Consider the following 57,671-nt stretch of genomic DNA (forward strand, 5'->3'; position numbering starts at 1 on the left):
CGAGCGGGGCGTCGAGCGCGTACGGCGGCACGTACGACTTGACGTCGTTCATCCGTCCCCGCATGTACGGGTCGACGGAGACGTACTGGTTGCGGACCACGATCTGGCCCGGTCCGGGCGTCGGGACGTCGGTCTCGACGAGCCGGAAGGTGTCCTCGGTGGGCCAGCCCTCGGGGCGGCGGGCCAGGTGGATCTCGCGGTTGCTGGTCATCAGGGGGTCGTCCTCTCGTACGCGGGTGGGGTCCGGGGCCGCGACGGTCAGGCGGCCAGGGCCTCGCGGACGGTCAGCGCGACGTCGATGTTGCCGCGGGTGGCGTTCGAGTACGGGCAGACCTGGTGGGCCTGCTCGACGAGCTGCTCGGCGGTCTCCCGTGCGACGGCGGGCAGGTCCACGATGAGCTGGGCGGTGAGCCCGAAGCCACCGCTGCCGTTCGGGCCGATGCCGACCTCGGCGGAGACGACGGAGCCGGTCACGTCGGCCTTGGCGCGGCGGCCGACGATGCGCAGGGCGCTGTGGAAGCAGGCGGCGTAGCCGGCGGCGAAGAGCTGCTCGGGGTTGGTGGCGCCACCCTCGCCACCCAACTCCTTCGGCGACGCCAGGTCCATGGCGAAGGTGCCGTCGGAGGTCTCGACGTGGCCGTCCCGGCCGTCACCGGTGGCGGTCGCGGACGCGGTGTAGAGAACCTTCATGTTGGTCACTGCTCCTTCTGTCGATGAACGGTCTCGGTGACCCGGGTGAGGGTGTCGCGCAACGCGACGAGCTCGTCGATGCCCAGGCCGGTGGCCTGCGCGATCCGCATCGGAACGTCGCAGAGCGGCTCGCGCAACGCCCGACCCTGCTCGGTGAGGCTCACCTCGACCCGCCGTTCGTCGCGCGCCGAACGTCGGCGCACCACCAGGCCCGCGCTCTCCAGTCGCTTGAGCAGCGGGGAGAGTGTGCCGGAGTCGAGCCGCAGCTCGGCGCCCAGCTCGGACACGGCGGGCGGGTCGTCGGGGCGTTCCCAGAGAACCAGCAGCACCAGGTACTGCGGGTACGTCAGCCCGACCTCGTCGAGGATCGGCCGGTACACGTCGGTGAGGGCGCGCGACGCGGCGTAGAGCGCGAAGCACACCTGCCGGCGCAGCACCAGGTCATCGGTCACCGCTGAACCGTAGCCTGCAATTAAGTTGTGCACAACCGATCGGCGTGGAGCGCGGCCGTGACGACCGCCACCGGAACGGTCAGCGGTCCCCTACGTACGCCTCCAACTCCACCTCGACCAGGTGCTCCGGGTCGAGCAGACCGGCCACCACCACCAGCGTCGCCACCGGTCGGACCGCGCCGAAGACCGCGTTGTGCGCCCGCCCCACCTCGTCGGCGTGCAGCCGGTCGGTCACGTACATCCGGGTCCGCACCACGTCACCCGGCTCCGCGCCCACCTCAGCGAGCGCGGCCAACCCGATCCGCAGCGCCTGCGCGGTCTGCGCGGCCGCGTCCCCGACGTGCACCACCCGGCCGTCCACGGTGGCCGTACAGCCGGCCGTGAGGGCCAGGTCACCGGCGCGGACCACCCGGGAGTAGCCGTAACTCTGCTCCCACGGGCCGCCCGAGCCCAGCCGGGTGACCGTCACGCCTCGGCCAGGGTGCGCAGCGCCTCGGCCACCGTGAACGCGCCCGCGTACAGCGCCTTGCCGGCGATCACACCCTCCACACCCAGCGGCTCCAGCGTGGCCAGCGCCCGCAGGTCGTCCAGGGTGGACACGCCGCCGGAGGCGATCACCGGCCGGTCGGTACGGGCGCACACGTCCCGCAGCAGATCCAGGTTCGGCCCACGCATGGTGCCGTCCTTGGTGATGTCGGTGACCACGTACCGCGTGGCCCCCGCCTTGTCCAGGCGCTCCAGCACCTCGTACAGGTCACCGCCGTCGCGGGTCCACCCCCGCGCGGACAGCGTCTGACCCCGGACGTCCAGCCCGATGGCGACCCGGTCGCCGTACTCACCCACCACCCGGTCGCACCACTCCGGGTTCTCCAGGGCAGCGGTGCCGATGTTCACCCGGGCCGCCCCGGTGCCCAGCGCGGCACGCAGCGACTCGTCGTCGCGGATCCCGCCCGACAACTCGACCTGCACGTCCATCTGGCGCACCACCTCGGCGAGGAGGTGCGCGTTGCTGCCCCGACCGAACGCCGCGTCCAGGTCGACCAGGTGGATCCACTCGGCGCCGTCGCGCTGCCACGCCAGCGCCGCGTCCAGCGGGTCGCCGTAGACGCTCTCGCTGCCGGCGGCGCCCTGCACGAGCCGGACGGCCCGGCCGTCGGCGACGTCCACGGCGGGTAAAAGGGTGAGGCTCAACGTCTTCTCCTCGATCAGGTACGACGGTCCAGGGCGATCACCACGATCGCCGGCAGTACGAGTAGCAACAACACGATCAACGCGACCCGCAGCGCCAGATCGTCGACGAACGTCCAGATCAGGATCATCGCCGCCCCGGTGAGCAGCACGATCGCCGCGCGCTCGCCCCGCGAGTGCCGGGCCAGCCGGCCCGAACGACCCCGCCGGACCTGCGGCGTCAACCGGCGCAGAACCGCGCGGCGGCGCTGCCGACGGGCCACCCGGCGCTGCCGGACCGCCCGCTCCCGCGCCTGCTCCGCCTCACGTTCCGCCCGGCGGCGCGCCCGCTCGCGGCTCACCGCGACGCCCGCCGGGCGGACGCCGGACGGCGTCGACGCTCAGTCACCGGCGGGCAGCGTGGCGAGCCAGTTGCGCAGCAGCGCGGCACCGGTGTCGGCGGACTTCTCCGGGTGGAACTGCGCCGCCGACAGCGGCCCACGCTCCACCGCCGCCACGAAGTCGGTGTCGTGGTGGGCCGTGGTCACCAGCGCGCCCGCGCCCGCCAACGCCGCCGGGTCGCCCATCGCGTACGAGTGCACGAAGTAGAAACGGCTCTCGGCCGGCAACCCGGCGAACAGCACCGAACCCCGGGGCGCGCGGACCGTGTTCCAGCCCATGTGCGGCAGACGGTGCGCCGCCAACCGGGTCACCCCGCCGGGCAGCAGCCCGAGGCCCTTCGTCACGACCCCGTGCTCCTCGCCGTACTCGAAGAGCACCTGCATGCCCACGCAGATGCCGAGCACCGGCCGGCCCGCCGCCACCCGCTCCGCGATGACCGGGCCCGCGCCGAGCGCCTCGATACCCGCCATGCACGCGGCGTACGCGCCGACCCCCGGCACCACGAGACCGTCGGCGGCGGCCGCCGCGACCAGGTCGTCGGTCACCCGGACGGTCGCGCCGGCCGCTTCGAGGGCCCGCTCCGCCGAGCGCAGGTTGCCCGAGCCGTAGTCGAGCACCACCACGTCTGCGGTCACGACCCCGACTCCGGGATCAGCCGCAGCACCCCGGCGGCCGTGGCGAGCAGCGCCAGCAGCGCGGTCACCACGACCGCGCCGCGCGGAGCGCCCTGCCGGTGCAGCGACCACGCCCCACCCACCAGCACCCCGGCGAGAATCAGCAGCAAGGTCGGCAACGCGGCACCCATCAGAGCCACCTTCCATTCGCGACTGCGGGGCTCCGCTGCGCTGCACTCCTCGCGCTAATCACAGCGCACCCTTCGTGCTCGGGATCGCGCCCGCCGCCCGCGGGTCGATCGCGGTGGCCTCGCGCAGCGCCCGGGAGACCGCCTTGAACTGGGCCTCCACCACGTGGTGCGCGTCCGGGTGCCCACCGGGACGCGCCGCCCGCAGCACGTCGACGTGCAGGGTCACCCGGGCCGCCTGGCCGAACGACTCCCAGATGTGCCGGGTCATGCTCGTCGCGTAGACCGGCCCGATGTACGGCGCGAGCAGCGGCTCGTCGTGCACCACGTACGGGCGGCCGGACAGGTCCACCGCGGCCCGGACCAGCACCTCGTCCATCGGGACGGTCGCCGAACCGTACCGCCGGATGCCGGCCTTGTCGCCCAGCGCCTGGTCGAACGCGGCGCCCAGCGCGAGGGCGGTGTCCTCCATGGTGTGGTGCGCGTCGATCTCCAGGTCGCCCACCGTGCGGACGGTCAGGTCGTAGCCGCCGTGCCGGGCGATCTGGTGGAGCATGTGGTCGTAGAAGCCCACGCCGGTGCTGATCTCGGCGGCGCCGGTGCCGTCGAGGTCGATCTCGACGAGGACCTTGGTCTCCTTGGTGATCCGCTCCACCCGGGCGGTCCGGCTCATCACAGGGTCTCCATTGCAGTCAAGAAAGCATCCGTCTCGGCGGGCGTGCCGGCGGTCACCCGCAGCCAGCCGGGCAGGCCGACGTCACGGACCAGCACCCCCTGCTCCAGCAGGGCGTGCCAGACGGTGGCCTGGTCGCCGCCGACCTCGAACAGCACGAAGTTGGCGTCACTGTCGGCCACCCGCAGCCCGCGAGCGCGCAGCGTCGCCACGATCCGGTCCCGCTGTGCCATCACGGCGGTCACCGTACCGAGCAGGGCGTCGCGGTGGGTCAGCGCCGCGCGGGCGGCGGCCTGGGTCAGCGCGGACAGGTGGTAGGGCAGGCGGACGAGCTGCACCGCCTCCACCACGGCCGGGTCGGCGGCCAGGTAGCCCAGCCGGCCCCCGGCGAAGCCGAAGGCCTTGCTCATCGTGCGGGTCACCACGAGCCGCGGGTGGCCGGGCAGCACCGCGAGGGCGCTGACCGTGCCGGGCGGGGCGAACTCGGCGTACGCCTCGTCGACGACCACCATGCCGGGGGCGACGTCGAGCACGGCGGCGACGACCGCCGGGTCGAGAGCAGTGCCGGTCGGGTTGTTGGGTGAGCAGAGGAAGACCACGTCGGGCCGGTGCTCGCGGATCTGGGCGACCGCCTCGTCGGCGGTCAACCCGAAGTCGACGCCGCGCCGCGCCGGCACCCACCGGGTGCCGGTGCCGAGGGCCAGCAGCGGGTGCATCGAGTACGACGGGACGAAACCCAGCGCGCTGCGCCCCGGCCCACCGAACGCCTGAAGGAGCTGCTGCTGGATCTCGTTGGAGCCGTTCGCCGCCCAGACGTGCTCGACGCTGAGCCCGTGCCCCAGGTATGCGGCCAGGTCGGCGCGCAGCGCCACCGCGTCCCGGTCCGGGTAGCGGTTCAGGTCACGCAGCTCGGCGGCGAGCGCCTTGCCGATCGCGTCCACCACCGACTCGGGCACCGGGTAGGAGTTCTCGTTGGTGTTGAGCCGCACCGCCACGTCGAGCTGGGGCGCCCCGTACGGCGACAGGCCCCGCAGGTCGTCGCGGATCGGCAGATCGTCGAGGCCGCTCACGCCGACTCCTGGGGAAACCGGGCCTGGACGGCCTGGCCGTGTGCCGGCAGGTCCTCCACGGTCGCGAGGGTCACCACGTGCGGCGCCACGTCCCGCAGCGCGGCCTCGGTGTATTCGATCAGGTGCACCCCGCGCAGGAAGGACTGCACCGACAGCCCCGAGGAGTGCCGGGCGCAGCCGCCGGTGGGCAGCACGTGGTTGGAGCCGGCGCAGTAGTCGCCGAGCGACACCGGCGACCAGGCGCCCACGAAGATCGCCCCGGCGTTGCGGACGCGTAGCGCCCACTCCCGCGCGTCGACCGTCTGGATCTCCAGGTGCTCGGCCGCGTACGCGTCGACCACCCGCAGCCCCGCCTCGAGGTCGTCGACCAGGACCACGCCGCTCTGCTCGCCGGTCAACGCCGTGGTCACCCGCTCGGCGTGCTTGGTGGCCGGCACCTGCCGGGCCAGCTCGGCCTCGACCGCGTCGACGAGCGCCAGCGACGGGGTGACGAGCACGCTCGCCGCGAGCGGGTCGTGTTCGGCCTGGCTGATCAGGTCGGCGGCGACGTGCGCCGGGTCGGCGGTGTCGTCGGCCAGGATGGCGATCTCGGTCGGACCGGCCTCGGCGTCGATGCCGACCACGCCGCGCAGCAGCCGCTTGGCGGCCGTCACCCAGATGTTGCCCGGGCCGGTGACCAGGTCGACGGGCTCGCAGCGCAGCTCACCGGCCGGGTCGACGGCGGAGCCGTACGCCAGCATCGCGACCGCCTGGGCACCGCCGACCGCGTACACCTCGTCGACGCCGAGCAGCGCGCACGCGGCGAGCACCCGGGCGTCGGGCAGGCCGCCGTTGTCCTTCTGCGGTGGGCTGACCACCACCAGCGAACGCACTCCGGCCGCCTGGGCCGGCACCACGTTCATCACCACCGTCGACGGGTACATGGCCAGGCCGCCGGGGACGTAGAGGCCGACCCGATCCACGGGCAGCCACCGTTCGGTGACCGTGCCGCCGGGCACCACCTGGGTGACGTGGTCGGTACGCCGCTGGTCGGCGTGCACCCGGCGGGCCCGGCTGATCGACTCCAGCAGCGCCTCGCGCACCGCCGGGTCGAGCACCCCCTCGGCCTCGGCGATCGCCTCGACGGGCACCCGCAGCACCTCCGGCGAGATGCCGTCGAACCGCTCGCTGGCCTCCCGGATCGCCGGGTACCCATGCTCGCGGACCGCCTCCACCAGCGGGCGGATCCGCTCGACGGCAACGGACACGTCGAGCTGGGCACGGGGCAGCAGACGGCGCGGGTCACCGAGACCGTCGCGCAGGTCGATCCGATTCAGCACCCTTGCGAGTCTAGGCGGCCCGTCCGTCGCCCACCCGAGCCGTCCGGTCGGCGGGACGGTGAGCCGGGCCACGCCGTCGCGGACGGGATTGGTTAGGCTCGACGGCGTGACCGCACGGCTGCCGGTGTTCCCGCTCGCAACGGTGCTCTTTCCCGGGTTGGTGCTGCCACTGCACATCTTCGAGGAGCGCTACCGGGCCCTGGTCCGGCACCTCGTCGACCTGCCCGAGGGCGCGCCGCGCGAGTTCGGCGTGGTCGCCATCCAGGCCGGCTGGGAGGTGGCCCCCACCGGGCCCGGCGCTCGCGCCGGCAACGGTGTCGGCGACGTCACCCTGCACGAGGTGGGCTGCACCGCCGAGTTGCGCCAGGTCACCGAGCTGGCCGACGGCGGCTTCGACATCGTCACGGTCGGCCGACGTCGATTCCGGATCGCCGACGTCGACGACGCCACCGCGCCGTACCTGACGGCCGCGGTGGAATGGCTGCCCGAGGCCAGCGGGCCGGACGAGGTGGCCGACCTGCTGGCCGCCCGCGTGATCGCGGTGTTCCGGCAGTACCTGAGCCTGATCCGGCCCGACCCGGAGGAGATCTCCGAGCAGCTTCCGGAGGATCCGACGGTGTTGTCGCACCTGGTGGCGGCCACCGCCGCCCTGACCGTCGACGACCGGCAGCGGCTGCTCGCCATCGACGACACCGCCGCCCGGCTGCGCGCCGAGCTGCGGCTGCTCAACCGCGAGGCGGCTCTGCTGCGCCAGGTGCGGGCGGTTCCGGTGCCGTTGTCGGAGCTGGCGTCCCCGCCGACACCCAACTGAAGTCCGTCGGGTCGGGCTCCGGACGCAGCGACGGCCACCGCGACCAGCCGGCCATCAGGGTGTACGTGACGGCGGCACCGAACGCGGGCAGCAGCAGGTTGCCGTGCGGCACCGGCAGCACGTGCCCGAGCCAGTCGATCCCGCCGGCCCGCAGGTCGGCGGGTTTGGTGAACGCCTGCCCCGCCGGAGCGGTGTCCAGCAACCGGTCGAAGGTCGCCAGCCCGACCCGCCGCCCCACCTGCCAGGCCACCGGGGCCGCGGCCAGCGCGCCGAGCACCACGGCGAGGAGCCCGACCGGACCGCGCCGCCGGCGCAGCAGGAACCACAGGGCCAGCGCGGCGAGCACGCCGAACGCGAGCCCGAGCAGGCTGAACCAGCCGTCGGCGGCGATCGGCTGCTCCGGCTGGGGCTCGGCGTAGATCGCCCCCTCGGCGGTCTTGAGCACCGGGGTGTCCGGCGCGAACGCCGCCCAGAGCAGCCCGAGTGGCGCGCCCAGCACGGCCAGGGCGAGCGCCGCGCCGAGCACCGTCGCCACCGTCCGCAACGGCCGGCGCGGCTCGTCGGGGTCAGCTCCACCCCGCTCGGGTACGCCGTCACGGCGGCACTCCCGTCGGGGACCGACCCGAACGACGGCCCGGCGGACTCGCTCGGCGCACCCGGCCACCCGGGCGCGGTCGACGCGGCCGACGGGGACGCGGTCGACTCGTTCGTCGCGGACGGCGGCGGCACCGCCGGCCCGGCGGGCGGGGCGGACTCGCTCGGCGGCGGCACCGCCGACGGTCGGGGTGGCGCGGGGCGGTCGTCGGAGATGTCCGCGTGCCGCTCAGGATCGGGGTTGTCCGGGCTCACCCGATGATCCTCTCAGGCCGCCCGACGGGCCGGGGCGCCGGTGGCGGCGAACCAGCTCACCGGGCGAACGGCTCCGCCATGGCCGCGGCGGCGCGCAGCCACGCCTGGCGGGTCTCCGGCTGGAGCTGGTGGTACTCGATCGACGAGCCGGTCTCCAACGCCGGGTCGTACGGCACCACGGCCACCGCGCGGGTACGCGTGGCGAAATGCCGTTCCAGGTCGTCCTGTAGCGCCGAGCGGCCGGGGGTGGGGCAGGAGATAAGGGTGACCGCGTTGTCGGCGAGCTCGCCCATCCCCTCCTCGTGCAACAGGTCGAGCATCCAGTCGGCGCTGAACGCCGCGTCCTCGCGGGGCACGGTGGTGACCACCAGTTGGTCGGCGGCGTGCATCACGGTGCGCCAGTTGGGGCTCTCCACGTTGTTGCCGGTGTCCACGCAGATCACGTCGTGCGTACGCCGCAGCAGCTCGAGCACCCGCTTGACGGTGAACTGGTCGAGCCGCTGGGCGAAACGGGGGCTCTCCTCGCCGGCCAGCACGTCGTACGAGCCGTCGGAGGCGTGCCGCAGGTAGTCGTCCAGCCGCTCCAGCAGGGTCGCGCCCTCCAGGATCTCGATCTGGGCGAGGTCGCTGACCAGGTGCCGGATGGTGCGGGCGTGCCGGGCGCTGCCGGCTCGCAACCCGAGGGTGCCCCGCAGTTCGTTGTCGTCCCAGGCCAGTACGCCCCGCCCCCGCACGCTGCCGACGGTGGCGGCGGCGAGCACGGTGGCGGTGGTCTTGTGCACCCCGCCCTTGGGGTTGGCGAACGCGAACACCCGGGGTGTGCCCAGGTCGCGGCGGAGCACTCCGGTGGCGCGCTCGGTCTCCTGGTCGACGCCCTGCGGGCGCCACTCGACGCGGGCCGGGTAGCCGCGCTCGGCGAGGGCCGAGCCGGGCGGGGTGACCACCGCGACCGGCGGCGGCGCGACCGGCGGAGCGGGTGGTGGAATGACCGGCGGTGGCGCGATGGCCGGGGTGGGTGTCACCGGCGGCGCGGGCGGCGGGTAGCCGGTCTCCGGCTGGTAACCGGTCTCCAGCAGCGCGTACCGGGACTCGCCGACGGGATTGCCCGGCCGGTAGCCGTTGTCCAGGATGGCGTAGCGCGACTCCGGCTCGGAGCGGCGCGGCGGCTCGGGCTCGGCCTGGTAACCCGGCTCGGCCCGGTACGTCGGCTCGGCCCGGTAACCGGGCTCGGCCGGGTAGGTCGGCTCGGCCGGGTAACCGGGCTCGGCGCGGTACGTCGGATCGGCGCGGTAGTCCGGCTCGGACCGGTACCCGGGTTCCGCGCGGTACGTCGGCTCGGCGCGGTAGTCCGGCTCGGACCGGTACGCCGGCTCGGCGCGGTAGTCCGGCTCCGACCGGTACGCCGGCTCGGCGCGGTAGTCCGGCTCCGACCGGTATCCCGGTTCGGCACGGTAGGCCGGGTCGACCCGGTACGTCCCCTCGGCCCGGTAACCGGGCTCCTGGCCGTACGACAGATCGGCCGGATGCCCGATGGCCGACGCGCGCCCCGCGTAGCCGTTGGGGGCCGCGCGTCGCGGCAGTGGATCCGGGGCCGCCTCGTCGGCACGGCGCTCGGGCTCGGGCTGCTCCGCCGCCCGACCGCCCAGCCGGGCACGATCGAGCAACGCCCGCCACCTCGGCGCTGGTTCGGCCGGCCGGCCCCAGCCGGTCTCACTGCCCTCCACGGCCCGCCCTCCCAGCGCCATCGATCTCTGTCTGACAGGCTACGAACCAAACCCTATTCGGACCACTCCTGCGGGCGCACGCCGCCCGGCCCAGATCACGGCGGGGAGGTTGCCAGCAACCCGCTATCCGTCGCGTCCGGGGAGGTGGTGAGCGCCGACGGGGCAGGCTCGGTGGACTGCGCCGGGGTCGGCTCGGGTGACGCAATCGTTACGAGCGGTGCGGGTTCCGACGATTCGCCCATCGGCACCGGCGGCCTCGGCGTGCTCGACGTCGACCCGTCGCTCGGGCGCGGCGTCGGCGACGGACTCGGCCCGGTGTCGACCGGCGGCCGGACCACGTCGCTCTGCTCGGGCAGTGGCGGCGTGAAGACCGTACGGTCGAGGCGGTACACCTCGGGCGCCGGATCGACGGCCCGCACGTCCGGGCGGGCGGCCACCCGGCGCAGCGCCTCCGGCGCGGCGCGCACCACCGCGGCGTAGACGCAGGCGCAGCCGGCCCGGTACGCCCGGGCCTCGGCGCTGGCCACGTCCGCGTCGACGACGTACCGCTCGCGCAGCTCGCGCTCGGCGACGCCGTCGCCGCGTACCGCGGCGGCCCGTGCCCGGTAGTCGGCGGCCTCGCCGTCCTTGCGGGCGGCCACGCGTTCCATCTGCGCGACCACGTCGTCCGGCACCCGAAGGGCGGGCATCCGGACGATCTCGGTCTGCCGACCGGGCAGTGGCACCCGCCCGAAGACCGTCGAGACCGGGACGTCGCCGAGCACCGTCGCCAGTCGGTGCGGCGGCACGTACGCGTCGAGCGTCACCAGCGCGTACGTGCCGTCCACGGCGGCCGGAGCGGTCGGGCCCAGTGCGGCCAGGTCGGCCGCCGCGGAGCTGAGGTAGCCCGGGACGGAGTCGCCGTCGGCCACCCCGACGCGGGTCACCTCGCCCACCGTCGGGTCGCTGACCGGCGCGTCGTCGACGGTCCAGACGGCCGTGCCCAGCACCGCCGCCGCCGACAGCACGGCGACCCAGGAGAGCACGCCGGACCGCGTCGGACGATCAGCGAGACGGGCCACCGCCCGGGTCAACGGCGGCAGCAGCCGTTGGTCCAGCTGCCGCAGCAGGTCGCCGGCGCGCACGGGCGAAATCCCCTCGTCGGATCGATGTCGGGTGGTCGCCGCTCAGTCACGCAGGATCTCAAGCGCACGTTCCAGATCGTCAGGGTAGTCGCTGACGAACCGGACCTCGTCCCCCGAACGGGGATGCAAAAAGCTCAGTTCGCGGGCGTGCAGCCACTGACGGGCCAGGCCGAGACGGGCCGAGAGGGTGGGGTCGGCGCCGTACGTGAGGTCACCCACGCAGGGGTGCCGCAGGGTGGAGAAGTGCACCCGGATCTGGTGGGTCCGGCCGGTCTCCAGCCGGACGTCGACCAGGCTGGCGGCCGGGAACGCCTCGAGGGTGTCGTAGTGGGTGATGCTCGGCTTGCCGCCGGACACCACGGCCCAGCGGTAGTCGTGGGTCGGGTGCCGGTCGATCGGCGCGTCGACGGTGCCCCGCAGCGGGTCCAGGTGGCCCTGCACCACGGCGTGGTAGCCCTTGTCGACCTCGCGGTACTTGAAGGCCCGCTTCAACGCGGTGTACGCCTGCTCGCTCTTGGCCACCACCATGATGCCGGTGGTGCCCACGTCGAGGCGGTGCACCACGCCCTGGCGCTCGGCGGCGCCGCTGGTGGAGATGCGGTGGCCGATCGCGGCGAGCGCGCCGATCACCGTCGGGCCGGTCCATCCCGGGCTGGGATGCGCGGCCACCCCGACCGGCTTGTCCACCACGACGATGTCGTCGTCGGCGTACACGACGCGCAGGCCCGGCACCGCCTGCGGCACCACGGTCGGCGGCGCGACCGGCGCGGGCAGCGTGACGTCCAGCCAGGAGCCGGCCTTGACCTTGTGGGAGTTGGGGCGGGCGGCGCCATCCACGAGGGCGTCGCCCGCGTCGACGAGGGCGGCCGCGGCCGTCCGGGAGAGACCGAAGAGCCGGGACACCGCCTGGTCCAGGCGCATGCCGTCGAGACCGTCGGGTACGGGCAGGGAACGGTGGTCGCCGCCGGCGGCGAAGGCGGAGGTCATGCCCGCTCCCGCTGCTCGGCGTCGGCGGTGGCGTTCGCGTCGCCGCTGGCGTCGTCACCGCCGGCCCGCCGGCCGTCGCGCTGCCGACCGGTCAGCTCCAGCAGTACGGCCAGCACCACGCCACAGACGAGCGAGCTGTCCGCCAGGTTGAACACCGGGAAGTACTCGCCGTACGGCCCGAAGACGCTGATCATGTCGACCACGTGCCCGTGGAAGGGCGCGGGCGCGCGGAAGATCCGGTCCATGAGGTTGCCCAGCGCGCCGCCGAGCACCAGGCCGAGGGAGATGGCCCACGGCAGCGAGCGCAGCCGCAGCGCCATCCAGACGATCCAGCCGACCACGCCGATGGTGATCAGCGGGAAGACCCAGGTGTAGTTCGCCCCGATGCTCCACGCGGCACCGCTGTTGCGGGTGAGGCTCAGGTAGACCAGCCCGCCCAGGATCCGGACCGGCTCGCGGTCGGTGAGGCCGGCCAGCGCGAGGTGCTTGGTCACCAGGTCGGCCAGCAGGGCCACCAGGGCCACTCCGGCGAGGATCGCGACAGCCCGGGGTCGGGGCTTGCCGCCGCCCGGGTCGGTGCGGCCGGGTTCGGCGGGCGGTGCTGCGGTCATGCGCTCCCCATCGAGGTGTCTCGGCGGTGATCGCTCACCGTCTCGTCGCAGACGGGGACCGGGCCTTCAGCGCCGCTCCTCCAGCTGCTTGCACGTCACACACAGGGTGGCCGACGGGAAGGCGGCGAGGCGCTCGACCGGGATCGGGTTGCCGCACCGCTCGCACCAGCCGTAACCACCCTCGTCGAGGCGCTCCAGGGCGCGCTCGACCTGCGTGATCCGTTCCAGAATGCTGTTGGCGAGAGAGATCTCCTGCTCCCGCTCGAAGGTCTTGGTGCCGGTGTCGGCCTGGTCGTCCCCGGCCGAGTCCGTCAACCGCTCGCGCTGCAGCTCGGTGATCTCGCTCAGCGTCTGATCGTACTCGGCGCGAAGCTCGTCCCGCCGCGCCGCCAGCGCCGCCCGGATCTTCTCGGTCTCCGCCGCGCTGCGGGTGGCCTTGGCCACCGGCTTGCGGCCGGCGGTCCTGGTGTCGGCTGGCTTCGCCATGGGTCGCTCCCTCGGCCGGGGAGCCGCGCGGTCGCGGCACCTGGTCAGGGGGCGCCGACGAAGGCGTCCCCTGAGTACGAAAAGGGGCGCACGGCGACAATGGCCGCGCACTCCCGAGGTTGGCAAGAATACGGAACGTACAGGCGTCCGACAACGTGGCGCACCGTCGCACCGCTGAACCGCCCCGAGCCCTGCCTAACTGGGGCAAAGGGAACGCTAGCAGATCAACCGACCGCTTCATCTCCGTACTCGCCAAACCATCGGGCCAGCCGACCCCGTCGGCTGACGGCCCGCAGCCGCCGTTCGGCGGCGTCACGTACCCCACCGGTGGCGACGATCAACAGGCTGTCGCCGGTCTTCAGCCGGGTGTCCGGGCCGGGCACGAATCCCACCCCGTCGCGCAGCACCAGGGTCACCGAGGCGCCCAGCGGCAGCCGCAGCTCGTCGACGTGCACGCCGGCCAGCCGAGAGCCCGGCGGCACCTCCAGTTGCAACAGGTCGGCGCGCATCCGCTCGAGCGGCGCCGTCTCCACATGGATCTCGGCGGCCTCCGCCGGTGCGGTGGTCCCCAGCCGGCGGGCGAACGGACCGAGCGTGCTCGTCTGCACCAGCGTGAAGATCACCACCAGCACGAAGACCGCGTCGAAGAGGCGTTCCGCGCCCGGCACCCGTTGCGAGAGCGGGATGGTGGCCAGCACGATCGGCACCGCCCCGCGCAACCCGGCCCAGGACAGGAACGCCTGCTCCCGCAGATCCACCCGGAACGGCAACGCCGAGACCGCCACCGACAGCGGCCGGGCCAGCAGCACCAGCGCCAGACCGGCGACCACCGCCGGCAGCACCGCGGCGTCCAACCGGCCGGGCGCGACCAGCAGGCCGAGCAGCACGAACAGGCCGATCTGCGCGAGCCAGGCCAGCCCGTCGGCGAAGCCGAGGATCGCCTGTCGGTGCGGCAGGCGGGCGTTGCCCAGCAGCACCCCCGCCACGTAGACAGCGAGGAACCCCGAGGCGTGCAGCACGGCGCCGGCGGCGTACGCCAGGACGGTGATCCCCACCGCCGCGATCGGGTACAGGCCGGCCGAGGGCAGCGCCGCCCGGCGCAGCGCCCAGGTGCCGGCGAGGCCCACGCCCACGCCGACGGCCGCGCCGACGCCCAGCTCGTAACAGAGCAGCGCGACCTCGTACCACCACGGATGCGACCAGCCGGAGTGCGACAGCAGCACCACCAGCAGCACCACCGGGGCGTCGTTCATGCCCGACTCGGCCTCCAGGGTGGCCACCAGCCGGGGTGGCAACCGCAGCCGCCGCAGGGTGGCGAACACCGCCGCCGCGTCGGTGGAGGAGAGCACCGCGCCGTAGAGCAGCGCCAACCGCCAGTCCAGACCCAGCAGCAGGTGTACGGCGACGCCGACCACCACGATGCTCACGACCACGCCGACCGTGGAGAGCGCCGACGCCAACGCGAGCACCGGACGCAGCGTGCTCCACCGCGCGGTGAGGCCGCCCTCGGCGATGATCACGATCAGCGCGCAGAAGCCGAGGGTCCGGGTCAGGTCGACGTCGTCGAAGCGGATACCGAGCCCGGCTTCGCCGATGGCCACGCCGAGCGCCAGGTAGACCAACAGGCTGGGCACCCCGAGGCGGGTCGAGAGCCGGACCGCGCCAACCGCCACCAGCAGCACGGCCGCGCCCAACAACAGCGCGATGTCCAGCCCGGGCGTCACGGTCGCCAGGCCCGGGCGGTCCTCACCCGGCGGCTCCGTCGCGCAGGCGGCGCAGCACGTCGGGCAGCTCGGGGTGGGCCGGTCGACGAGGAAGAGCTTGTCCCGGCTGGCCGCGCCGGTCCGCAGCGACACTGCCGCCGGCCGGACGCCCAGCGCGGCGGCGAGGGCGCGGCGGGCCGCTTCGGTCGCCCGACCGTCCACCGCCGGAGCGTGGACGGCGATCACCAGGGAGGGTCCGTGCGGGCCGTCGAAGCGACCGCCGACGGCGTCGCGGGAGGCGCCCGGCTTCACCCGTACCGCCACGGTGAGCGCATCCTGCGGGGGCACCGGCACAGTCTTCAGAACGGCCGGGCGTCGATGAGCAGGGCGGTGGCCGGCGCGCACGTCGCGCACGGCGTGAAGCCGAGCTCGACGGCCTCGGCGACGGGAAGCGTCTCCGGGGTCCGGCCGATCAGGTGCGGGCAGGCGGCCAGGTGGTAGCGGGGCCGTCCGTCCACCACCTCGACGGAATCGGGCAGCCGGGAGATCCGGGCCGCCTCGGCGGGGGTGACCGGTTGCTCCGCGGGCTCGTCGGCCAGCGGGTCGGCGGCCAGCGGGTCGGCGGCCCCGGCGTCGGCCTGGTACGCCTCGTCGGCGCGTGCCACGAACGGTGACGCCGGACTGACGGGCGAGGTGCGTACACCGCCGTCGGCCGCCGGGGCCGGCTCGTACGGCGAGGCCACGTCGTACGCCGGCTCGGGGTCGGACGGCGGCTCGGGTGGTTGCCGCCACCCGGTGCCGCCGTCGCCGACCGTCGAAGGTACGTGCTGGACCGGCACATCCGGCTCGGCCAGCGGTGGCCCGTACGCGGCACCCGGCTCGGCCCGGCTGGCCGTGCGGAATGCCCCGCGGTCTCGCGGGCCGATCCGGCCGGGATCCGCCGAGGCGCGGTTGGCGGCTGCCTGGCGGGCGCCCGCCACCAACGCCACGGCGGCCAGCAGACTGGCCGCGATGGAGATGGTCAACAGAGTGCTGGAGCCACCGGCCAGGCCGAACACCAGCAGCACCACGGCGACGAGGATGAGCAGAAGACTCGCGACTATCACGGCTCACCCCTGCCGCGTCGTACCGTCCAGGCGGGGCCGGCGACCGTCACCATCTGCGGAGAACGATCGCCGGCCGGTGCTCAGCGTCCGGCTTCGAGGGCGCCGGAGCGCCCGCCGCCGTACGAACCGGCGAGGCCCGCCGCGGCCAGCCCGTTGCCGCCGGCGACCCGGCCTGCCTCGGAGCGGGTCATCTCGGCTTCGAGGCCCTGGCCGCGACCGTCGAGGTCCCGCAGCTGGCTCTCCAGGTACGCCTTGAGCCGGGTGCGGTACTCGCGCTCGAACTGCTTGAGCTCCTCGATGTGCTTCTGCAGGGCCGTGCGCTTGGCGTCCAGGCCGCCCATGGCCTCCTGGTGCCGCTGGCGGGCGTCCCGCTCCAGGGCGTCGGCCTTCGCGCGAGCCTCGCGGGTCACCTCCTCGGCCTTGCTCCGCGCCTCGGACAGCAGCGAGTCGGCCTCGCGGCGCGCGTCGGACACGTGGTCGTCGGCGGTGCGCTGGGCCATCATCAGCACCCGCAGCGCCTGCTGCTCACCGTCACCGGTGACGCCGGCCGGGCCGCCGGTCGCGCGGACCTGCTCCAGCTCGGCCTGCATGGCGCGGGCGGCCTGCTCGGCGGCGGACTTGTCGCGCTGGACCCGGTCGAGCTGGGCCTTGACATCGTTGAGCTCCGCCGCCAGTCGGGCGTCGCCGCCGGGGCCGGCGGGGGCACCGCCACGGCCGCCGCGCTCCACCTGGGCGCGCAGCTCGTTGTTCTCCTCGATGAGACGGGCGAGCTCGCGCTCGACCTCGTCCAGGAAGGCGTCGACCTCCTCCTCGTCATACCCCCGCTTGCCGATCGGCGGCTTTTTGAAGGCGACGTTGTGTACGTCGGCCGGGGTCAGCGGCATCGAAACTCCTCGGGTCAGTTGCGGCCGCGAAAGCGCGTCGGTCATCAGGCAGATGCCCTGATCGACGGCCCTAACACGAACTCCATCAGCACGAACAGGATAACCAGGAGCACAAGGGAGGCCAGGTCGATGCTCACGGTACCAATTCGCAGCGGAGGGATCACACGCCTCAACGCGTTGAGAGGGGGATCAGTGACGCTCCACACGGATTCCAGTCCTGCCGCCGCTCCGCGCCCCGGCTGCCACCGGCGGCCGTACTGCAGGACGGCGCTCAACACGAACCGGGACAGAAGAAGAAGCAGGAAGACATAAAGGACCAGGTACAACACTTGCAGCAAGATCGACAACACGGTCAGCGACGTCCCTCGGGTCGGGCGGGGTCAACTCAGGCTGAAAAAACCGCCCTCAGCGATCTTGGCCTTGTCCTCAGCGGTGACCTGGACATTGGCCGGTGAGAGCAGGAACACCCGATTGGTCACGCGCTCGATCGTACCGCGCAGCCCGAACGCCAGACCGGCCGCGAAGTCAACCAGACGTCGGGCGTCGGCCTCGTCCATCTCGGTGAGGTTGATGATCACCGGTACGCCGTCGCGGAAGTGCTCCCCGATGGTGCGCGCCTCCCGGTAGGTGGTCGGGTGCAGCGTGGTGATCTGGTATCGCTGCTCCTCCTCGGGCATGGCCACGCGCTCCCGCGTCACGGCCTGCGGCGCGAGGGCCAGGTTGTCCCGCGTGTGATAGGTCAGCGCACCCGACGTCTCGCTCGCCGAGGACCGCGTGATCGACCGTACGCTGGCCCGCTCGGCCCGCTCGGAGCGCTCAGCCCGCTCGGCGCGCTCCGCCCGCTCAGACCGGTCGGCGTCGCCACGGTCGGAATCGGCGAGCCGCCCGGCCGACCGCTCGGAGAGCCGGCCCCGCTCGCTCACGCGCGCCCGGGGAGCCGGCGGCTCCTCGGTGTCGTCGTCCTCGTCGGCGAACTCCTCGGCGTACCGGCTCTGCCGGTAGCGCGAGTCACGGTAACCACCCTTGTCGTAGTCACCGTCGTCGTAGGCCCGCTCGTCGTCTTCCTCGACGAGACCGAGCCAGACCCCCGCCTTGCGCAGTGCACCCATCCCGCGCCCTTCCGTCCGCCGTGCGGCACTCGCCCCCGTGCCATGTCGCCCGTCGCGAGTGGACAACCATGCCCATCGGACCGGGACGGCAATCCCGTGACATGCGATTCGCGTCGCGTGTCACGACCCCCACAGGATCGGCCGTCCCTGAAACAACACTGATGTAATTTGCCTGTCTCGCGGTCAGGCTACCGCAGCGTGGGACGCATTCCGAGCAACGCGCTACCGACGCGGACATGTGTCGCGCCGTAGCGGATCGCGATTTCCAGGTCGCCGCTCATCCCCGCCGACAACGCTGTCGCTCCCGGATGGACCGATCGGAACGCCTCGGCGATCTCGGCCAGCCGGGCGAATGCGCGATCCGGCGGCCAGCCCAGCGGCGCGACCGCCATGAGTCCGGCCAGGCGCAGCGCCGACGACTCGGCGACCGCCGCGGCGACCGTGTCCAGGCCGGACTCCGGGTCGGCCGACCCGGGCAGAGCGCCGCCCCGCGCCGGGTCGCCGTCGATGCTCACCTGCACCAGGGCGTCCAGCGGCCGTTCCCGCTGCGCCGCCGCGCCGTCCAGAGCCCGGGCCAGCCGTACGCTGTCCACCGAGTGCACGACGTCGGCGTAACGGACCACCGAACGGGCCTTGTTGCGCTGCAACTGCCCGATGAAGTGCCAGCGTGGACGTACCCCGGCGGCGGCCACCTCGGCCGCCTTGCCGGCGGCCTCCTGGTCGCGGTTCTCCCCCATGTCGGTCACCCCGAGCCCGGCCAACGCCACCACATCCCCGGCCGGGTACGTCTTGGTCACGGCGATCATGGTCACGTCGGCGGGGTCCCGGGCCGCCTGGACGCAGGCATCGGCGATCCGGGCCCGTACCGTCGCCAGACCGGCCGCGAGTTCGGCGCGCCGGTCCGGTCGTACCGTGGCTGAGCTGTCGGTCATCGGCGGCGCTCAGGAACCGTTCTTGAGGAAGTCGGGCACGTCCACGTCGTCGAAGAGCACCCGGCGGGGCGACTGCGTCGGGGCCGGCAGGGTGGCCGGCGGCGGCACCGGCGTGGTCTGCGGCGCCGGCTGGTTGGTGTTGGTCTTGCGGGTCGGCTCGGCGGCCTTGTAGGCCGGCGTGCCGCCGTCGAAGCCCGCCGCGATGACCGTCACCCGTACCTCGTCGCCGAGCGCGTCGTCGATGACCGCGCCGAAGATGATGTTGGCGTCCGGGTGGGCCGCGTCGGTGACCAGCTGCGCCGCGTCGTTGATCTCGAAGAGGCCCAGGTCGGAGCCGCCGGCGATGGAGAGCAGCACGCCGCGCGCGCCGTCCATGCTCTGCTCCAGCAGCGGGCTCGAGATGGCCGCCTCGGCCGCCTCGACCGCGCGGTTCTCCCCGCGGGCGCTGCCGATGCCCATCAACGCGCTGCCCGCGCCGCTCATCACGCTCTTGACGTCGGCGAAGTCCAGGTTGATCAGACCCGGGGTCGTGATCAGGTCGGTGATGCCCTGCACACCGGAGAGCAGCACCTGGTCGGCGGTGCGGAACGCGTCCATCATGCTGATGTTGCGGTCGCCGAGCGCCAGCAGCCGGTCGTTCGGGATTACGATCAGGGTGTCGCACTGGTTACGCAGTTCGTCTATTCCGGACTCGGCCTGCACCTGCCGGCGCTTGCCCTCGAACGAGAACGGCCGGGTCACCACGCCGATGGTCAGCGCGCCGAGCTTGCGGGCGATGTTCGCCACCACGGGCGCGCCGCCGGTGCCGGTGCCGCCGCCCTCGCCGCAGGTCACGAAGACCATGTCGGCGCCCTTGAGCACCTCCTCGATCTCGTCGCGGTGGTCCTCGGCGGCGTTCTTGCCGACGTCCGGGTTGGCGCCCGCGCCCAGCCCGCGGGTCAGCTCGCGGCCGACGTCGAGCTTGACGTCGGCGTCACTCATCAGCAGCGCCTGGGCATCGGTGTTGATCGCGATGAACTCGACGCCCTTGAGCCCAACCTCGATCATCCGGTTGACGGCGTTGACGCCGCCACCCCCGATGCCGACGACCTTGATGACCGCCAGGTAGTTGTGCGGAGGTGTCATCTCCGGTCCTTTCCCTTCGAGATTGGCTTCGGCCGACCGGGTACGGCGTGGCCAGCCCAGCGGCCGACGACAGCGCCACCAGCGAGGATCAGAGGTGAACCCTCACCCTCTACTAGAGGCTTACAGTTATGTCAACCACTGAACCTCTTCGGGGCAACGTAAGCGCCGCCGCGCCATGAGCCAAGGACCCGGTCGGCGTGTCGCCGGCCGGAGCGCGACTCGTCACGTCCACGCCCCGCTGCGTCGGTCAGCGGAAGGTCACCACGTCCGGCGCGCTCACGTCGATCCGCTCGCTGTCCTCCCCGAGCAGCGCGGTGGCCACCCGGGCCTTGTCCGCGCTCCGCGTGGCGTCTCCCCAGACCACCGTGCGGTTCCCCCGCAACGTCAGGCTGATCCGGGCCAGACCCGCCACGCTCACCTCCACCAGCTCGGCACGCAACTGCGGGGTGAGCGCGCCGAGCACCTCCAGCGCGGCCCGGGTGTCCGGGTCGGCGGCGGCGGGTCGGACCACCCGCACCAGCGGCAGCCCGGCCGGGCGGCGGGCCACCGTCTGGAACGCCACACCGCTGCGGTCGATCACGGCGAACGCGTCCGCCTGCGGCACCACCGCCACCGGCGTCCGCTCGGTCACCTTCACCACCAGCGTGCCCGGCCAGTCCCGCGACACCGTGGCCCGCTCCACCGGCGCCAACCCACCGACCCGACGGGCGGCGGCCGCGAGGTCCACCCGCGCCAGCGGCACCCCGTCGGCAACCCCCACCGCGTCGCGTACCTGCACGTCCGTGACCAGCTCGGCGCCCTGGACGGTGACCGACCGGACACCGAACAGTCCGGTGCCGAGCACCGTCCAGGCGATCAGCCCGAGCAGCGCCAGCACGCCGGCGGCCACCGCCCACGGCATCGCCGCCCGCATCCGGCGCTGCCGGGCGCGGGCCATGAACCGGCGGGTCGACGCCGGCACCGCGTCGCTGCCGGCCCGGACCAGCTGCCAACGCCGGACCGGACCGCGCCGCCCAGAGCCGCCGTCGGGAGGGCTGGTCCGCCCGCGGGCGGGGCCGGGGCTCATCCGGCCGCGGGCGTCGAGCCGTCCGGTGCGGCGGCGCCGAGGGCCGCCCCGTCGCCACCCGCCGTGGATCCGCCCGGCACCGGCTGGCCGATCGCCGGGGTCGTCGCCAGCGGATCGACGGCCGCGGTCGCCGAGGAGCCGGCGGTACGCGCCCCCAACGCCGCCAGCAGCTCGTCACCCATCAGCGAGATCGGTGGAGCGCCCATGGTGACCACGACGTCGCCCGTGCGGGCCCGCCGGGCCACCTCGCCCGGCACGGCCTCCCACGAGTCGACGAACACCTTACGGTCGGCCGGCAGGTCCACCGCCGCGATCAGCGCCGCCGAGCCCTCGCCGGGCTGGCGCAGCTCGCCCGGCCCGAAGACCTCCAGCAGCACCACCTCGTCGGCGATGGCCAGCGCCTCGGCGATCTCCGCCTGGTTGTCGCGGGTGCGGTACAGCCGGTACGGCTGGAAGACGACGATCAACCGCCCGTCCCCGGCCACCTCGCGCAGCGTCTGCAACGCCAGCATGATCGAGGTCGGGTGGTAGGCGTACTCGTCGTAGACCAGCACACCGTCCGCGACGCCCTTGCGCTCGAAGCGCCGCCGTACGCCGGGGAAGACCGCGAGCGCGGCCTCCGCCGCCTCCAGGGGCAGTTCGAGCAGGTACGCCGTCAGCACCGCCGCGGCGCTGTTGAGCCCCATGTGCCGCCCCGGCACCGGCAGCCGGAACTCGCCCAGCGACCGTCCGTCGATCGCGGCCAGGTAGCGCACACCGCGCGCGGACGAGACGATGTCGGTCATCCGCAGGTCGGCGTCCTCGGCCGCGCCGTAGGTGAACACCCGCCGCCCCTCGGCGCGCAGGGTCTCCGCCAGCCGTCGACCGCCCGGGTCGTCGGCGCAGGTGATGATGAACCCGCCCGGGTCGGTGAGCCGCGCGAACTCCGCGAACGCCGCCTCCAGCGTCGCGAGGTCGCCGTAGGTGTTCAGGTGGTCCGGCTCGACGTTGGTGATGATCGAGACGTACGGGCGGTAGATGAGGAACGAGCGGTCGCTCTCGTCGGCCTCGACCACGAAGTGCTCGCCGGTCCCGTGGTGGGCGCCCGAGCCGACCTCGGAGATCTCCCCACCGATCACGAAGGACGGGTCCACACCGGCCTGCTGGAGCACCATCGTCACCATCGACGTGGTGGTGGTCTTGCCGTGCGTACCGGCGACCGCGATCGCCCGGCGGCCGGTCATCGCCGCCGCGAGGGCCTCCGAGCGGTGCAGCACCCGCAGGCCGCGGCGGCGGGCCTCGACCAGTTCCAGGTGGTCCTTCGGAATGGCCGAGGAGTAGACGACCGTGTCCACCCCGTCCAGGTTGGACGCCTCGTGGCTGAGGTAGATGGTGCCGCCGAGCGCCCGCAGGCCCGCCAGCGACGGCCACTCGCGCAGGTCGCTACCGGAGACCTGGATACCCCGGGTGAGCAGCAGCCGGGCCACGCCGAGCATGCCCACCCCGCCCACGCCGATCAGGTGTACGGCGCCCAGGTCCTCGGCGGTCAGCGTGCCGGCCGGGGTGAACTGCGCGGTCATCGGGCCACCGCCTCGAGGACGAACGAGCGCAGCGCCTCGTCACCGTCGCGCCGCCCGTACGCGGACGCGGCGGCGCCCATCGCGTACAGCCGCTGCGGGTCACGGATCAGCGGGATGACCGCGCGCTCCAGCCAGTCCGGGGTCAGCTCCGCGTCGTCGACGAGCAGACCGCCGCCGGCCTCCACCACGGGCAGGGCGTTGCGCCGCTGCTCCTGGTTGCTGTGCGGGTACGGCACGAAGATCGTCGGCAGGCCGATCGCGGCCACCTCGGCGACCGTCATCGCCCCGCCCCGGGCCAGCATCAGGTCGGCGGCGGCGTAGCCCAGCTCCATCTCGGACAGGTACGGCAGCGTCACGTACGGGACCGGCAGGTCGGTGGGGATCGGCACCGGCTCGTTGCGGGCGCCCATCACGTGCAGCACCTGCACGCCGTTGCGGGCCAGCTCCTTGGCCGCGCCGGAGACCGCCAGGTTGACCGAGCGGGCGCCGGACGAGCCGCCGGCCACGAAGAGCACCGGCAGATCCGGGCGGAGGCCGAACCGGGCGCGGGCGGCGTTGCGCATCGCGTACCGGTCCAGCGAGGCGATGCTGCGGCGCAGCGGCACACCGACCACGGTGGCGTCCCGCAGCGACTCGGCCTGACTCGGCTGGTGCGGGAAACCGACCGCCACGTTCTTGGTGAACTTCATGCCGAGGCGGTTCGCGACGCCCGGCGGCACGTTCACCTCGTGGATCACCATCGGCAGCTCGCGCCGCCACGCGGCCAGGTAGGCCGGCACCGAGACGTACCCGCCGAAGCCGACCACGGCGTCGGCGCGCACCTCGTCGATCACCTTGCCCGCCGCGCGGGCCGCGGTCCACATCCGGCCCGGAGTACGGACCAGGTTCATGTTGACCGACCGGGGCAGCTGGTACGCCGGGATCTGCCGCAGGTCGTAACCGTGCGGCGGAATCAGCTCGTTCTCCATGCCCTTGGGTGTGCCGAGACAGGTGATCCGGACGCCCGGGTCGTGTCGGCGCAGGCAGTCGGCGAAGGCGAGCAGCGGGTAGATGTGCCCCCCGGTGCCACCTCCCGCGAGCACCACCGAACGCAGCGGACCCATCAGCGTCTCCTCTCGCTCGCCGTACCCTGACGGCTCCGGCCCTGCCGGACACCGCGTGGTGCGGCCTGGTCGTCCTTCCGCCGCTCCCGCGCCCGGGGCACTGGCCCTCGGGCCGCCGGTGGCGTCGCCGGTCGGCGACGCCGGCCGGGAAGCGGCGGCAACGGGGCCCAGAGTAGTCGGACCCACCGGGCCGGCGGACGGGCATGCAGCGCTCTGGCCGCATCGGGTTCGGCGCGGGCGAAGGACGCCAGCATCCCGATCGCCGCCAACGTCACGACCAGGGCACTTCCGCCGTCGGAGATGAACGGCAGCGGCAGACCGGTGATCGGCAGCAGCCCGACCACGCCGCCGATGTTGATCACCGCCTGGCTCACCAGCCAGGTCGTGACGGCGGCGGCGGCGAGCCGCCGGAACGGGTCGTCGACCCGCCGGGCGATCCGCAGACCGGTGTACGCGAGCACGGCGAACAGGGCGAGCAGCACGGCGCAGCCGATCACGCCCAACTCCTCGGCGATGATCGCGAAGATGAAGTCGTTGTGGGCCTCGGGCAGCCAGTCCCACTTGACGCTGCCCTTGCCCAGCCCGACTCCGAACCAGCCACCGTGCTCGATGGCCAGCCGGCCCTGGTAGAGCTGGAGGCAGCCGTCGAGCTTGCACTCCTGCGGGTCGGGCGGGTTGATGAACGATGTCAGCCGCGCCAGCCGGTAGTTGTCCGCGCCGCGCTCGCCGGAACCGGCGCCCAGCGAGGCGACCGCGATGAGCAGGCCGACGCCGAGCAGACCGGCCACGGTCAGCGCGCCGAAGATCCGCATCCGCACGCCGGCGGCCCAGAGCAGGCCGACCACCAGTGCCAGCAGGCAGAGCATCGTGCCGGTGTCGTTGTAGCCGACCAGCACGAAGAGCAGACCCATCACCGGGAAGAGCGGGGTGGCCAACTCCCGCAACCAGCCCAGCGCGACCCCCTTGCGGGCGATCACGTGCGCGCCCCAGAGGACCAGCGCGAACTTGGCCAACTCGGATGGCTGGAGCTGGATCCCACCGACGAACAGCCAGTTCAGTCGCGCCTCGATCGGCCCGAACGTGACCGACTTCAGGTTGGCGAGCCGGCCGTACGCGACCAGCACATTGAGCACCAGCAGCAGTGCCACCGCGGTGAACAGCAGCGGCCGACCGAGGGAACGGTAGGTGCTGGCGGGCAGCCGCTGGCACGCCCAGAACGCCCCGATGCCGATCACCGCGAAGATGGCCTGCTTGGTCAACGAGGCCGACGCGTTGCCGTCCTCGGCGTAGTCCTTCACGCTGGTCGCCGAGAAGACCATGGTCAACCCGATGAGCAGCAGCAGTCCGGCGCTGGACAGCAACAGGTAGTAGGAGGCCAGCGGCCGGTCCAGCAGACCCCGCAGCGCGGCCAGTCCACCGGCCGCGTCCAGCCCGCGCAGCGGCGCCGGCGTCTCCGCTGCCACGTCCCGCCGTACCGCACCCGGCTCCGCGCCGCGGGTCTCGTCCGGCTGCTTGCCTACCTCCGTGCCGCGTCCCGCTTCCACGGTCGACGGCCGGCGCGGCCGGCCGACTGTCCTGTCCTCGGTTTCTCGTTCCTCCCCACCCGGACATCATCACCGCTCGGCGCGCCCGACAGGCCCACAACGCCGCACCGGGCGTGTCGGGCAGTGCGCGCGGCCGGGGACGGGGCCGGAGGGCGGGGGCCGGGGGCCGGGGGCCGGAGGGCCGGGGGCCGGGGGCGGCCATCTCCACCGCGTCCTTTGCTCTGCTTCGACCCAGGCAACAGTTCGGTCACCGGAGTGTCGCCTCCGTTGAAGCAGAGCAAAGGACGTTCCGACCACCCGGCCACCCAGCCCCTGTCCCGACCCCTGCCCAGCAACGCGCCCGCCCCGGCCTGCGCCTGGGCGGGCCAGGGCGAGGTCGGGGCGGGGCGGGGCGGGGCGGGGATGGGGCGTCAGGTCATGTTCGCGAGGAACTCGCTGTAGAACAGGCCCAGGGCGATGGCCACGCCGATGCCGGCGATGATCCAGAACCGGACCACGATGTTGACCTCGCTCCAGCCGGCCAACTCGAAGTGGTGCTGCAACGGAGACATCCGGAACACACGTTTACCGGTGGTCCGGAAGGAGATGATCTGGATCACCACGGACATCGTGATGATCACGAAGAGGCCGCCGATGATCGGCAGCAGCAGGATGGTGCGGGTCGACATCGCCATGCCGGCGATCAGGCCACCCAGCCCCAGCGCCCCGGTGTCGCCCATGAAGATCCGGGCCGGGGACGTGTTCCACCACAGGAAGCCCACACAGGCCCCGGCCGCCGCCCCGGCTATCAGCGCGATCTCCAACGGGTCGCGGACCTCGTAGCAGTACGGCTGTTTGTAGCTCGGGTCGGCGCACCAGTGGCGGTACTGCCAGAACGCGATCAGCGCGTACGCGGCGAGCACCATCACCGAGGCGCCGGTCGCCAGACCGTCCAGGCCGTCCGTGAGGTTGACGCCGTTCGTCGCGGCCATCACCACGAAGATGAAGATGATCACCGCGCCGACCTTGCTGACCTCCAGGAAGTCGATGTCCCGGATGAAGCTCAGCGTGGTGCTGCCCACGGTCTGGGTGTTGGTGGCCCGGCCCGTCGCGTCGGTCATCGTGCTCGGGAACCACAGCGCGATCACGCCGAAGACCGCGCCGACCAGGATCTGACCGAGCAGCTTGCCGCGCTTGTTGAGGCCGGCGCTGTTGCGCTTGCGCACCTTGAGGAAGTCGTCGAGGAAGCCCACCGCGCCGGAGAACACCATCAGCCCCAGCAGCACCAGCGCCGTGATGGTCGGCTCCACCTGCGCGATCTGCGCGTCCGGCAGCGTGGTCAGGGCCAGGTGGCCGGCCACGTACGCGATGACCGTGGCCAGGATGAAGACCACGCCGCCCATCGTCGGCGTGCCCTTCTTGCCCTGGTGCATGGCCGGGCCGTCGGACCGGATCGGCTGGCCGGCCTTGAGCCGGGTGAACACCTTGATCGCGATCGGGGTGCAGAACAACGAGACGACGAAGGCCACCCCGATGGCGACGATGATGGCCCTCATCGACTGGCCTCCTCGGCGGCGTCGGCGCGCAGGGCGTCAGCCACCTCCCAGGTCCGGTACCGGGAGCCCTTGACCAGGACGACGTCGCCCGGCCGTAGCTCGCCCCGCAGCACCTCGACGGCCGCCGCCTGATCGGTGAGCAGCACCGACTCTCCTCCCCAGTTCGCTACCGCTGTCGCGCCTTCGTGGATCGGCGCGGCCGGCTCGCCCACCACGAGCAGCCGGTCGACACCCAGCTCGGCCGCCAGCCGGCCGACCTCGGCGTGGCCGTCGCGCTCGAACGGGCCCAGCTCGGCCATGTAACCGAGCACCGCGACGGTACGCCTCTCCCGTCCGAGGCTGGCAAGCGCCCGGAGCGCGACCGCCATCGAGGCCGGGTTGGCGTTGTACGAGTCGTCGATGACCGTCACCCCGTCGGGCCGGTCGAAGACGTCCATCCGCCGGGTGGACTTCAGCCCCAGCTCGCCGAGCGCCGTGGCCAGCTCGGCCAGCGGCATGCCCAGCTCCCGGGCGACCGCGGCGGCGGCGAGCGTGTTGCCGACCTGGTGGCGGCCGGTCAGCGCGAGCCGTACCGGCGCGCTTCCCTCCGGCGTGACCAGGGTGTACGACGGGTGCCCCCGCTCGTCGAGCGTGACGTCCTCGGCGCGCAGGTCGGCGTCCGGCGCCTCACCGTAGCGGACCACCCGGGCATGCGTACGGCTCGCCATGGCGTCCACCCGGGGGTCGTCGGCGTTCAGCACGGCCAGACCGTCGGCCGGCAGCGCCTCGACCAGCTCACCCTTGGCCTGGGCGATCGCCTCCTGTGAGCCGAACTCACCGATGTGCGACGTGCCGACGTTGAGCACCACCGAGATCCGCGGCGGCACCAGCTCACACAGGTAGCGCACGTGCCCGATGCCCCGGGCGCCCTTCTCCATGACCAGGTAGCGGGTGTCCGGCCCGGCCAGCAGAGCCGTGTACGGGTGACCCAGCTCGTTGTTGAACGAACCGGGCGGCGCGACCGTGGCGCCGAGCCGGGCGGTGAGCTGACCGATCAGGTCCTTCGTGGTGGTCTTGCCGGACGAGCCGGTCACCCCGACCACGATCAGCTCGGGCAGCCGGTCCACCGCCGCGCGGGCCAGCCGACCCATCGCGGTCAGGGCGTCGTCGACCAGCACCATCGGCACCCCGGGCACCGCACGGGTGCCGAGCACGGCCACCGCGCCGGCCTCGATGGCCGTCGTCGCGTAGTCGTGCCCGTCGACCTTCTCCCCCGGGAACGCCACGAAGAGCGAACCGGGCCCGACCTTGCGCGAGTCGAACTCGACCGAGCCGGTGACGGTGGCGGCCGGGTCGGCGGCGACGAGCCGCCCGTCGACGGCCGTGGCCACCTCGGCCAGGGTCAGGGCGATCACCGCTGACCCGCCCGGTCCGCGAAGCGGGCCCGCAGCGCGTCGGCCAGCTCGGTGCTGTCGTCGAACGGGAACACCTCGCCCGCCACCTCCTGGCCCCGCTCGTGGCCCTTGCCGAGCAGAGCGATCACGTCGCCCGGCTCGGCCAGTCGGACCGCCTCGTCGATCGCGTCCCGCCGACCGGCCACCTCGATGATCCGGGCGGCGGTGTCGGCCCGGTACGCCCCGGCGAGCACCTCGGCGCGGATCTCGGCCGGGTCCTCGGTGCGCGGGTTGTCGTCGGTCACCAGCACCACGTCGGCCCCCTCGGCGGCGGCGGCACCCATCACCGGCCGCTTGCCCCGGTCCCGGTCCCCGCCAGCGCCGATCACGCAGATCAGGCGTCCGACGCTCAGCTCCCGCAGCGCGGCCAGCGCCGCCACGATCGCGTCCGACTTGTGCGCGTAGTCGACGACCCCACGCACCGGCCCGGCGACGTCGACGAGTTGCAGGCGACCGGGCACGCCACCGCAGGCGGCCACCCCGTCGGCGGCCGTCCGCGGGTCCACCCCGGCACCCACCAGCGCGGCGATGGCCAGCAACGCGTTGGCCACGTTGTGCCGGCCGGGCAGCGCCACCCCGGCGGACACGACCACGCCGTCCGGGCCGTGGGCGGTGAACCGCTGCGCGTACCCCTCGCCGTCGACGCCGTCGGCCCACCACGTCGCGGTGGGGTCGCCGGCCGCCGAGTAGCTGACCGTCGCCGGCTTGTAGAGCGGCGTGAGGGCCGGATCGTCGCGGTTGAGCACCTCGACCGCGCACCGGCCGTCGAAGAGCTGCGCCTTGGCGGCGAAGTAGTCGGCGCTGTCGGCGTGGAAGTCCAGGTGGTCGGAGCCGAAGTTCGTGTAGCCCCCCACGGCGAAGCGCACCCCACCGACCCGGCCCATGGCCAGGGCGTGACTGGAGACCTCCATGACGACGGCGGTGACCCCACGCTCGCGGGCGGTGGCCAGCATCGCGTGCAGGTCGGTCGCCTCCGGGGTGGTCCGCACGCTGTCGATCACGAGATCACCGAGGCGGGTCTCCACGGTGCCGATCAGTCCGGTGGTGTGTCCGGCGGCGCGCAGCCCCGACTCCACCAGATAGGCCGTGGACGTCTTTCCGGCCGTGCCGGTGATGCCGATGACGGTCAGGTCGGCGGTCGGGTCGCCGTACACGGCCGACGCCAGCTCGCCGAGCACCGCGCGCGGATCGGGAACCACCAGGGCGGGCAGGCCACTCGCCGCCGCCAGCTCCGCGCCGGCCGGATCGGTCAGCAGGGCCACCCCGCCGGCCTCGGCCGCGTCGACGGCGAACTCCGCGCCGTGGCGGCGGGCACCGGGCAGGGCCGCGTACAGGTCGCCGGGGCGGACCTCCTGGCTCGCGTGGGTGGCACCCGTGACGAGCACGTCGGCGGCGTCCGCCGGCAGGTCGACGGCGAGCCGGGCGGCGAGATCACCGAGCCGGACGCCGGTCACGGTACGTGGACGTGGATTGCCGGGCACGGCGTCAGACCCTACCCGGTCGTCCGGTTCCGGCCGCACAGCCGCCCCGGTGGTTCGTCGGCACTCACCGATGATGTCGCGCCCACGCCGCTCAGCGCGGATAGACCACGAACTTCGGTGCGGAACCACTCGGGGACGGCGGCACCCGGTAGTGACGCAGCGTGAACTGCATCATCTCCCGGAACGCCGGGTTGGCGATCGCCGCGCCACCACCACCGGGGGCGTACACGAAGACCGCGATCACGTACCGGGGCTTCTCGGCGGGGGCCATGCCGATGAACGAGGACACCTCGCCCGGCTGCCTCTTGCCGTCGACCCGACGCCACCCGGTGCCGGTCTTGCCGGCGACCCGGTAGCCGGGTACCGCGGCCGTGGTGCCGGTGGCGCCCTCGACGGTGGTGACCGCCTCCAGCATGGTGCGCAGCGCCGCCGCGTTCTGCGGGCTGAGCACGGAGCGGGTGACCGGCGCGGGCGCGGGGGTCCGTTTGCCGTCCGGGCCGATCGTCTCCTTGACCAGGTGCGGCTGCACGTACGTGCCGTCGTTGGCGATCGCGGCGTACGCGGCGGCCATCTGCAACGGCGTGGCGTCGACGCTGTGCCCGATCGGCACCGAGCCGTACGACGAGTCGCTCCACTCGTCGGCCGGCAGCAGTCGGCCGCTGGCCTCGCCGGGCAGGCCCTCGCGGGTGGGCTGCCCCAGCCCGAACCGCTTCTGGTAGTCGATCAGCCGGTCCTTGCCGAGCTTGTCGGCGACGGTGATGGCCCCGACGTTCGACGAGAAGGCCAGCATTCCCGGAATGCTCATCTTCTTGCCGTTGGCGGGGTGCGTGTCCGAGAACCAGGTGTCACCCATCTTGATGCTGTTCGCGATCGGCAGCGTGGTGTCCGGGGTGATCACCCCCTCCTGGAGCGCGGCGGCGTAGGTGATGGCCTTGTGCACCGAGCCCGGCTCGACCACGAAGCTGGTCGCGGCGTCCTCCCGGGCGACCGGGTCACTCGGGGTCGGCTTGGCGGCGTTGTAGGTGGGGTCGCTGGCCTGGGCCCGCACCTCGCCGGTGGCGACGTCGATGATCACGGCCGCGGCGGTCGCGCCCTTCTGCCCCGCCATCCCCGCGCTGAGGATCTGTTGGCAACGGAACTGCAGGTCCCGGTCGATGGTGAGCGCGATCGAGCTGCCCGGCTTGGCCGGGGTCGTCTTGCTGTAGCCGCCGGGGATCGGCGCGGCGAGGTCACCGAGGCCGGCCTCGTACACCCGCCGGCCATCCTGCCCGGAGAGGAGGTCGTCGTAGCGGGCCTCCAACCCCTCCAGGCCGTCCATGTCCTGGCTGGTGAAGCCGATCAGGTTGGCCGCCAGGTCGCCGCCGGGCACCTCCCGGCGCTCGTCGCGGTGCACGCCGATGCCGGGCAGGTCCAGATCCAACACCTGCTTGGCCGTCGGGATCTCCACCCCCCGGGCCAGGTACTCGAAACGCGACGCGTTGCCGTTCTCCAGTTTGCGGGGCTTCATCAGCTCGGTCAGCTTCGAGGCGGGAATGCCGAGCAACGGGGAGAGCGCCTTGGCGGTGGCGTCCGCGCCGATCCACCCAGGGCTGGACCGGTCCTCGATCAGCGTCGGGTCGGCGAACACGTACCGCGCCTCGACGCTGTGCGCCAGCGGCTCGCCCCGGAAGTCGTAGATCGCGCCGCGCGGCGCGGGCAGCTCCACGGTGCGCGTCCGGTCGGCGACGCCACCACCGGCGTAGGCGGGGGTGTCGACCGCCTGCAGGAAGACCAGCCGCACCCCGATGGCGACGAAGAGCGCCAGGGTGAGCACGGTGCCCAGGCGCAGCCGCAGCCGCGGGTCGGCGAGCTTCGGCGGGCGGGGCGGCTTGCGGGACGGGCGGCGGGCCGTCGGACGGTCGCCGCGACCGGGGCGCGCGGCGTGGTGCGGCGACGCGGTGGCGGAACGTCGCCGGGGGCGCCGCGCGGGGTCCGGGGCGCGACGGTGCGCACGACACCGCTGCGGCCGGCCGCCGGAGCGTCACGCCGGCCGGCGCGGGCGGCGGCCCGGCCGCCGTCGAGCACCTGCAACGCCGGCCGGAACGGGTCGCCGGACCGCGTGCTGCCCCGAGGGGTACGCCGCTGCTCGGCGTTCCCGCCGCGCGCGGGCGTGCCGCGCTCCTCGCGGACCGTCCGCCCTCTCGGGGTGTACGCCCGAGCGCCGGAGATGCCACCGATCCCCGACTCACCCGTGCGCGACTCGGAGTCGGCGGCATCACGGCGAGAACCGCGCCGGGACCCCGTGGGGTCCCGGCGCGGCTCATCCGACCTCGGTGGCACCGGTCAGCCTCCCGCGCCCTGGCTGGTGACCGACGGCTCGCCGGTCGCCGGCTTGGGCACGCCGATCGGCTTGCCGTCCGGCATCCGGATGTACGCCGGCTCACCGGCGTCCACCAGACCCAGCCGACGGGCCTCGGCGGTCAGGTTCCCCGGCGCCTTGGCGTCGGCGATCTCCTTGTCGAGCTGCTGCTTCTCCAGGTCCAGTCGGGCCTGCTGCTGCTGCAGCTTCTCCAACCGGAACGCGTTCTCATTGATCTTGGTGTTGACCGCCAGGATGCCGAACACCCCGCCGACCACCAGCACCACGATCAGCGCCGCGAACGGCGCGCGCGGAACCGACACCGGTGGCGGAGGCGCCACCCGCAGCCGCGGCGAGCGGGCTGCCGCCGTGGCGGCTGCCTTCTCGGCCGGACGCAGCGCGGCACTGCCCTGGGTCGGGAACTCGCGCGCCCCCCGGGCGCGAGCCTCCCCCTGCCGACTCACTCGATCGATGCGTGGCGTACCGTTTTCCACGCGCGGAGCTCGCTCCGCCGCGGTCCGGCCCCCCGACCGCGGTGCGCGCTGCCCGCCGCCGGTGACGTCCCGGCGGTCGCGCTTGTCAATGCTCATGTCCCTCCCCCTCAACGTCCGTCCCTCGCCGGTCGCGGCGCCCCTGATCCCCCACGGATCAGGCGGACCCCGTGCCCGGTTGGTGCATTCCCTTCACCCGTCGGCGAGACCGTTCGCGGTCGGTCCGCCCCTGCTCTGTCGCGTTCGGGTCGAGTCGCTCCGCGGCCCGCAACCGCACCGAAGCGGCGCGCGGGTTCGCGGCGACCTCCGCCTCCCCGGGCAGTTCGGCGCCCCGGCTGAGCAGCCGGAACGTCGGACCGGACCCGGGCAGCTCGACCGGGAGGTCGACCGGGCCCTTACTGCGGACCCGGTCCGCGAGCGCCGCCTTGGTGAGCCGGTCCTCCAGCGAGTGGTAGGACAGGACCACCATGCGACCGCCCACGGTCAGTGCGTCGAGCGCGGACGGCAGCGCTGTCTCCAGCGCTGCCAGCTCTCTGTTTACCTCGATCCGTAAAGCCTGAAACGTTCTCTTTGCCGGGTGCCCACCCGTTCGTCGGGCTGGTGCCGGAATCGACTCCCGGACCAGCTCGGCCAGGCGCGCCGACGAGGTGATCCGGGCCCGCTCGCGCTCCCGGATGATCGCCGAGGCGATCCGCCCGGCGAACTTCTCCTCGCCGTACACCCGCAGCACCCGGGCCAGATCCGGATGGGCGTACGTGTTGACCACCTCTTCGGCGGTCGTCCCCCGCGTCTGGTCCATCCGCATGTCCAGCGGCGCGTCCTGCGCGTACGCGAACCCGCGGTCGGGCGCGTCCAGTTGCAGCGACGAGACACCCAGGTCGAACAGGATCCCGTCGATGCCCGGATAACCCAGCCGCTGGAGCACGTCGGGCAGCTCGTCGTAGACGGCGTGCTCCAGGTGCACCCGGTCGGCGAACCGCGCCAACCGCACCCGTGCGTGGGCGAGCGCCTCGGTGTCCCGGTCGAGCCCGATCAGGACGGTCTCCGGATGCGCTTCGAGCACCGCCTCCGCGTGCCCGGCCAAGCCGAGCGTCGCGTCGACGTGCACCGTCCGGCCGCCTCGACCCAGCGCGGGGGCCAGCAGCTCGAGACACCGCTCGAGCAGCACCGGCACGTGCGTGCCGCGCAACTCCCCCATGATGACCCCCACTGGTTGAAACGTCCGTTCTTCTCGCGCGCCTGCCGTGGCGACGGCGCTCCCGTCGTACCGCCAGATCCCCATCCGCTCCCGCCGGACACCGACTTCCGCCGGATTCCTGGATCGTGCGCCTGGCACCGGGGAAGTGATGCCAGGAACTCGAAAGCGGCTGGAGATCTCGCAGTACGTCGGGCGCCGTTCCGCCCTACAGACCGCCGGGCAGCACCCCCTCCTCGATGTCGGCGAAGTCGTCTTCGCTCTCGGCGAGGTAGGTCTCCCAGGCGACCTTGTCCCAGATCTCGACCCGTGTGCTCGCGCCGATGACCACCAGGTCCCGGTCGAGCGCCGCGTACTCACGAAGATGCGCGGGGATCGTCACGCGGCCCTGCTTGTCCGGCACCTCGTCGTGCGCGCTGGCGAAGAAGACCCGGCTGTAGGCCCGGGCCGCCTTGTGCGTCATCGGCTGCGCGCGCAACTGCTCCGCGATTCGTTGGAACTCGGGCGTCGGAAAGACATAGAGGCAGCGATCCTGCCCTTTGGTGACCACGACACCCCCCGCCAGCTCATCCCGGAACTTGGCCGGAAGGATCAACCGGCCCTTCTCGTCCAGGCGCGGGGTATGGGTGCCGAGAAACATCGGCCCAACCCCCTCGCCCTTGAGCGGCGTTCGCGGCGCCGCTGACCCCCCGGGCCGGTGAGCCCTCCCGGCCTCACCATTGGGCCCCACTCTACTCCACTTCCCTCCACCTGCAACCAGATTCGCCCGCGTGGCGCGTCCGGTCCGCGCGTGAAACCGCACGTCACAGGGGGTGGAGCGGAGTGGAGGGCCGGCCCGGCCGCCCGGCGTGGTCCGCTTTCCGACATTGATCGACTCCGTCCGGCCGAGCGCGCGCCGACCTCCCGCCGGGATGCCACGGCCGAACGGTTCACCGTCGGCGGCGATCTGGCGAGGTCGGCGGTCCGGTAACCTCGCTCGCGTGACGGACGCGAAAATGCCCCTACGGGCCAAGGTGGCCAGCTCCGTGTCACGGACCGCCGCGGCGCTCTCCCGGGCCGCCGGCCGTGGCGACGGTTCGGTGATCGGCGGGTGGATCGGATTGAAGATCGACCCGGACCTGCTGGCGCACCTGTCGGCCGGCCGCGCCATCGCGCTGGTCTCCGGCACCAACGGCAAGACGACCACCACCCGGTTGACCGCCGCCGCGGTCGGCGTGCTCGGCCGGGTCGCCACCAACTCGTTCGGCGCCAACATGCCCAGCGGGCACACCTCGGCGCTGGCCAAGGCCGGCAGCACCCCGTACGCGGTGCTGGAGGTCGACGAGCACTACCTCGCCCAGGTGCTCGAGTCGACCGAGCCGCACGTGGTCGCGCTGCTCAACCTCTCCCGCGACCAGCTCGACCGCGCCAAGGAGGTCGCCATGATGGCGCAGCTCTGGCGCGCGGCCCTGGTCCGGCACACCGACGTACGGGTGGTGGCCAACGCCGACGACCCGATGGTGGTCTGGGCGGCCACCCCGCCGGCCGACCCGGCCCGCGGCATCAACCCGCCGCACGTGACCTGGTTCAGCGCCGGCCAGCGCTGGCACGACGACTCCTGGGTCTGCCCGGAGTGCGGCTCCACCATCGCCCGCTCCGGTGAGCAGTGGTGGTGCACCGGCTGCTCGCTGCGCCGCCCCGAGCCGAACTGGGTCGTCGAGGACGAGGGCGTGCTCGACCCCACCGGGGCCTGGCACAAGGTCTCCCTCCAGCTACCCGGCAAGGTCAACCTGGGCAACGCGGCGACCGCGCTGGCGGTGGCGGCCGAGTTCGGCGTACGCCCCGTCGACGCGGTGAGCCGCCTCGGCATCGTGACCTCGGTCGCCGGCCGGTACGCGCAGGTCGACCGGGACGGGCGCAACATCCGGCTGCTGCTGGCCAAGAACCCGGCCAGCTGGCTGGAGGCGTTCGACATGGCCGACGAGGCGCCCACCCTGCTCTCCATCAACGCGCGTGACCCCGACGGGTTGGACACCTCCTGGCTGTTCGACGTCGATTTCGCCCCGCTCCGCGGCCGGCAGGTGTTGATCACCGGTGACCGGGCATACGACCTGGCGGTTCGGCTGGACGTCAACGACGTGCCCTTCCAGCACGTCCGCACGTTCGACGACGCCGTCCGGTCGGTCCCGCCCGGCCGGCTCGAGGTCATCGCGAACTACACCGCGTTCCAGGACATCCGAGCGGAGTTGGACCGTGTCAACTGAGAGCCTGCGTATCGTCTGGATCTACCCCGATCTGCTGTCCACCTACGGTGACCGGGGCAACGCGCTGATCCTGGCCCGGCGGGCCCGCCAGCGCGGCATGCCGGTCGAGGTGCTGGAGGTCCGCTCCGACCAGCAACTGCCGTCGACGGCCGACATCTACCTCGTCGGCGGCGGCGAGGACGGCCCGCAGGCGCTGGGCGCGCAGCGACTCATCGCGGACGGCGGTCTGCACCGGGCGGTCGCCCAGGGCTCGGTGGTCTTCGGTGTCTGCGCCGGTTACCAGCTGCTCGGGACGTCCTTCTTCGCCAAGGGAGTGCAGTGCCGCGGCCTGGAACTGCTGGACCTGCGGTCGGACCGGGGCGAGAGCCGGGCCGTCGGCGAGTTGGCCGGTGAGATCGACCCTCGGCTGGGCCTGCCGCCGCTGACCGGTTTCGAGAACCACGGTGGCCGTACCCACCTCGGCCCGGAGGTCGCCCCCCTGGCCCGCGTCACCGCCGGGATCGGCAACGACGGCGCCACCGAGGGCGCCTGGCGCGGCAAGCTGCTCGGCACCTACTCGCACGGTCCCGCGCTGGCGCGCAACCCGGCCCTGGCCGACCTGCTGCTGCGCTGGGCCACCGGGGCACACCAGCTCCCGCCGCTGGACGACACCTGGCCCGACCGGCTCCGTAACGAGCGCCGCTCAGCGGTGGCCGCCGCCCGGGCATGATCCGCGCTGTCCGACGGCTGCTCCGGCAGCCGTCGGCCGCTCGGTTCGCCCTGCTGGTCGCGCTCATCGGCGGCTGCGGGCTGCTGCTGCTCCTGGCACCCCGCCCGGACCCGGCGCGGCTGCCGGCGCTCGCCGACCAGTTGGGCGACCTAGCCCCGGTGGCGGCGATCCTCGGCGGCGCGCTGCTTTTGGTCGCGCTGGTCCCCCGCACCTTCGTGACGCTCGCCGCGGGCGCGATCTTCGGCCCCCTGGAGGGCGCCGCGTACGCCCTGGGCGCCGCGTTGGTGGCCGCGGCGATCGGGTTCACCGTCGGCCGGCTGCTCGGCCGGGAGTTCGTCGCCGAACGGGTACGGGGCCGGTTGGCCCGCCTCGACGGGTGGTTCGCCCGGCAGAGCGTGTTCGGGGTGGTCACCGTCCGGCTGCTGCCGATCGCGGGGTTCGGCCTGGTCAGCTACGGCTATGGCACGACCGGCGCGCGGGTGTTGCCGTTCCTGGCCGGCAGCGTGATCGCCTCCGCGCCGACCGCGTTCGGCTACGCGGCCATCGGCGCGGCCGTCAGCTCCCCCGGGCACGTCAACTGGTACGCCGCCGCCCCCGCCAGCCTCGGCCTGATCGCCAGCCTCGTGCTCGTCCACCAGTGGTGGCGCGCCAACCGCCACCGCCGCCGCACCCCGGTCTAACCAACCCCACCCTCGCCCGCCCCACCCTCGCCTCGCCTCGCCCTCGCCCTCGCCCTCGCCGATCTTGCACTTTCTGTCCCGACAAACCCTGACGCAGGGGGCGGAACGGCAACCGAATCTGCAAGATCGACGAGGCGGGGCGGGGCAGGGCGGGCGGGAGCGCGGCGGGCGGGACGCGGACAGGGTGGGGGTTACACGACGACGGAGACCATGCGGCCCTTGACCACGATGACCTTGCGGGGTTCCTTGCCGGCCAGTGACGCGGCCACCGCCTCCAGGGCCGCCGCGCGGACGGTCTCGTCGGCGGCGTCGGCGGGCACCTCGACACGTCCCCGGACCTTGCCGTTGACCTGCACCGGGTAGGTCACCGTGTCGGCCACCAGCAGCGCCGGATCGGCCACCGGGAAGTCCGCGTACGTCAACGAGGTGTCGTGACCCAGCTTGCGCCACAGCTCCTCGGCCACGTGCGGGGCGAACGGCGCCACCATCAGCACCAGCGGCTCGGCCACCTCGCGGGGCGTCGCCGACAACCCGGTCAGCCCGTTGGTCAGCTGAATCAGCTTGGCGATCGCGGTGTTGAACCGGATGCCGTCCATGTCGCCACGGACCCCGTCGATCACCGTGTGCAGCAGCCGTCGGGTCGCCTCGTCGGCCGGGTCGTCGGTGACGCGCAGCTCGCCGGTCTGCTCGTCGACGACCGCCCGCCAGACCCGCTGCAGGAACCGGTACGAGCCGATGACCGCCCGGGTCTCCCACGGGCGGGACACCTCCAGCGGGCCCATCGACATCTCGTACACCCGGAAGGTGTCCGCGCCGTACGCCGCGCACATGTCGTCGGGGGTCACCACGTTCTTCAGCGACTTGCCCATCTTGCCGTACTCGCGGTTGACCACCAGGTCTTCCAGGTAGTACGCGCCGTCGCGCTCGATGACGTCCTCGGCCTGCACGTAGCTGCCCCGCGAGTCGGTGTACGCGTACGCCTGGATCATGCCCTGGTTGAACAGCTTGCGGAACGGCTCGAACGACGACACGTGCCCCAGGTCGAACAGCACCTTGTGCCAGAACCGCGCGTACAGCAGGTGCAGTACGGCGTGCTCGGCGCCACCGACGTACAGGTCGGTGCCGCCGCAGTCGCCCTCGCCGCGCGGACCCATCCAGTACCGCTCGTTCTCGGCGCTGACGAACCGCTCGGAGTTGGTCGGATCCAGGTAGCGCAGCTCGTACCAGCAGGAGCCGGCCCACTGCGGCATCACATTGGTCTCGCGGGTGTAGCGCTTCGGCCCGTCACCCAGGTCCAGCTCGACCTCGACCCAGTCGCGGCGACGCGACAGCGGGGTCTCCGGGTTGGAGTCCGCGTCGTCCGGGTCGAACGTCTTCGGGGAGAAGTCGTCCACCTCCGGCAGCTCGACCGGCAGCATCTCCTCCGGCAGGGCGATCGCCGCGCCGGTCTCGTCGTACACGATCGGGAACGGCTCACCCCAGTAGCGCTGCCGGGAGAACAACCAGTCCCGCAGCCGGTAGGTCACCGCGCCGGTCCCGTGCCCGTTCGCCTCCAGCCACGCGATGATCGCCGCCTTGGCGTCGGCGACCCCCAGGCCGTTCAGGTCCAGGCCGCGCTCGGGCGCGGCGCTGTTGATGGCCGGGCCGTCGCCGGTGTACGCCTTGCCGTCGAAGCCCTCCGCCGGCTGCACGGTCCGCACGATGGGCAGCTCGAATACCTCGGCGAACGCCCAGTCCCGTTCGTCCTGCGCCGGCACCGCCATGATCGCGCCGGTGCCGTAGCCGGCCAGCACGTAGTCCGCGATGAAGATCGGGATCTGCGCGCCGGTGACCGGGTTCGTGGCGTACGCGCCGATGAAGACGCCGGTCTTCTCCTTGGAGTCGGACTGCCGCTCGACGTCGGTCTTCGCGGCGGCGGCCTTGCGGTACGCCTCGACGGCCCCGCGGGGGCTGGCGTGCCCGCCGGTCCAGGCGTCCCGCGTGCCGTCCGGCCAGCCGGCCGGCGCCAGCGCGTCGACCAGCTCGTGCTCCGGCGCCAGCACCATGTACGTGGCGCCGAAGATGGTGTCCGGGCGGGTCGTGAACACCCGGATCGGTGTCCCCGCCGTGGCGAAGTCGATGTGCGCGCCCTGCGAGCGGCCGATCCAGTTGCGCTGCATCAGCTTGATCGGCTCGGGCCAGTCCAGGCTGTCCAGGTCGTCCAGCAGCCGGTCACCGTACGCGGTGATCCGCATCATCCACTGCTTCAGGTTGCGCTTGAAGACCGGGAAGTTGCCCCGGTCGGAGCGGCCGTCGGCGGTGACCTCCTCGTTGGCCAGCACGGTGCCCAGACCCGGGCACCAGTTCACCGGGGCCTGCGAGACGTACGCCAGGCGGTGGTCGTCGACGACTCCGCGACGCTCGGCGACGCTCAGCTCGGCCCAGGCGCGGCCGTCCGGGGTGGCCCGGTTGCCGCCCTCGAACTCGGCGATCAGCTCGGCGATCGGGCGGGCCCGGCCGGCGTCGCGGTCGTACCAGGAGTTGAAGATCTGCAGGAAGATCCACTGCGTCCAGCGGTAGAAGTCGGTGTCGATGGTCGCCACCGAGCGTCGCTCGTCGTGCGCCAGCCCCAGGCGGCGCAGCTGCGCCTTGTACCGCTCGATGTTCTGCTCGGTGGTGGTCCTGGGGTGGGTGCCGGTCTGCACGGCGTACTGCTCGGCGGGCAGCCCGAACGCGTCGAACCCCATGGCGTGCAGCACGTTGTGCCCGGCCATCCGCTGGTAGCGGGCGTAGCAGTCGGTGCCGATGTAGCCCAGCGGGTGGCCGACGTGCAGGCCGGCGCCCGAGGGGTACGGGAACATGTCCAGCACGTACAGCTTCTCCGCGCCGGCCCGGGGGTGGCTCGGGTCGGCCAGCGGGCCGGTCGGGTTCGGCGCGTGGAAGGTGCCCTCGCGTGCCCAGGTGTCCTGCCAACGCGTCTCGATCTCGTCGGCCATGGCCGCGGTGTACCGGAACGGGGGGATGTCGCCCGCCGGTGCGGCTGCCTCGCTCATCGTCTCTCCTCGCTTCGCTTCGCTTCGTCTCGGCACCGCCGGGCCGGACCGGCGGCGGGCACAAAAAAGCCCCTCGCGCAGGAGGGGCCGCCGTGCTGTCGCTGCGTTCAGCGCATCAGCACGGCCCGGTAAGAAGCAGGAAGACTCCGGCCATGCCCGGCAGTGTACCGCGTGCACAGTTCCGCCTGCCGACCACCGGGCGTGTTCGACCCGTTCCCCCTAGCTGGCGAATATCGGGGCGTAACCGGCGGACTACCTGCGGGGGTCGGCGATAACGACAAACATGGTTAGCCTGAGAGGCCAGTGAGATTCCTGCGGCAATCGAGGCTCGACGTCGCGAACCCAACGGCGGGTCCAGGTGCTCTCTACAGAGCTGCCGTGACGGCGACGAGGAGGAGGCCCGTGACACAACAGACCTGGGACGAGGTGGGCGGCCTGTTGCCGCACGACGAGTTCCGCGCCGCCAGCGAGGCCATCGTGGCCAACATCGAGCAAGTCATCGAGGGCAAGACCGCCACCGTGCGGCTGGCCCTGGCCGTGCTGCTCGCCGAGGGCCACCTCCTCATCGAAGACGTTCCCGGCGTCGGCAAGACCAAGCTGGCCAAGGCCCTCGCACGGTCCATCGACTGCACGGTCCGCCGGATCCAGTTCACCCCCGACCTGCTGCCCAGCGATGTCACCGGCGTCAGCGTCTACAACCAGGAGACCCACGACTTCGAGTTCCGCCCCGGCGCGGTCTTCGCCAACCTGGTGGTCGGCGACGAGATCAACCGGGCCTCGCCGAAGACCCAGTCGGCGTTGCTGGAGTGCATGGAGGAACGGCAGGTCACCGTCGACGGCGTGACCTACCAGCTCCAGACCCCGTTCATGGTCATCGCCACCCAGAACCCGATCGAGATGGAGGGGACGTACCCGCTGCCCGAAGCGCAGCGCGACCGGTTCACCGCCCGGATCGCGATGGGTTACCCCGACGCCGGCGCGGAGCTGGCGATGCTCGACGGCCACGGCGCCACCGATCCGCTGCACGAGCTGCGTCCGGTCTCCGACGCCGACATGGTCCGGCAGCTCATCGCCACGGTCCGGCAGGTGCACGTCGCGGACGCGGTCAAGCAGTACGCGGTCGACCTGGTCACCGCTACCCGTGAGGCCCACGACCTGCGCCTCGGCGCGTCCCCCCGGGCGACGCTGCAACTACTGCGCACGGCCCGGGCGGTCGCCGCGCTGGAGGGCCGCGACTACGTCCTCCCCGACGACCTGCAGGCCCTGGCGGTGCCGGTGCTGGCGCACCGGATCATCCCGACCGCCGACGCGCAGCTCGCCCGGCGCACCACCGACGCGATCGTCTCCGAGCTGGTGCACCGGCTGCCCCTGCCGCACGACCGTCAGCGCAACCAGTACGACACCCGGCCCGCCACCGGCAACGGCCGCGCGCCCTACGAGCCGCGGAGGCCATGACGTGCGTGCCGGGCTGCGCGGGCTGACCACCCGCGGGCGCTCGTTCCTGGCCGCCGCGGTCGCCGCGGCGGTCTCGGCCGTCATCCTGGGCGAGAAGGACCTGCTCCGGGTCGCCCTGTTGTTGGCCATCCTGCCGTTACTGGCCGCCGCCTACGTGGGCCGCAGCCGCTACAAGCTGGCCTGCAACCGCTCGCTGGACCCGCACCGGGTTCCGGTCGGGGCCAACTCGAGGATCGTGCTGCGCCTGCAGAACCTCTCCCGGCTGCCCACCGGCACCCTGCTGCTGGAGGACCGGCTCCCCTACGCGCTGGGCAGCCGGCCCCGCGTCGTGCTGGAACGGCTCGGCGCGCACCAGGCCAGCTCCGTGGCGTACACGGTCCGCGCGGACGTGCGCGGTCGCTACGACGTGGGTCCGCTGGTGGTCCGGATGACCGACCCGTTCGGTCTCTGCGAACTCACCCGCTCCTTCCCCAGCACCGACCACCTCACGGTCATCCCGCAGGTCACCCCCCTGCCGTCGGTCCGGCTCCCCGGGGAGTACGCGGGCAGCGGCGACAGCCGGGCGCGTTCGGTGGCGGTCCACGGCGAGGACGACGCGGCGACCCGGGAGTACCGCCGGGGCGACGACCTGCGCCGGGTGCACTGGAAGTCCACGGCGCGCACCGGCGAGCTGATGGTGCGCCGGGAGGAGCAGCCCTGGGAGAGCCGCGCCACCGTCGTGCTGGACACCCGGGCGTACGGCCACCGGGGTGACGGGCCGACGGCGAGTTTCGAGTGGGCGGTCTCGGCCGCCGCGAGCATCGCCGTACACCTGCGCCAGGCCGGCTACAAGCTGCGCCTGGTCACCGGCTCTGGGGTCGACGTGGACGCCTCGGAGGGCGGTGGCGACGGCGTGCTGCTCGACCATCTGGCCGAGGTGCGGTTGGACCAGCGGGCCGACGTCACCGGGCTGGTGCAGCGGGTGCGGCAACGCGCCGACGGCGGGCTGATCATCGGGCTGTTCGGCGCGGTGAGCATCGCCGAGGCCGAGCTGCTGGCCGGGCTGCGCGGCAACGGCGCGACGTGTGTCGGTTTCCTGTTGGACAGCTCCACCTGGCTGAGCCTCCCCGAGAAGGCGCGCGCCGAGGCGGAGCACGCGCACGGCGCCGCCGTGCTCACCATGGTGCGCAGCGGCTGGCGCGCGATCGGCGTCGACCACGGCAGCCGGCTGCCGGCGCTGTGGCCGCAGGCGGGCCGCGGTTCCCAGGGCTTCGCCCTGCGGGCCGCGCTGGCCGAGACGGTCGCTGGCCGCGTCCGATGAACGGAAGGTCCCCCTCATGATCGCCAGCCGGAACACCGGTCTGGTCGCGGCCGCCGCGACGCTGCTCGCCGCCGCGCCGCTGTCGGCCATCTTCCAGACCTGGACGTGGCTGATCCAGTGCGCGATAGCGGTCGCCGTGGTGGCCGGGGTCGCCGCGCTGACCCGGCTCGTCCGCGCGCCGCTCTGGGGCCAGGTGCTCGGCATGCTGGCCGCCCTGCTGCTCGCGCTGACCTGGCTGTTCCCGAGCGGCAGCGAGCTGGTGGCCCTCCTGCCCACGCCGAGCACGATCGGGCACTTCGCCGATCTGCTCGCCGGTTCGGCACAGGACATGCGCTCGTACGGCGTCGAAGTCCCGGACACCGATCCGCTGCTGTTCATCACCGTGCTCGGCGTCGGCGGGGTGGCCGTGCTGGTGGACGTGCTGGCCGTGGGACTGCGCCGGCCGGCGCTGGCCGGACTGCCGATGCTCGCGATCTACTCGGTGCCGGTCGCCGTCTACGTGGACAGCGTCCCCCCACTGCCGTTCGTGGTGGGCGCCGCCGGTTACCTGTGGCTGCTGGTGACCGACAACATCGACCGGGTGCGCCGGTTCGGGCGGCGGTTCACCGGCGACGGCCGGGACGTGGACGTGTGGGAGGCGTCGCCGCTGGCGTCCGCCGGACGTCGGCTCGCCGTGGTCGGCGTGGTGCTGGCCGTGGTGCTGCCGCTGGCGGTGCCCGGCCTGAGCGGTGGGCTGCTCGACCGGATCACCGAGGGCACGGGTAACGGCACCGGCAACGGTCGGGGGGTGGGTGGCTCGTCCGGCCGGATCGACCTGTTCGCGTCGCTCGCCGGCCAGCTCAACCAGTCCGAGGTGGTCGACCTGGTCAAGGTGACCACGTCGGAGCAGAGCCCGTTCTACCTGCGCTACGCGGTCGCCGACGAGTTGCGCCCGAACGGTTTCCAGGCCCGCGCCGCGAGTGGCCGGCCGGTCAACCGCGATCTGCCCGATCCGGGCGAGCGGGTCGTGCCGGGGGTGCAGCAGGCCGAGTACCGGGCGACCGTCGAGGTGACCAAGAGCCTCAGCATGTCCCTGATGCCGGTGTACGCCGAGCCGGTGCGCACCCAGGACCTGAACAGCAACTGGTTGTACGACACCAACCAGCAGATCGTGTTCTCCAACCGGGAGAGCTCGCGGGGGCGTAAGTACTCGTTCGACTACATCCGCTCGACGTACACCCCGGCGACCCTGCGGGCCGCGAAGACGCTGCCGGCCGAACACCCGCTCCGCCGGCAGCAGACCGCCACCCCCGGGCCGGTGCCCGAGGTGGAGGAGCTGGTCCGGGGGCTGATCCAGGGCAAGCGGACCGACTACGACCGGGTGCTCGCCATCTACCAGCACTTCTCCGCGGACAACGGGTTCACGTACCGGTTGAGCACCGCGAGCGGCAGCAGCGGCCAGGACATCGTGAACTTCCTGACCAACAAGGTCGGTTACTGCCAGCAGTACGCCGCCGCGATGGCCTGGCTGGTCCGGTCGGCCGGCATCCCGGCGCGGGTCGCGTTCGGGTTCACCAACGGCAGCAGGCGCGACGGCGACACGTACACGCTGACCAACCTCAACCTGCACGCCTGGACCGAGGTCTTCTTCGACGGGATCGGCTGGGTGCCGTTCGACGCCACCCCGGCGTCCGGCGTTCCCGGCTCCACCCGGTCGGCCTGGGCACCGGACACGGACGCCCCCGAGCCGTCCACTCCGGAGGCGGGCGCCACGGACAGCCCGAGCGGCGCGGACTCGTCGGCCGGGCCGACCGGCCCGGACAACGCCGACCGGGACACCGACTCCGGGCTCTCCCTGGGGGATTCGCGGCCGACTGAGCAGGCCCCGGTGTGGCCCTGGTGGGTGGCGGCCGTACTCGCGCTGGTGGCACTGCTGGCGGTGCCGGCACTTCGTCGTCGGGCGCTGCGTCGGCGGCGGGCCGGCCGGGCGGACGTCGCGGCTGCCGCCGCCGCTATGGGCGACGGGCCGCCGACCGACGACGCGCGCGTGATGGTGGTCGAGGCGGACCCGGGTCGCGCTCGCGCCGACGCCCACGCCGCCTGGGCCGAGTTGCTCGACACGCTCGTCGACTACAAGGTGCGGGTGGACCTGACCGAGACGCCCCGGGCGACCGCGGACCGGCTGGTCCGGGACTCTCTCCCCGACGACGCCGAGGCCATCGGGGCGGCGCGGCTGCTCGGCCGTGCCGAGGAGCGGGCCCGGTACGCGCGCGCTCCGCTGACCGGTGAACCGTTGCCGTCCGCGCTCCGCGCGGTCCGTGGGGCGCTCTCGTCCCGGGCGGATCGACGGACCCGGCTGCTCGCCGCCGTGTTGCCGCCCTCGGTGCTGCTGCGCTGGCGGATCGCACTGGCGGACTCCTCCGGCCGCCTGGTGGCGCTGACCACCCGGATGCGCTACCGGCTGCTGCGCTGGAACCCGCGCCGGTTGCTGGCCGATCGAGCCGCCCGCTGACCGACGCCCGCAAGCGCGCCGCGGCGGCGCCCCGGCCCAACGCCGGGGCGCCGCCCCAGTACCAGGTGCGGTCCCCGGATCCCAGGTCCCAGCCCCAGCGGCCAGGTCCCAGGTCCCAGCCCCATCGGCCAGGTCCCAGGGTGCCAGCCCCAGCCCCAGCCCCAGCCCCAGCCCCAGCCCCAGCCCCAGCGATCTTGCACTTTCTGTCGCGACATAAGGGGTATCCCACTCATACGGACGACAGAAACTGCAAGATCGGCGCGATCTCGGAGGGACGCGCGGTGCGAGCACGGCCGCACGGCGCGAGCACGACGGCGCGGTGCTCGGGGCATGGCGGAGCGACGGCGGCCACCGGGGTCATCCCGATGGCCCGCTCGTCGCGATGGTCGGCCCGCCTCAGCGGCGGGACGCGCTCAGCGGTGCCCCTCCGGGCGCTGCCGCCATCGGTCTTCCATCCGGTCCAGGATCGACCGTCGGCGACCGGACCGGCCACCGCGGGGACGACGACGACTCGTCGTGCCACCCACCACGTGCAGGTCGGGTGACTGCGCCCGCCGGTGCGACTGCACCGCGAACGCGGCCGACGCCAGCATGACGACGAAGCCCGCCACCGCCAGCGGTGGAGTCTTGATCACCGCGCCATAGACCAGTAGGGCCAAGCCAGCGATGATCACGCCGGCTGCGACGAGCAGGCGACGCCGCGCGTGGAAGCGCGGATCGCTGGCGCGCACGGCCGAGGCGAATTTGGGGTCCTCGGCAAGCGACCGCTCGATCTGCTCGAACAGCCGCTGCTCGTGCTCCGAGAGCGGCACGGCACTCCTCCCCGGTCACGTTGGTCGGCCCACTCGGGCCGACAGACCGTGGCAGCCAACCGGCTGCTTACCCGCAAGTCTACGAGGGGGGTCGCGCGTCGGAAAGCGGGACGACCTACGGGTGGGGTGGATTTTCCTTTCGATGAGCGTCACGGTCGGCTAACAGACTGGCCGGACCTATGACGGACCGCCCGAATCGGGCAGCGGCGGCGTCCGCGGCAGCTTCCGCCTCCCGCCAACCACGCTCGGGCGCGCCGAGGGTGAGCTGCCGGGGCGCGCCCTGCGCCGAGGTGAGCCCCTCGACCCGGACACCGACGAGGCGGATCCGCTCAGCCGGGTCCAGCGCGGTGTAGAGCGCCCAGACCGTGTCGAACATCTCCCGGGCCGTGTCGGTGGGTACGTCGAGGGTGCGGGAGCGGTTGACGGTGCGAAAGTCGGCCAGTCGTACCTTCAGGGTGACCGTGCGCCCGACGTGGCCGGCGCTGCGCAGCCGGACGCCGACCTTCGCGCTGAGCGCGAGCAGGGCACGGCGGATCTCCATCGGGTCTGCCACGTCGGCGTCGAAGGTCACCTCGGCGCCGATCGACTTGTCGACGTGTTCGGGGCTGACCCGGCGCGGGTCACGCCCCCACGCCAGCTCGTGCAGGTGCGCCGCGGACGCCGCGCCCACCGCTTTGCGCAGCATGCCGACCGGGGCCTCGGCGAGGTCCCCCACGGTGGCCAGGCCGAGCCGGCGCAGCGTCTCGGCGGCCCGCTCCCCCACCCCCCACAGCGCGTCCACCGGAAGCGGGTGCAGGAAGTCGAGGACCTGCCCGGCGGGTACGACCAGCAGGCCGTCGGGCTTGGCCCGGGTGGAGCCGAGCTTGGCCACGAACTTGCTCGGCGCCACCCCGACCGAGCACGTCAGCCCCTGCTCGTCGGCGACCCGCTGGCGGATCAGCCGGGCGATGGTGGCCGGCGGGCCGAACAGTTTGCGGGCGCCCGTGACGTCGAGGAACGCCTCGTCGAGGGAGAGCGGCTCGACCAGCGGGGTGACGTCCCGGAAGATCTGCATGACCGCCCGCGAGGCGGCCGAGTACGCGGCGAAGTTGGGCGGAAGGTAGACGGCGTGCGGGCAGAGGGCCCGGGCCCGGGAGGTCGGCATGGCGCTGCGCACGCCGTAGCGGCGAGCCTCGTAGCTGGCCGAGCTGACCACGCCACGCGAACCCACACCACCCACCACGACCGCGCGGCCGCGCAGCTCGGGGCGGGCCCGCACCTCCACGGAGGCGAAGAACGCGTCCATGTCGACGTGCAGGATGCCGCTGGCGGAGTCGTCGGCGTCCGGCCCGAAGCGCGGATCACCGCCCCGGGGCAACGACTGACTGCGGCCCATCGGTGCAGGTTATCCCCGAGGTACGACACCAGCACCGGCCGGCTGGCCGGACCGCGCCCCGGTCAGCCCCGCACGACCAGCAGCGGCACGGTCAGCTCGGCGGCGGTGTCCGCCCCGTGGTACGCGACCAGCTTCGACGCCTTCGGCGGCTCGGTGCGACTGGCCAGCACGGCGTACGTGTCGTTGCAGGTCACCACGACGTCACCGATCCGGCCCAGGTGCTCCTCGGGCACCGGCCCAAACCAGCCGGTGGCGATCATCTCCGCGCGGGTACGCACCCGGGCCGCGTCGCCGAGCACCGCCGACCAGGCGGCCACCACGTCGTCCACCGCTCCCGGCTCGGTGTGCAGGTAACGCACCCGGGCCTCGCCGGCCACCACCCGCAGGCCGTCGCGCAGCCGTGGATCGGTGTCCAGGTCGAAGCGGTGCGCGACGGGAATGTCGAGTTGCCCGTGGTCGGCGGTGACCAGCAGCGCCGCGTCCGACGGTAGCCCGTCGACCAGCCGGGCGAGCAGCAGGTCCACCTCGGTGGCGGCGCTTCGCCACGGCGCCGAGTCGACCCCGCTGAGGTGCCCGTGCCGGTCGAGGTCGGGATGGTAGCCGGAGACCAGGGTCGGCCCGTCGCCGGCGGCCAGCGCGGCCAGCATGTCGGTGGCCACCTGATCCGCGCCGGCGGCGCCCCGGAAGTCGCCACCCCGGTTGGCGGCCAGGGTCAACCCGCTGCCGCCGAACTCCGGCCGGCTCACCACCGTCGTCGTCACACCGGCGGCGCGGGCCCGCTGGGGTTGGGTGGGTACCGGCTGCCCGCGCAGCGGCGACGGGTCGGCGGCCCAGTCGGTGTGGGTGAGCACCCGGTCGGTGCCGGGCACCCGCACCGTGAAGCCGAGGACCCCGTGCGCGCCGGGCGCGACGCCGGTGCCCAGCGTCACGAGGCTCGTCGGAGTGGTGGACGGGAAGCCGGCGACGAGGGCCGACCCACCGTCGCGGCCAGCCCGGCGAGCGTCGGGGCGTACGGCGCGGCGGTCGGCACCTGGTACCAGCCGAGCCCGTCGACGAGCAGGACGGCGATCCGGCGTACCCCGGCCAGGGCGGGCGTCAGGCCGAGCGGGTCGGGCAAGCCGGGCACGCCCAGTACGGCGAGCGCGCTGGGCAGCACGTCGGCGAGCCGGCCGCCGGCCCGGTCGGGTGCGAGGACCGCCAGCGGCGGGTCGAGGCTGGTCACCGGACCGCTGGCAGTACGCCCGTCGGCGGTCAGCTCGGAGCCGGACGAGCCGGCAGACGTACCCCCGTCGGCGGGCCGCACCGGACGGGTCATGCCGGTCGGCGGGCGAACAGGTGCAGTTGGGCGGCCAGATCCCGGTAGGGGGGTTGGGCGGCCAGGGCCAGTTCCAGCTCGACCAGGGCCGCGGGCTGCCCGTCGGAGACGGCGGCCGGCAGCAGGTCGGCGAGCACGCGTACCCCGTGGATGTCCTCGACCTCCAGCCCGGCGGCGGTGAGCAGCGCGACGGCCTCGGGGGCGTCGTAGCGGCGGCGCAGGGTGTCGCGCGGCCCGGCGCTGCCGGCCGCGTCGGCGGCCAACGACGCCGCGACGTCCAGGTGCCCGTTCATGGCGCGGCCCAGCACGGCCGCCGCCCGGCCGGCCACCAGCACGCTCGCCGCGCCGCCGGGACGCAGCGCGGTGGCCAGCGCGGCGACCACCGGCGCCGGGTCGTCGACGACCTCCAGGACGGCGTGGCAGAGCACCAGGTCGACCCCGGCCGGCTCGACCAGCCCGGCGAGGGCGTCGCCGTCGCCCTGCACGGCGACGACCCGATCGGCGACCCCGGCCTCGGCGGCCCGGCGGGTCAGCGCGGCGAGCGCGTCGGGGCTGGCGTCGACGACGGTGACGCGGTGCCCGGCCCGGGCCAGCGGGACGGCGAAACCGCCGGTGCCCCCGCCGATGTCCAGCACGGTCAGCTCGGCGTCGCCGCGCCGGTCCAGCTCGGCGCGCAGCACCGACCAGATCACGGCGGTACGGGGGGTCAGCGGCGGCGCGGCGAACCGGCCTCGGGTCTGCTCCACCCGGTCGAGCCTAGTGGTCAGGACTGGGTGCCCTCGACCGCGTCCTCGGCCCGGGATCGACGCTCGTTGGCGACCGGACCGTTCGTCACCTCGTACTCGCGGGGGTCGGTGAGGTGCGACGGCATCCAGCCGGCACCCAGCCGGGTCCGCCGGGCGTTGGCGATTCCGCCACCGGTGTACGCGTGGTTTCCCATCACTTGTCAGTCCCCCTCACGGATCACGGGCCGCTCTGCCCGCTCAGGACGAGTCTCCCGCTCCGCGGCGACAGAAACCGTAATGTGGATCACTGTTCAGCGGAAGTCGCGGGACGCGGGACTGACCGGCGGCTCAATGGCGTCCAGCCGGTCGGCGACCAGGTTGGTCACTCCCTCGTGGCGTTGCAGTCGCCCCCGGACCACCAGCGCGGCGCTGGTGCGGGCCACCCGCCGATAACGCTGCCACAGACCCGGTGAACAGGTGACGTTCAACATCCCGGTCTCGTCCTCCAGGTTGAGGAAGGTCACCCCACCAGCGGTCGCCGGGCGCTGTCGGTGGGTGACGATGCCGCCGACCCGGATCCGCTGGCCCGGCTCCACCCGACCGAGCCGGGCGATCGGCACCGCGCCCAGCACGTCGAGCTGCCCCCGGATGAACCGGGCCGGGTGGCTCTCCGGCGACAACCCGGTGGCCCACACGTCGGCGACCAGCCGATCCACCGCCTCCATGCCGGGCAGCGTGGGCGCCGCCACGCCGGTCACCGTGCCGGGCAGCCGGCCCGGCCGGTCCTGGGCCGCCGCGCCGGCGGCCCAGAGCGCCTCCCGCCGGGTCAGCCCGAAACAGGCGAAGGCGTCCGCGGTGGCCAGCGCCTCCAGCTGAGCGGCGGTCAGGCCGACCCGCCGGGCCAGATCCGGCATGTCACGGTACGCCCCACCGACCGTCCGCTCGGCCTCGATCCGCTCGGCCACGTCCGACCCGAGGGTACGTACGCTGGACAGCCCCAGTCGGACGGCCGGACCGCCCAGCCCCCAGGCGTGCGGCGGCTCCCCCGGCTCGCTGCCCCACCGGGTGTCCGGGGTGGACTCGAGCACCGCCAGGGCCCCGCTGGCGTTGATGTCCGGACGGCGGACCTCCACCCCGTGCCGGCGGGCGTCGTCGACCAGGGTCTGCGGCGAGTAGAAGCCCATCGGCTGGGCGTTGAGCAGCGCCGCCAGGAACGGGGCCGGGTGGTAGCGCTTGAGCCACGAGCTGGCGTACACCAGGTAGGCGAAGCTCATCGCGTGGCTCTCCGGGAAGCCGTAGCTGGCGAACGCGGTGAGCTTGCGGTAGACGTCGTCGGCCAGCTCGCCGGTGATGCCCCGCTCGGCCATCCCGGCGTAGAGCCGGTCGGCGATGCGGGTCATCCGCTCGACCGACCGTTTCGCGCCCATCGCCCGGCGCAACTGGTCGGCCTCGGCCGCGTCGAACCCGGCCAGGTCGATGGCGAGCTGCATCAACTGCTCCTGGAACAGCGGCACCCCCAGGGTCTTCTCCAGCGCGTTACGCATCAGCGGGTGCGCGTACGTCACCGGCTCCTGACCGTTCTTGCGCCGGATGAACGGGTGCACCGAACCGCCCTGGATCGGGCCGGGACGGATCAGTGCCACCTCGACCACCAGGTCGTAGAACTCGCGGGGCTTGAGCCGCGGCAGGGTGGCCATCTGGGCACGGCTCTCCACCTGGAACACCCCGACCGAGTCGGCCCGGCAGAGCATGTCGTAGACCTCGGGATCGTCGAGCGTCATGTCGCCGAGATCCAGCCGGGACCCGATCATGTCGTAGCCGTAGTGCAGGGCGGAGAGCATGCCCAGGCCGAGCAGGTCGAACTTCACCAGGCCCACGGCTGCGCAGTCGTCCTTGTCCCACTGCAGGACGCTGCGTCCGGGCATCCGCCCCCACTCCACCGGGCAGACCTCGATCACCGGACGGTCGCAGATCACCATGCCGCCCGAGTGGATACCCAGGTGCCGGGGGAACGTCTGGAGCTCGTTGGCGTACTCCACCACCTGCTCCGGGATGCCCTCGACGTCGACCGTGGCGACCGAGCCCCACCTGTCGATCTGCTTGCTCCAGGCGTCCTGCTGACCGGGTGAGAAGCCGAACGCCTTGGCCACGTCCCGCACCGCGGACCGGGGTCGGTAGGAGATGACGTTGGCGACCTGCGCGGCGTGTTCCCGGCCGTAGCGGGTGTAGACGTGCTGGATCACCTCCTCGCGCCGGTCGGACTCGATGTCCACGTCGATGTCCGGTGGGCCGTCCCGCTCCGGGGCGAGGAACCGTTCGAAGAGCAGCCGGTGCCGGACGGCGTCCACGTTGGTGATCCGCAGCGCGTAGCAGACCGCCGAGTTGGCCGCCGATCCCCGGCCCTGGCAGTAGATGTCCTGCTCGCGGCAGAACGAGACGATGTCGTAGACCACCAGGAAGTAGCCGGGGAAGCCCAACTCCTCGATCATGTTCAGCTCGTGGTCGAGCTGCGCGTACGCCGCCGGGTGCGCCTGCGGCGGCCCGTAACGCTCGTGTGCCCCGTCGGCGGTCAGCTTGCGCAGCCAACTCATCTCGGTGTGCCCCGGCGGCACCGGGTACGCCGGCAGCTGCGGCGCGACGAGCTGGAGGTCGAAGGCCAGCTCGGCGCCGAACTCGGCGGCCCGCGCCACCGCGCCCGGGTACGCGGCGAACCGCGCCGCCATCTCCGCGCCGCTGCGCAGGTGGGCGGTGGCCGCCGCGGGCAACCAGCCGTCGATCTCGTCCAGGCTGCGCCGGGCCCGGACCGCGGCGACGGTGGTGGCCAGCCGACGCCGGCCGGGGCTGGCGTAGTGCACGTTGTTGCTGGCCACCGTCGGCAGCCCGGCCGCGGCGGCCAGCTCGGCGAGCGCGTCGTTGCGGTCGGCGTCGACCGGATGACCGTGGTCGGTCAACTCCACCGCCACCGTCTCCGCGCCGAAGAGCGCGGTCAACCGGTCCAGCTCACGGGCCGCCGCGTCCACCCCCTCGGTGAGCAGCGCCCCCGGCACGTGCCCCTTGCGACAGCCGGTCAACACCAGCACGTGATCCTTCAGCTCGGCGGCGACCTCCTCCAGCTCCCCGTAGACCGGGCGGCCCTTCTCCCCACCACGTAACTGGGCGCGGGCGATGGTGGTCGCCAGCCGGGCGTACCCCTCGTGGCCGTGCGCCAGCACCAGCAGGTGCGCGCCGTGCGGGTCGGGTTCGCCGTTCTGCGGGCCGGGCAGCCCGAGCGACAGCTCCGCGCCGAAGATGGTCGGCAGGCCCAGCATCCGGGCCGCCTCGGCGAACCGGACCACCCCGTAGAAGCCGTCGTGGTCGGTGACGGCCAACGCGGTGAGCCCCAGCCGGGCCGCCTCCTCGGCCAACTCCTCGGGGTGGCTCGCGCCGTCGAGGAAACTGAAGTTGGTGTGCGCGTGCAGCTCCGCGTAGGGCACCACCCCGTCGGGACGAGCCAGCTCCGGCGGCTCGTACCGCTCGCGGTGGCGACTCCAGGCCGGCGAGTCACCGCCGTCGGCGTCCACGGCGAGCGGATCCACCACGTGCAGGTGCCGCTCGGCGCGCGGCCGCCCGCCGCCGGCCCGGCCGGAGAGCACGCTCTCCAGCTCCGACCAGGGCATCTTCGGGTTGTGAAAACTCATCCGGCCGCTCCGACCACTCCGACCGCACTGGTCGGCCCGGCACTGGCCCGCCTGACGCCGATCCGACCGGCGCTGGCCCGACCGACGTCGGTCTGTCCGGCGGCGGTCCGCCCGGCACTGGCCGGCCGAGGGGTGGTGGCGCGGCCGACCAGACGCAGGTTGGTGGACGGCCGCGTCGACGACGAACACGACGGCGGTCGTCCCGCCGGCGGCGAGAGGTGCGATGAGCGTGATGACTCACAGGCATATTTATTCCCCTGAGTCATCACGCTCATGAGGACATCCGCCTCCCGGCCGGTGCCGCACCCCGCTCGGTCAGTGCCGCACCTGCCAACACCAGATCCGTCGACGCCCGACATGTCCCCGCCGAAAAGACCGACCCTGATCAGGCCGCCGCCGGACAGGCGCACGCCGGACAGGCCCACGTCGGGCAGGGCTCGACTGGACTCAGTCATAGATGGCCTCCACCAGCCACTGCCCCGACTCCACCGCGAGCAGCAGAGCGGCACCGTCGGCGAGGCTCACCTGGAACCGGGCCCGGCGGCGGGCCTCGGCCGGCGCCCACCAGCGCTCGTCCACCGGCCACGGCCCGGCCCAACCCACGATCTCCACCGGCTGACCGGTGCCGACCACCAGTCGGGCCGGTGGGGCGCTCACCGCCAACCGCGCGCTGATCACCACCGGCTCGCCGGCGGCGTCGTGCACGGTCGCGGCGAGTGGGCTGGGCAGCACCACGGCGGGCGCGGGCGGCGGCAGCCGACCCGGCCACGGCGGGATACCCCCACCCCGGCCGGCCGCGGAACCAGCACCGCTACCGCCACCAGCACCAGCGCCCGCGCCCCTACCCGCGCCCGCACCCATGCCCATGCCCGCGCCCGCACCCATGCCTGCGCCTGCGCCCGCGCCCATGCCCGCGCCTGCGCCGGTGTCCGCACCGGCACCCATGGCCGCGCCGGCAACGGCCGGTGGGCCGGGATGGGCCGGTGGGCCGGGATGGGCCGGTGGGCCGGGATGGGCCGGTGGGCCGGGACGGGCCGGGAGCCGCTCGTCGCCCCATGGCACGAGGCGCACCTGGTCAGCCGGGGAACGCCCGCCACCGAGCACCGCCGTGACCACCGCTTCCGGGCCGAGGATGCCCTGTACGCGGCTCAACGCCCGGTGCGCCCGCTCCCGCTCCTCGCCGGTCTCCCCCCAGAGGCCGGTCTGCAGGCCGGCCTGGGCGACCACCCCGTCCGGGATCAGCCGCAGTCGGATGATGCCGGCCGTCGGGCGGGCCGGGCGGGCGCCGGCGCGACCGTTGCTGCCGGAGAGCCAGCCGTCGAGCTGCCAACGCACCCGATCGGCGATGGCGGCGGCGGTGAGCAGACCGTCATGCCGCCACACCCGGTGCAGCTCCTGCCCGTGCTCGGTAACCGCCTCGATGCCGAGTCGGGTGCAGGCCAGCCCGTGCCCGGCGAGCCGGTCGTGCAACTGCTCGGCCAGGGCACGGGCGGCGAACGCCGCCGCGTCGACCCGGTCGATCGGATCGTCGTACCCGGCGGTCACCGTCAGGTCGGCCGGCGGCTGCCGGACGGCGAGCGGGCGGTGGTCCCGGCCGGCGGCCAGCCGGTGGGCCAGCGCGCCGTCGAACCCGAAGCGGGCCAGCACGTCGCCGGCCGGTAGCGCGGCGAAGTCACCGAGGGTCCGCACCCCCAGCCGGCGCAACAGGTCAGCCAGCGCGGACCGACCGAGCGCCTCGACCGGCATCCCGGCCAGGAACGCCGGCGTCCCACCCGGCGCCACCACCCGGCCGGTGCGGGCGGCCAGCCCCGCGGCGAACACCCCGTCGGCAATGCCCACCTGGCTCTCCACCAGACACGACTGGGCGACGTGCTCGATGAGCCGTTCGGCGGCCGCCTCCTCACCGCCGAGGTAGCGACTCGGACCCCGGGCGGCAACCGCACAGGCGCCCGGCCGGACCACCTCGACACCGGCCACCAGTTCCTCCAACGCGGCGACCACCGGCTCGAACGCCCGGGCATCCCGGCCCGGGTCGTAGTCCACGACGGTGAGCTGCGGACAACGACCCTGCGCCTCCCGCTTGCGCAGCCCTCGGCGTACGCCTTCGGCGCGGGCCCGCTCGGAGCAGGCGACCACCCGGTTGGCGTGCAGTACGGCGACCGGGCCGGTGGCTGGTATCCCGTCGACGATCTCGGCGGCGAGCACCGGCCAGTCCGGGCACCACAGCAGCAGGGTCCGGGTCGGCGAGCCGGTCACCCCGACCCGACCAGGGCGAGCGGCCCGGACGGTCGGCCCACGGTCGATCGCACCGTCCGGGGAATGACGCGGGTGAGCTCGGCGTCGGGGAGCCAGACCTTGATCTCCTTGGGGCGGGCGGCTGCTCCCCGCCCGCGCGCCGACACGGTGACCTCCCGGCGGCGCAGCCGCCCCCGACCCTGACCGAGCCCTTCCCAGACCCCGCGGACCACCTGCAGCGTCACGTCCGCGCCGTCCCACCGGCCGTACGGAACGAGCACGCTGCCGCGCTGCCGGGCCCGGGCGGCCAGCCGGGTGGCGACCGAGGCGGAGACCGCAGCCGGTACGGCGGTGACCACGACGTCCACCCCGTCGATCAACGCGGCGACCACGGTGGCCCACTCGGGACCCGGATTCGGCACCAGGGCGAGCCGGTCCAGGGAGATGCCCAGCTCGGCCGCCGCGCCCGCGCCGAACGTCGGCACCCCGACCACCGCACACCACGAGCCGGCCCGGGACGCCTCGGCCAGCAGTGCCAGCACCAGCGAGGTGCCCCCACTGCGGCGGGGCTGACCGGCGGCGACAGCGATCGTGCTGCCCCGGCGTAGACCCCGGTTGGGCAACAGGCCGGTCAGCTCCGGCGTCACCGGTAGCACGCGGTGGCCGCCCACCGGATCGGGTGCGCTCGCCGGGCGTACCAGATCGGCCAGCGCGGCGGAACCCACCACCATGCGGCCCGCCATCGGACCAACCCCCCGTCGTTGCTGTGGAACAGATCAGGCCGCACCGTGACGCCGGCCGCCCGGCTTCCCTTCCAGGCGGCCGGCGTCACGGCGGTCTCACGCCGCGAGGCCGTCCAGGGCTGGTTGGTGTGCCACGCCGAGCGCGGTCTCCACCACCGTGACGAACTGTTCGGCGGCGCGGAGCAGGTCATCGGCCTCCCGGGCGCTGACCACCCGAGGGATACCGGCTTCGGCGGCGGCTCGCTTGCTGGCCCCGGCGGCGAAGAACCGGGCCCACTCGTCGAGCTCGGGGGCGACGGCGCAGAGCAGGACCCAGACGCTGGTGATCCGGTTGCGCCGGCTGGGGGCGGGACGGGCCCGGGCGGCGAGCAGGGCGGCCGCCGCGCGCAGCGCCGCCAGGTGGGCGGCCGCGTAGCGCAGGCCGTCGGGTCGGGTCTGGCCGGCCTCGACCAGCCCACGGCGGGCCAGGGTGAGGAGCTGGGCAGGGGTGCGGTGCGGCAGCACGTGCGCCGGCACCGTCGGTGCCTGAGCCGGGTTGGTCGGCATGGACTGTCTCCTCCACGTGGCCGGGGCGTCGGTCGGGGCGATGGTGCCGCCGACGAGACGCCGAGGTCGGGTGGGTGCGGAGGAAGACGCACCGGGGGTGGCCGGCCGGGTGTGGATGCTTCCCCACACCACACCCGGCCGGCGTACCGGCGGGTTCGTCGCCCGCCGCCCGGGGGTCGTGGGCGGCGGGCGACGCTCCTGCCTGATGGGACCGGGCTCGCGACTGCCCGGAAACCCAGGTGCGGCCCGCGGAGCCGCACCGGCCGGAACTGGCGCCGCGAAACGCCGCGCTCCGGCTGGTTGGAACGAACGTTCGAGGCAATCGAACACTCGTTCTAACTACTGCTGACAGTACACCTCCCCTCCGACGAAAATGCAACGTGTGACGCGCCAGGACTCGCCGTGACGTGTGCCGGGGTGAACCGGCGCACACGGACCGGGAAGAATGACGGGATGCAGCCACACCCGAACGTACGGGCGGTGCAGGACGCGCTGGACGGCGCTGGCGCGCTCGACGACACCGGTCAGCCCAGCACGGTCCGCCTCCTGCCCGACGCGGTGC

Annotated in this window: 50 protein-coding genes and 3 pseudogenes (2 of these 53 only partly in view); 8 read left to right on the forward strand and 45 right to left on the reverse strand. The window is 73.4% G+C overall.

The features are described from left to right. The 11 genes from ACQP0N_RS23640 to hisD form a co-directional block, all read right to left on the reverse strand. Positions 1-211 carry the beginning of an NADP-dependent oxidoreductase gene (locus ACQP0N_RS23640; RefSeq protein ID WP_433114193.1) on the reverse strand. It extends 788 nt beyond the left edge of the window, so only the first 211 of its 999 coding nucleotides appear in the window; its start codon is at positions 209-211; its stop codon lies off the left edge, out of view. 47 nt (positions 212-258) lie between these two features. After that, entirely contained in the window at positions 259-690 is a 432-nt protein-coding gene (locus ACQP0N_RS23645) for an organic hydroperoxide resistance protein (RefSeq protein ID WP_433114195.1), read from the reverse strand. 5 nt (positions 691-695) lie between these two features. Beyond that, positions 696-1,142: a MarR family winged helix-turn-helix transcriptional regulator gene (locus tag ACQP0N_RS23650; protein ID WP_433114197.1), complete on the reverse strand. Its 447-nt coding sequence runs from the start codon at positions 1,140-1,142 to the stop codon at positions 696-698. A gap of 79 nt (positions 1,143-1,221) precedes the next feature. Then, positions 1,222-1,611, reverse strand: a complete 390-nt coding sequence (locus ACQP0N_RS23655; protein ID WP_433114199.1) for a RidA family protein — start codon at positions 1,609-1,611, stop codon at positions 1,222-1,224. Further along, on the reverse strand, positions 1,608-2,333 hold the full coding sequence (gene priA / locus ACQP0N_RS23660; RefSeq protein WP_433114201.1) for a bifunctional 1-(5-phosphoribosyl)-5-((5-phosphoribosylamino)methylideneamino)imidazole-4-carboxamide isomerase/phosphoribosylanthranilate isomerase PriA: 726 nt from the start codon (positions 2,331-2,333) through the stop codon (positions 1,608-1,610). Before priA ends, ACQP0N_RS23655 begins: the two co-directional genes overlap by 4 nt. Positions 2,334-2,347: 14 nt before the next feature. After that, positions 2,348-2,671: a hypothetical protein gene (locus tag ACQP0N_RS23665; protein ID WP_357127008.1), complete on the reverse strand. Its 324-nt coding sequence runs from the start codon at positions 2,669-2,671 to the stop codon at positions 2,348-2,350. 39 nt (positions 2,672-2,710) lie between these two features. Beyond that, a complete protein-coding gene (gene hisH, locus ACQP0N_RS23670) occupies positions 2,711-3,346 on the reverse strand; it encodes an imidazole glycerol phosphate synthase subunit HisH (RefSeq protein WP_433114203.1) in 636 nt (211 codons plus the stop codon). Next, a complete protein-coding gene (locus ACQP0N_RS23675) occupies positions 3,343-3,516 on the reverse strand; it encodes a hypothetical protein (RefSeq protein WP_266244462.1) in 174 nt (57 codons plus the stop codon). The genes hisH and ACQP0N_RS23675 overlap by 4 nt, the downstream gene beginning before the upstream one ends. A gap of 58 nt (positions 3,517-3,574) precedes the next feature. Beyond that, on the reverse strand, positions 3,575-4,186 hold the full coding sequence (gene hisB / locus ACQP0N_RS23680; protein WP_355049484.1) for an imidazoleglycerol-phosphate dehydratase HisB: 612 nt from the start codon (positions 4,184-4,186) through the stop codon (positions 3,575-3,577). After that, positions 4,186-5,256: a histidinol-phosphate transaminase gene (locus tag ACQP0N_RS23685; RefSeq protein WP_433114206.1), complete on the reverse strand. Its 1,071-nt coding sequence runs from the start codon at positions 5,254-5,256 to the stop codon at positions 4,186-4,188. Before ACQP0N_RS23685 ends, hisB begins: the two co-directional genes overlap by 1 nt. Continuing rightward, positions 5,253-6,575: a histidinol dehydrogenase gene (gene hisD / locus ACQP0N_RS23690; protein WP_355049482.1), complete on the reverse strand. Its 1,323-nt coding sequence runs from the start codon at positions 6,573-6,575 to the stop codon at positions 5,253-5,255. The genes ACQP0N_RS23685 and hisD overlap by 4 nt, the downstream gene beginning before the upstream one ends. Positions 6,576-6,681: 106 nt before the next feature. Between hisD and ACQP0N_RS23695 the strand changes: the two genes are divergently transcribed. Then, a complete protein-coding gene (locus ACQP0N_RS23695; protein ID WP_396799204.1) occupies positions 6,682-7,386 on the forward strand; it encodes an LON peptidase substrate-binding domain-containing protein in 705 nt (234 codons plus the stop codon). Here the strand turns inward: ACQP0N_RS23695 and ACQP0N_RS23700 are convergent. From ACQP0N_RS23700 to mraZ, 24 genes and pseudogenes are all read right to left on the reverse strand, one after another. Continuing rightward, on the reverse strand, positions 7,301-7,921 hold the full coding sequence (locus ACQP0N_RS23700) for a DUF2567 domain-containing protein (protein WP_433114208.1): 621 nt from the start codon (positions 7,919-7,921) through the stop codon (positions 7,301-7,303). The two genes, ACQP0N_RS23695 and ACQP0N_RS23700, sit on opposite strands and share 86 nt — an antisense overlap. A gap of 370 nt (positions 7,922-8,291) precedes the next feature. Continuing rightward, the gene (locus ACQP0N_RS23705) at positions 8,292-9,959 is read right to left on the reverse strand and encodes an AAA family ATPase (RefSeq protein WP_433114210.1); all 1,668 of its coding nucleotides are present in this window, start codon (positions 9,957-9,959) and stop codon (positions 8,292-8,294) included. Between the two features lie 95 nt (positions 9,960-10,054). Beyond that, a complete protein-coding gene (locus ACQP0N_RS23710; RefSeq protein ID WP_433114212.1) occupies positions 10,055-11,083 on the reverse strand; it encodes a hypothetical protein in 1,029 nt (342 codons plus the stop codon). Between the two features lie 42 nt (positions 11,084-11,125). Beyond that, complete coding sequence (locus ACQP0N_RS23715; RefSeq protein WP_355049478.1) at positions 11,126-12,070, reverse strand: RluA family pseudouridine synthase; 945 nt, start codon at positions 12,068-12,070, stop codon at positions 11,126-11,128. Continuing rightward, positions 12,067-12,681 carry a signal peptidase II gene (lspA, locus tag ACQP0N_RS23720; protein ID WP_355049477.1) on the reverse strand — a complete coding sequence of 205 codons (615 nt, stop codon included), beginning with the start codon at positions 12,679-12,681 and terminating at the stop codon, positions 12,067-12,069. The genes ACQP0N_RS23715 and lspA overlap by 4 nt, the downstream gene beginning before the upstream one ends. A gap of 66 nt (positions 12,682-12,747) precedes the next feature. Beyond that, a complete protein-coding gene (locus tag ACQP0N_RS23725) occupies positions 12,748-13,167 on the reverse strand; it encodes a TraR/DksA family transcriptional regulator (protein ID WP_355049476.1) in 420 nt (139 codons plus the stop codon). 224 nt (positions 13,168-13,391) lie between these two features. Then, positions 13,392-15,218, reverse strand: a complete 1,827-nt coding sequence (locus ACQP0N_RS23730; RefSeq protein WP_433114215.1) for a potassium/proton antiporter — start codon at positions 15,216-15,218, stop codon at positions 13,392-13,394. A gap of 11 nt (positions 15,219-15,229) precedes the next feature. Next, on the reverse strand, positions 15,230-15,976 hold the full coding sequence (locus ACQP0N_RS23735; protein WP_433114216.1) for a hypothetical protein: 747 nt from the start codon (positions 15,974-15,976) through the stop codon (positions 15,230-15,232). A gap of 80 nt (positions 15,977-16,056) precedes the next feature. Then, positions 16,057-16,860: a DivIVA domain-containing protein gene (locus tag ACQP0N_RS23740; RefSeq protein ID WP_355049472.1), complete on the reverse strand. Its 804-nt coding sequence runs from the start codon at positions 16,858-16,860 to the stop codon at positions 16,057-16,059. Between the two features lie 44 nt (positions 16,861-16,904). Continuing rightward, the gene (locus ACQP0N_RS23745) at positions 16,905-17,210 is read right to left on the reverse strand and encodes a YggT family protein (protein WP_355049471.1); all 306 of its coding nucleotides are present in this window, start codon (positions 17,208-17,210) and stop codon (positions 16,905-16,907) included. A gap of 30 nt (positions 17,211-17,240) precedes the next feature. Further along, positions 17,241-17,969 (reverse strand): cell division protein SepF, encoded by a 729-nt coding sequence (locus tag ACQP0N_RS23750; protein WP_433114219.1) that lies wholly within the window; start codon positions 17,967-17,969, stop codon positions 17,241-17,243. Between the two features lie 188 nt (positions 17,970-18,157). Further along, a complete protein-coding gene (locus ACQP0N_RS23755; protein WP_433114221.1) occupies positions 18,158-18,901 on the reverse strand; it encodes a YggS family pyridoxal phosphate-dependent enzyme in 744 nt (247 codons plus the stop codon). Positions 18,902-18,910: 9 nt separating this feature from the next. Beyond that, positions 18,911-20,026 (reverse strand): cell division protein FtsZ, encoded by a 1,116-nt coding sequence (gene ftsZ / locus ACQP0N_RS23760; RefSeq protein ID WP_355049468.1) that lies wholly within the window; start codon positions 20,024-20,026, stop codon positions 18,911-18,913. A 247-nt stretch (positions 20,027-20,273) separates the two neighbouring features. Next, the gene (locus ACQP0N_RS23765) at positions 20,274-21,092 is read right to left on the reverse strand and encodes a cell division protein FtsQ/DivIB (protein ID WP_433114223.1); all 819 of its coding nucleotides are present in this window, start codon (positions 21,090-21,092) and stop codon (positions 20,274-20,276) included. Next, positions 21,089-22,651, reverse strand: a complete 1,563-nt coding sequence (gene murC, locus ACQP0N_RS23770) for a UDP-N-acetylmuramate--L-alanine ligase (RefSeq protein WP_433114225.1) — start codon at positions 22,649-22,651, stop codon at positions 21,089-21,091. Before murC ends, ACQP0N_RS23765 begins: the two co-directional genes overlap by 4 nt. Further along, positions 22,648-23,754, reverse strand: a complete 1,107-nt coding sequence (murG, locus tag ACQP0N_RS23775) for an undecaprenyldiphospho-muramoylpentapeptide beta-N-acetylglucosaminyltransferase (protein ID WP_355049465.1) — start codon at positions 23,752-23,754, stop codon at positions 22,648-22,650. The genes murC and murG overlap by 4 nt, the downstream gene beginning before the upstream one ends. Next, complete coding sequence (locus ACQP0N_RS23780) at positions 23,754-25,166, reverse strand: FtsW/RodA/SpoVE family cell cycle protein (RefSeq protein WP_433121780.1); 1,413 nt, start codon at positions 25,164-25,166, stop codon at positions 23,754-23,756. Before ACQP0N_RS23780 ends, murG begins: the two co-directional genes overlap by 1 nt. Before the next feature lie 542 nt (positions 25,167-25,708). Continuing rightward, positions 25,709-26,833: a phospho-N-acetylmuramoyl-pentapeptide-transferase gene (gene mraY, locus ACQP0N_RS23785; RefSeq protein WP_433114227.1), complete on the reverse strand. Its 1,125-nt coding sequence runs from the start codon at positions 26,831-26,833 to the stop codon at positions 25,709-25,711. Next, positions 26,830-28,227 carry a UDP-N-acetylmuramoyl-tripeptide--D-alanyl-D-alanine ligase gene (locus tag ACQP0N_RS23790; RefSeq protein WP_433114229.1) on the reverse strand — a complete coding sequence of 466 codons (1,398 nt, stop codon included), beginning with the start codon at positions 28,225-28,227 and terminating at the stop codon, positions 26,830-26,832. The genes mraY and ACQP0N_RS23790 overlap by 4 nt, the downstream gene beginning before the upstream one ends. Further along, positions 28,224-29,786, reverse strand: a complete 1,563-nt coding sequence (locus ACQP0N_RS23795) for a UDP-N-acetylmuramoyl-L-alanyl-D-glutamate--2,6-diaminopimelate ligase (RefSeq protein ID WP_433114230.1) — start codon at positions 29,784-29,786, stop codon at positions 28,224-28,226. Before ACQP0N_RS23795 ends, ACQP0N_RS23790 begins: the two co-directional genes overlap by 4 nt. Before the next feature lie 52 nt (positions 29,787-29,838). Then, a pseudogene (locus ACQP0N_RS23800) lies at positions 29,839-32,066 on the reverse strand (peptidoglycan D,D-transpeptidase FtsI family protein). Between the two features lie 3 nt (positions 32,067-32,069). Next, on the reverse strand, positions 32,070-32,675 hold the full coding sequence (locus ACQP0N_RS23805; protein WP_396799186.1) for a hypothetical protein: 606 nt from the start codon (positions 32,673-32,675) through the stop codon (positions 32,070-32,072). Beyond that, positions 32,665-33,774, reverse strand: a pseudogene (gene rsmH / locus ACQP0N_RS23810) (16S rRNA (cytosine(1402)-N(4))-methyltransferase RsmH). The gene ACQP0N_RS23805 and the pseudogene rsmH overlap by 11 nt, the downstream one beginning before the upstream one ends. 205 nt (positions 33,775-33,979) lie before the next feature. Continuing rightward, a complete protein-coding gene (gene mraZ, locus ACQP0N_RS23815) occupies positions 33,980-34,411 on the reverse strand; it encodes a division/cell wall cluster transcriptional repressor MraZ (RefSeq protein WP_355049459.1) in 432 nt (143 codons plus the stop codon). Between the two features lie 355 nt (positions 34,412-34,766). On the opposite strand from mraZ, the gene ACQP0N_RS23820 reads away from it, so the two are divergent. Genes ACQP0N_RS23820 through ACQP0N_RS23830 form a run of 3 tightly spaced genes read left to right on the forward strand, consistent with a single transcriptional unit; the run spans position 34,767 to position 37,403 of the window. Continuing rightward, positions 34,767-36,014, forward strand: coding sequence for a MurT ligase domain-containing protein (locus ACQP0N_RS23820; protein WP_433121782.1), 1,248 nt, complete (start codon positions 34,767-34,769; stop codon positions 36,012-36,014). Then, complete coding sequence (locus ACQP0N_RS23825; RefSeq protein ID WP_355049458.1) at positions 36,004-36,723, forward strand: type 1 glutamine amidotransferase; 720 nt, start codon at positions 36,004-36,006, stop codon at positions 36,721-36,723. The genes ACQP0N_RS23820 and ACQP0N_RS23825 overlap by 11 nt, the downstream gene beginning before the upstream one ends. Next, positions 36,720-37,403, forward strand: a complete 684-nt coding sequence (locus tag ACQP0N_RS23830; protein ID WP_433114233.1) for a TVP38/TMEM64 family protein — start codon at positions 36,720-36,722, stop codon at positions 37,401-37,403. The genes ACQP0N_RS23825 and ACQP0N_RS23830 overlap by 4 nt, the downstream gene beginning before the upstream one ends. Before the next feature lie 191 nt (positions 37,404-37,594). On the opposite strand, the gene leuS is transcribed toward ACQP0N_RS23830, so the two are convergent. Beyond that, positions 37,595-40,435, reverse strand: a complete 2,841-nt coding sequence (leuS, locus tag ACQP0N_RS23835; RefSeq protein ID WP_433114235.1) for a leucine--tRNA ligase — start codon at positions 40,433-40,435, stop codon at positions 37,595-37,597. Positions 40,436-40,837: 402 nt separating this feature from the next. Here leuS and ACQP0N_RS23840 point away from each other — a divergent pair, with 402 nt between their 5' ends. The 3 genes from ACQP0N_RS23840 to ACQP0N_RS23850 are packed head-to-tail and all read left to right on the forward strand — an operon-like array spanning position 40,838 to position 45,681. Then, positions 40,838-41,890: an AAA family ATPase gene (locus ACQP0N_RS23840; RefSeq protein WP_433114237.1), complete on the forward strand. Its 1,053-nt coding sequence runs from the start codon at positions 40,838-40,840 to the stop codon at positions 41,888-41,890. A 1-nt stretch (position 41,891) separates the two neighbouring features. Then, positions 41,892-43,190, forward strand: a complete 1,299-nt coding sequence (locus ACQP0N_RS23845; protein ID WP_396799183.1) for a DUF58 domain-containing protein — start codon at positions 41,892-41,894, stop codon at positions 43,188-43,190. A 16-nt stretch (positions 43,191-43,206) separates the two neighbouring features. Then, positions 43,207-45,681, forward strand: a complete 2,475-nt coding sequence (locus ACQP0N_RS23850) for a transglutaminase TgpA family protein (RefSeq protein WP_433114239.1) — start codon at positions 43,207-43,209, stop codon at positions 45,679-45,681. 413 nt (positions 45,682-46,094) lie between these two features. On the opposite strand, the gene ACQP0N_RS23855 is transcribed toward ACQP0N_RS23850, so the two are convergent. The 9 genes and pseudogenes from ACQP0N_RS23855 to ACQP0N_RS23895 form a co-directional block, all read right to left on the reverse strand. Then, positions 46,095-46,493: a DUF3040 domain-containing protein gene (locus ACQP0N_RS23855; protein WP_007463044.1), complete on the reverse strand. Its 399-nt coding sequence runs from the start codon at positions 46,491-46,493 to the stop codon at positions 46,095-46,097. Between the two features lie 115 nt (positions 46,494-46,608). Then, a complete protein-coding gene (locus tag ACQP0N_RS23860) occupies positions 46,609-47,868 on the reverse strand; it encodes a DNA polymerase IV (RefSeq protein ID WP_433114241.1) in 1,260 nt (419 codons plus the stop codon). Between the two features lie 62 nt (positions 47,869-47,930). Further along, positions 47,931-49,146 (reverse strand): annotated as a pseudogene (locus ACQP0N_RS23865) (alkaline phosphatase family protein). A 33-nt stretch (positions 49,147-49,179) separates the two neighbouring features. Next, positions 49,180-49,950 carry a methyltransferase domain-containing protein gene (locus ACQP0N_RS23870; RefSeq protein WP_433121784.1) on the reverse strand — a complete coding sequence of 257 codons (771 nt, stop codon included), beginning with the start codon at positions 49,948-49,950 and terminating at the stop codon, positions 49,180-49,182. Continuing rightward, complete coding sequence (locus ACQP0N_RS23875) at positions 49,947-50,126, reverse strand: hypothetical protein (protein ID WP_433114243.1); 180 nt, start codon at positions 50,124-50,126, stop codon at positions 49,947-49,949. Before ACQP0N_RS23875 ends, ACQP0N_RS23870 begins: the two co-directional genes overlap by 4 nt. Before the next feature lie 93 nt (positions 50,127-50,219). Continuing rightward, complete coding sequence (locus ACQP0N_RS23880; RefSeq protein WP_433114245.1) at positions 50,220-53,585, reverse strand: error-prone DNA polymerase; 3,366 nt, start codon at positions 53,583-53,585, stop codon at positions 50,220-50,222. A 447-nt stretch (positions 53,586-54,032) separates the two neighbouring features. Then, positions 54,033-55,841, reverse strand: coding sequence for a DNA polymerase Y family protein (locus ACQP0N_RS23885; protein WP_433114247.1), 1,809 nt, complete (start codon positions 55,839-55,841; stop codon positions 54,033-54,035). Then, positions 55,838-56,563 carry a hypothetical protein gene (locus ACQP0N_RS23890; protein ID WP_355049446.1) on the reverse strand — a complete coding sequence of 242 codons (726 nt, stop codon included), beginning with the start codon at positions 56,561-56,563 and terminating at the stop codon, positions 55,838-55,840. The genes ACQP0N_RS23885 and ACQP0N_RS23890 overlap by 4 nt, the downstream gene beginning before the upstream one ends. Before the next feature lie 96 nt (positions 56,564-56,659). Continuing rightward, entirely contained in the window at positions 56,660-57,109 is a 450-nt protein-coding gene (locus tag ACQP0N_RS23895; protein WP_234589090.1) for an SAV_6107 family HEPN domain-containing protein, read from the reverse strand. A 453-nt stretch (positions 57,110-57,562) separates the two neighbouring features. Here ACQP0N_RS23895 and ACQP0N_RS23900 point away from each other — a divergent pair, with 453 nt between their 5' ends. Next, positions 57,563-57,671: the start of a YbaK/EbsC family protein gene (locus tag ACQP0N_RS23900; RefSeq protein ID WP_355049445.1), read on the forward strand. Its footprint extends 380 nt past the window's final position; 109 of the gene's 489 nt are visible here — the first part of the coding sequence; its start codon is at positions 57,563-57,565; the stop codon falls past the right edge of the window.

Source organism: Micromonospora sp. CA-246542 (genome assembly GCF_050942905.1).
In the GTDB taxonomy this organism is placed as follows: Bacteria; Actinomycetota; Actinomycetes; order Mycobacteriales; family Micromonosporaceae; genus Micromonospora.

Coding starts and splice junctions, on each gene's coding strand:
- ACQP0N_RS23820 (WP_433121782.1), top strand. CDS start 34,767: ATGCCCCTACGGGCCAAGGTGGCCAGCTCCGTGTCACGGACCGCCGCG.
- ACQP0N_RS23860 (WP_433114241.1), bottom strand. CDS start 47,868: ATGGGCCGCAGTCAGTCGTTGCCCCGGGGCGGTGATCCGCGCTTCGGG.
- mraY (WP_433114227.1), bottom strand. CDS start 26,833: ATGAGGGCCATCATCGTCGCCATCGGGGTGGCCTTCGTCGTCTCGTTG.
- ACQP0N_RS23755 (WP_433114221.1), bottom strand. CDS start 18,901: ATGACCGACAGCTCAGCCACGGTACGACCGGACCGGCGCGCCGAACTC.
- ftsZ (WP_355049468.1), bottom strand. CDS start 20,026: ATGACACCTCCGCACAACTACCTGGCGGTCATCAAGGTCGTCGGCATC.
- ACQP0N_RS23765 (WP_433114223.1), bottom strand. CDS start 21,092: ATGAGCCCCGGCCCCGCCCGCGGGCGGACCAGCCCTCCCGACGGCGGC.
- murG (WP_355049465.1), bottom strand. CDS start 23,754: ATGGGTCCGCTGCGTTCGGTGGTGCTCGCGGGAGGTGGCACCGGGGGG.
- ACQP0N_RS23880 (WP_433114245.1), bottom strand. CDS start 53,585: ATGAGTTTTCACAACCCGAAGATGCCCTGGTCGGAGCTGGAGAGCGTG.
- ACQP0N_RS23805 (WP_396799186.1), bottom strand. CDS start 32,675: ATGAGCATTGACAAGCGCGACCGCCGGGACGTCACCGGCGGCGGGCAG.
- leuS (WP_433114235.1), bottom strand. CDS start 40,435: ATGAGCGAGGCAGCCGCACCGGCGGGCGACATCCCCCCGTTCCGGTAC.
- hisB (WP_355049484.1), bottom strand. CDS start 4,186: ATGAGCCGGACCGCCCGGGTGGAGCGGATCACCAAGGAGACCAAGGTC.
- ACQP0N_RS23645 (WP_433114195.1), bottom strand. CDS start 690: ATGAAGGTTCTCTACACCGCGTCCGCGACCGCCACCGGTGACGGCCGG.
- murC (WP_433114225.1), bottom strand. CDS start 22,651: ATGACCGCGCAGTTCACCCCGGCCGGCACGCTGACCGCCGAGGACCTG.
- ACQP0N_RS23740 (WP_355049472.1), bottom strand. CDS start 16,860: ATGCCGCTGACCCCGGCCGACGTACACAACGTCGCCTTCAAAAAGCCG.
- ACQP0N_RS23750 (WP_433114219.1), bottom strand. CDS start 17,969: ATGGGTGCACTGCGCAAGGCGGGGGTCTGGCTCGGTCTCGTCGAGGAA.
- mraZ (WP_355049459.1), bottom strand. CDS start 34,411: ATGTTTCTCGGCACCCATACCCCGCGCCTGGACGAGAAGGGCCGGTTG.
- ACQP0N_RS23675 (WP_266244462.1), bottom strand. CDS start 3,516: ATGGGTGCCGCGTTGCCGACCTTGCTGCTGATTCTCGCCGGGGTGCTG.
- ACQP0N_RS23725 (WP_355049476.1), bottom strand. CDS start 13,167: ATGGCGAAGCCAGCCGACACCAGGACCGCCGGCCGCAAGCCGGTGGCC.
- ACQP0N_RS23715 (WP_355049478.1), bottom strand. CDS start 12,070: ATGACCTCCGCCTTCGCCGCCGGCGGCGACCACCGTTCCCTGCCCGTA.
- ACQP0N_RS23890 (WP_355049446.1), bottom strand. CDS start 56,563: ATGGCGGGCCGCATGGTGGTGGGTTCCGCCGCGCTGGCCGATCTGGTA.
- ACQP0N_RS23895 (WP_234589090.1), bottom strand. CDS start 57,109: ATGCCGACCAACCCGGCTCAGGCACCGACGGTGCCGGCGCACGTGCTG.
- ACQP0N_RS23830 (WP_433114233.1), top strand. CDS start 36,720: ATGATCCGCGCTGTCCGACGGCTGCTCCGGCAGCCGTCGGCCGCTCGG.
- ACQP0N_RS23850 (WP_433114239.1), top strand. CDS start 43,207: ATGATCGCCAGCCGGAACACCGGTCTGGTCGCGGCCGCCGCGACGCTG.
- lspA (WP_355049477.1), bottom strand. CDS start 12,681: ATGACCGCAGCACCGCCCGCCGAACCCGGCCGCACCGACCCGGGCGGC.